Genomic DNA, 57,671 nt, shown 5'->3' with positions numbered 1-57,671 from the left:
GGCCGTCGTAAACAAGGGTCTAAATCAGCACTCTCTAAACCCACATCAAAATTACGCAACCGGACTCAAGCATCAAAGCCCGGCGCGGCCGTACCATCTAAGAGCAAAAAATCAGCCACTCCAACTCCCACTCAACCCAAAGCCAAGCCTGTGAAATCGCGCCAGCCCACTGACAAAGGTCAGCGCGCTTCGATTTTTGATACATAACCGGGTTATTTGCGCTTTTTCAGTGCCTGAGCTGTGAGTCTTAAGGCCTGTTCACGTTGAAAGGCAAAAGCTTCATCTTGTCGTCCGGATAGGTAAGCGAGAGCGGTTTGTAAGTGCAGATCTGTTGGCCTGAGCCCGGCTAAATGCGCTTGCGCTGAGGCTAAATCATTCAGATAACCTAGAGCCTTTAAAGCAGTACAGATAGGTTGATACATCTGTTCGTGTGTGTGCTTAGGCAGCAGCGGTAAGAAAAACTCCAGCGCATAACGCAGTGGCTTAAGCGCGATACGCAGGCGATGCAAGGCTTCGGCACCCCCCTTCTGAGCCGCTAAATAACGCTTTTCAGCGCGAGCTTGCAATCGTTGCAAATAAGGACGAACAAAGCGTTTCAGTGGAATAGGATGAGAGGTTACATCTAAACGATGAAGATCCAAGACGAGGCGTAAAACCAATGCGCCCTGCGCTGCCATGACCGGGCTGGCCAACAGCTGTTGACGTGCATCTTTGCGTTGTCTTTGCAGCAATTGATACAACTCTTGCATGCCCCAACGCTGCGCGGAGGCATCCTGCGCCAGCGGAGCAATCAGCTCATCGCATAACACATCCAGATCTCGAACCTGTGCAAAGGCCCGTGCATTATCTGCCAGCTGCCATGTCCAACGTTCGAACAGCTCATTCGGCAATAAGGGTTGGAAGAGTTTAAAGAGGGAGCGCAGGCGGCGTTGACTGATGCGCAGCTGATGTACAAATTCAGGTTGATCACTGCCACCTGCCCCCCTGAGATTGCCTTGCCAATGGCGAATACAGCTAAATGCCATCTCTCGAAATGCCTGAAGCGCTGGAAGCTGAGCACTTAAACCCAGATCGGTCAGATAGGTCGGCGCATCGGGTGTTTGTAAAAAGAGTTGATAGCCTCGCTGCGCTTTAGAAACATCATCGGGGCGTAAGGCCAACTCATCACATAACTGGATTGCCAACTCCAGGAGATCTTCGGCCTCTCCTTTTACCAACTCCAGCTCCAGCTCACACAGAGGCTGTACACGCCCCTGAGCCAATACCTCACCTTGATCGAGCATGAGTAAAATCTCAGCCCCCTGAGCGGAGTGGTAACGTCGAGTTTCGCGCTCAAACAGGGTAGTAAAAACTGGCTGAAGTTGTTCAGAGAGTTGATTTAGTTTCTTGCGTAAAGGCTTGATTTCTATAGCTGAGAAATCAAATTTTCCGGTATAGGCTTGCTCCCATTCAGGGCGCGAGCTCAGGCCGCCCACTGAGGTGTGCGCGCATTTAACCGTTTGTAGAGAGAGATCCCCTTGGAGGCGCGTGCGTAGAGCAATTTTATCGGTTTTTAACAACAGATCCGCTGTGTCGAAGTAGGTGTTATCCAATGTCTGTACATCTGACATAACAGAACTTTGTACCCACACGGGATGCTGTTTTAAAACCGCTAATAAAGCAGGTGGAACCGCTAGCTTAAGCTCAGTTTCTTGCGCCATTTTTGAAGCCTCTCATTTCAGCCAATGAAAATTTAACTTTATCCTGGAAAAGATTGCTACCTTGGACCCACAATCTGACGCTTTAAACAGCTTTTTAGGCATTATCCCTAGTGCCAATAGATTAGTAAAAAAGTTATAGTTGAAGGGTTGCAAATGACCGAAAGGAATTCGTATGTTTCCGCTGACCCGGCGGCGTTTTTTACACCTCGCCATGGCGGCCACCGCCAGTGCCAGCTTGCCTGCTCTAGTGGGATGCAGCAGCGCTCGCTCATTGCGAGTCGGTATTCATCATTGGATTGGGTATGAAACGCTTTATCTTGCACAAGAATTTAATTGGTTCAGCCAACCCATTGATTTGGTGAGTGGTGATTCGGCGCAAAAATCCATGTCTGGGCTGGCTTCAGGCGAATTAGATGCCGCCTGCCTGACCTTGGATGAAGCCCTGCGTCTTCGTGCCGAAGGCGTGGAGATTGTTTTAGGATTGATTTTTAATGTATCAGCCGGTGCCGATATGGTTCTGGCACGTTCGCCTCTTGCCGACTCTTGGCAAGGCGCACGCTTGGGGTATGAGTCCAGTGCCGTTGGTGCGCTAATGCTGAAGCATTTTTTACACGCGCATCAACTCCAAGTTGAAGACTTAGTTTTGCTGGATATCCCTCTGTATCATCAGCTAGAGGCTTGGCAAGCTAAAGAGGTAGATCTGATGATTACCTTCGAGCCGACCGCGAGTCGTCTGCAGCAGGAAGAAGGCGTGCGAATCTTTGACAGTCGTGCACTGCCAGATACGATTTTTGATGTTTTGGCAGTGCGTCAGGATCGCATCAAAGCACACACCCAGCCTATCAAAGCCCTACTAGAAGGACATTTTCGCGCCTTGAATTACATTCGCAGTAATCGGCACGACAGTTTATATCGGATTGCGGCCCGCCAAGGTGTGGAACCGAGTGATATCGAAAATGCCTTAGCCGGTGTGATCCTGCCCTCATTACAAGCGAATCAACGCTATCTGTCTGGACAAAATGAGCGCTTGCAGCTGGCCTGCGCGCACCTCTCTGAGCTGATGCTGGAAACCGGCATCCTCGCACAAAAGCCCAATTTGGATCAGTTTTTGACGCCGCAATGGCTGCCACTACAAGGATTTTGATCCATGCCACGTCTGCTTCGAGCTTGGTTTTTTATTTTTTTGTTGGCCCTTTCCTCGATTGTGCACGCCCTGGAAACACTGACACTTGGGGTTTTTGCCTATCGCCCGAAACCGATCATTGAAGCGCATTATCAACCTTTAGCCGACTATCTATCAGAGGCTCTGGGGGACGGAGTTAAGGTTCGTTTAGCGGTACTGGATCAAAATGAAATCGATCAAGCGCTTAGTCAAAATCAACTGGATCTGGTGTTCACTAACCCGGCTCATTATCTAATTCTGCGTAGCGAAAATACCCTAACCGGTGTCCTAGCGACCTTAATTCGATTGGAAAATCAACAACCGACCAATGCTTTGGGCGGAGTAGTGATTACCCTACCCCAGAGCTCTCTGTATCGGCTTGAAGATTTAATCGGCCAGCGCGTTGCTTACCCTGGCGTGAAAATGCTAGGTGGCTATCGGGTTCACCTCTATGAGTTGCTACAACGAGACATAGAGGTCAAACAGCTACAACTCCTGACCAAAGGAACACATGATCAGGTTGTCGAGGCTGTACTCAAAGGTGAAGTGGATGCCGGCTGGATTCGTACCGGAGTTTTAGAGGCGCTTGAGCGCGAAGGTAAACTGCAAGCCGATCAGTTACGAGTGATCAATCAGCAAAACCTGCCCGGTTTTCCATTTCGGGTTTCCACACGACTTTACCCCGAGTGGCCCTTTATCGCGTTACCCCATGTTAAAGCGGATACAGTAAGGCAAATTGCAGCGGCTTTGATGAACTTAAAAGCGGATCATCCCGCCGCACAAGCGGCACAAATTCACGGTTTTTCGCCACCGAGTGACTATATCGCTGTTGAGAATCTCGCGCGCAGCCTGCGCCTCCCCCCCTATGATGCTGTGCCAGAGATTACACTCGATGATGTTTGGAGCCGTTACGGCGACTGGATGCTGATCTATGGATTGCTGATGCTGATGGTTTCCTCTGCGATTATCGGTTTGTTAGTGCAGAATCGCCGCATCCGCTTATCTGAGGAGCAATTACGTTTAGCCGCACAGGTGTTTAGCCATGCCCGTGAACCGATTCTTATTACCGATCATCACGGTGTGATCATTGATGTGAATGAGGCGATGTGTGATAGCACAGGGTATAACCGGCCTGAGATGCTGGGCAAAACGCCGAGTATGTTAAAATCGGGACGCCAGCCCTCCTCCTACTACGATGAGATGTGGCGGCAGTTACGTCGCGGTCAGTCCTGGTCGGGTGAGGTGTGGAATCGCCATAAGGATGGTGAGGTGTATGCCGTAATGCACAATATCAGCGTTGTGCTGAATAGTCAGGGCAAACCACGCCACTATGTTGCCATCTACACCGATATTACGGCGTTAAAAAACCAGCAAGCCGTACTGGAGCACATGGCTCACTACGATGCCCTGACACAACTGCCTAATCGCGTGTTGCTAAACGACCGTTTACATCAAGCCTGTGTACAAGCGAAACGTCATACTTGGTATCTAGCCGTGGTGTATATCGATCTGGATGGGTTTAAGCAGGTGAACGATACTTACGGCCATGCCGTGGGAGATGAACTCTTGATTCAGGTCTCCCAGAGAATGAAAGAGGCTCTGCGTGAGGTTGATACTCTGGCACGTATCGGTGGAGACGAGTTTATTGCCCTGCTCACAGATCTGGAGTCACCCGCGCTTTGTGAGCCGGTATTAGAGCGTCTCTTGGCGGCTGCCTCAAGCCCGATTCAAATTAGGCTAAAAGATCGTCACACGGAAAGTGTTCAGAGTCTTGCAGTGTCGGCCAGTTTAGGGGTGGCGCTTTATCCGGATGATCCTGCAGAAACGGATGCTTTAAATCAAGAAGCATTAATTCGAGCAGCCGATCACGCTATGTATGATGCCAAGCATCAAGGTAAAAATCGGTTTGTCATCTACTCTGCTGTAAGCGGGTCAGAGTGCAAGCGCATCACTGCTGAAACTTCATCTGATGAAGAGGCCGACATCAATAGATGACGTCGGCACAGGCGCGGTTCAGCTATCGCTGGCTTTACCTGTGAGCGGCGCTAAATAACGCGCGACACGGTTAGGTTGGCAGTTTAAATAAGCTGAGCTTTGTAGCCACTCTTCATCAGGATAATACGAGAACATAAACTGTCCGCCCTTCAAGGTGTCGACCACCTGAGCGGCAATTTCCGGACGTACGGCTGGGCAGCCTTGGCTACGGCCTATCCGGCCTTGGCGCTCAACCCATTCTGGATTTACATAATCAGCGGCATGAATCACGATCGCACGTTCACGCGCCTTATCATTCACACCAGGCTCGAGACCATCCATACGCAGCGAATAACCGTGACGGCCAAAGTAACTTTCCTGAGTACGGAAAAGCCCGATACTGGACTGATGACTACCCACGATATTGGAAAAATCTGTGGCATAGTTGTCACCCGAATTTTGGCCATGGGCAACAAAATCGCGTAACACGAGTGATTGATCTTTAAGATCAAAGATCCACAAACGTTGTTCAGATGAGGGCTTCGAGAAATCGATGATCGCTAGATGATTCGCTGGAGAGAGCCCACCGGAGATGGCACATTGCATCGCACTGACCGCCTTATCCAGCACCTGTCGATTCAGATCCGGGGCTTGATGCGCTAAACGATGGGTTAAAGGAGATTGAAAAGGATTCGCTATAGCTGGGCTAACAGTCAGAGCACAAGGCAGTGCAAGAGCCAGAGCACAAGCAAGGCTCCAGCGTTTAGGTCTGGATAACATCAAATAAATTCCCCTCAGAACAGTCTACAGCTTGATGTTCGCCCTTCTGAGTGGCCAGCGAACATCATCCTGCTTGGGTTGTTTTGTTTCAATCTGCGTTCAGGGTCTATACTGACCTCTATCAACGCGGTGCCATGCGCCATGATAACAGCTGGCGCTAAGGAGAAAAACAATTGTATAAAAAAAGATCAATTCACCTTCTCTGTGTGACGGCAGTTTTATCCTGGCCCTTTCCTCTGATGGCAACTGAGGTGCCAGAAGATCTCTTGCACCTGCCTGAAACCGCCGTGCTGCAAAGCCCTGCGCAAGTACAGAGGTTTTATACCCTCGCCCAGCATAAATTGGTTTGGCAAAGCGCTGAACGTTATCAGCAACTCCTCGATGAATTGCAGGCTTTAGCGGATGATGGTCTGAATCCAGATGCCTATGGTTTGGATCGGCTTTACAACTATCTAGAACTCGAATCAGACGATCCGAGCTGGTGGCAAGAGCGTGATCTGTTGGCCACGCAGGCCTATTTGCAAGCGCTTAAGGATTTGATGTTTGGCCGCTTAAATCCGGCTCAGGTCGAACCCATTTGGCAACAAGAAACACCGCTACAGAGGCCGGATAGTGATGCACAAAATCTTTTTGCCCTACAAGGACTGGATCGACTGCAAGACACCTTTACCCAGGCTCGGCCGAGCGATCCACGCTATCATCATTTGCGCCAAGCCTATGCACATTTACGCCAACAAGATCAAAGCGCTCTCTGGCAAGAGATTCCCGCTGGCCCGCTTCTGCGTCCTGGGCAAGCCGATGCACGTGTGCAAGCGGTACGTAACCGTCTTTTACCTGAACTACAAACGGACACTCCCGATCTCTATGATTCAGCTCTATCCGATGCGGTCAGGCAGTTTCAACAAGCTCATGCTCTGAATGCCGATGCCATCATTGGTCCTGCGACGCTTCAAGCACTGAACTCATCACCGACAGATCGTTTGAATCAGATCCGGATCAACCTTGAACGCTTTCGGTGGTTGGCTCGGGAAATGGAAGCTCACATGGTGTTGGTGGATATTGCCGGTGCACAGGTGAGTTATTGGCATGATGGTCAGATCGTGTGGCAAGGCCGCGCTCAGGTCGGACGTGCGGAGCGCCCTACACCTATTCTGAAATCTCAAATTACTCACTTTACGTTTAATCCGACCTGGACTGTGCCCCCTACGATTTTGCGGCGCGATAAATTACCAGAGATTCGGCGTGATCTTGGATATTTGCAACGCCATCGTATGCGTGTCTTAAACTTCCAGGGCCAAGAGCTCGACCCTAATGAAGTGGACTGGTGGAATCCTGGCGGCATCATGCTGCGCCAAGATGCCGGTCCAGGGAATGCTCTAGGCCAGGTGGCGATTCGCTTCCCAAATCCACACGCCGTTTATTTACACGATACCCCGAGCCAACGCTTATTTGAGCAAGAACAACGTGCGTTTAGCTCAGGCTGTGTTCGGGTTGAAAAGGCCTTGGATCTCGTAGCGGAATTAATTGAATGGAATCGTATTCCGGGCGATCAACCTATGAACCGCTTGTTGGAAGATGGCCGGACTCGCAATGTGAATCTTGTCCGCAATGTTCCGGTACTACTGGCGTATTGGACTGCTGAAGCCGATGCACAAGGGCGTGTCAGCTACCGCCCCGATGTATACCAAATGGATGCCACTTTGCTGCGAGCCTTGGAAAATAGCCTGGGTCAGGGCATAAAACCCCCATCCCTACACTAAATGACTGATTGTATTTCATGATTCACCTGATAGAATCTCGCTATTTGCGCTAGGAAAATCTGGGCGCAATAGCGGCGAGCAGGTGTGTTGAGTGAAAGAAGAAGTATGTACAAGTCGTAAAGCTGCCGAAATCTTGGGTGTTACGCCCAGAACGATTCAGCTTTGGGCGGATGCCGGTATTCTTCAAGGTTGGAAAACACCCGGCGGTCACCGCCGTTTTAATCTGTCTGAAATTCAGCAATTGGCACTCTCGATCCGCAATCCGGAAGAGATGCCCCCTCTCAGCAATACCCTCCCCACGCAAGTTCAGCCGGTCAAGGTACTGGTCGTGGATGATGATAAAACGATACGGCGCTTGTATGAGCTGACCCTCGCCAGCTGGGGGCTGCCTATGGTCGTCCACTTTGCGGCCGATGGTTATGAAGGCCTCATCGAAGTAGGACGTCAAGCACCGGATTTAATGATTCTGGACTTACAAATGCCGAACATCGACGGTTTTGCGGTCATTCGTGCACTCGAGCAACAATCCCTGCTGACTCAAATGAAGTTGATGGTGGTGAGTGCTCTAAGTGAAGAGGATGTCAAAGCCAATATCGCCTTGCCGGAAAGTGTAACCTTCATTCAAAAGCCGATTCCTTTTGCTCGCATTCGCGACGAAGTGGAGCGCATCCTTCTCTCCAGCTAAACACTCAAATAAACACCCAAAACACTTTATTCGATGTGAATTAAAGCCCGATCTGAAAATCGGGCTTTAATGTTTCTCAGCAGAGTTTAGCGATAGCCATAATGGCGCAGGCGCTCACGCTCATAATCACGTGCGCCTTGCGGAAGATCGCCGCTACTTCCGGTTTCAATCCAACGACGAATACGGCCGGCATCCCCGATGGGGGTGCGTAATCCATCTGAATCGAGCATCACCATCGCTAAGAGTTGACCATTCACCTCAGCCACCATGACCAAACAACGTCCCGCTTCACTTAAAAAACCTGTTTTGCTGAGTTTGACCTGCCAACGCTCATTACGCACTAGCGGATTGGTATTGGTATAGGCCAGCGTGTAGTTGGGCTGGCGAAAATGCACATCACCCTGCCCTTGTGTCGAGAGTTGGCGCAACAGCGGTTGCTGATAGGTCGCGGCCACTAATTTAAGCAGATCACGCGCTGTAGACACATTACCCGGCGATAAACCGGCTGGGTCGATAAAGCGCGTCTGAGTCATGCCTAACTCCTGAGCACGACGATTCATCTGGTTAACAAAAGCCGCTACACCGCCAGGATAGTGGTGCGCTAGGGCATAAGATGCGAGGTTCTCCGAAGACATTAGCGCCATTCGCAGCATATCGATACGGCTAACTTCAGATCCCATACGGATACGCGAATAGGCGTTTTTACCATAGGTTTCGGTACGTGGAACGATTTTTAAACGCTCCTGCATGGGCAGACCGGACTCCACGACCACCAATGCCATCATCAGCTTAGTGATCGACGCAATCGGAACCTGACGATCTGAGCGCTTATCGATCCAGAGCTGCTGGCTACCCAGTGGTGCTACAGCGGCGTGAACGGAAGCAAGATGCAACGCGTTCACATCCCGATTGGGAATGGCGGTCGCGGTTTGAGTGAAACACAGAAGAAAAAATGCGGCAAAAACATAAAAATGGCGAGAGATCTTCATGATACTTCTTATGGCCTGAGGCAAGGGTTTAGACAAAGAGGTTTATCGAGACCAGGCTTTGACTTCTTTCATTAATTGGCTAATGTCCAGTCCAAGAGAGTTGGCCAGTTGCTCGGTACTATTGGTCGAGGGTGTCGCGGGAAGACGAAAACTTGAACTGGACTCCATCTCTTTAGCGGCGGCAATGGCGTGTGCTTTCTCTGCCGCTTCGGCTTCAGCTTTACGCTGCGCTGCCAGTTGATATATAGACTTTTCAACCCGCTCAAGCTCATCCAGTGAGAGCCGGTTGAGGTAGTCAATGACCGGATCTGTCATATGATTTGATACCTGTTACTTCGATCAGAAGGGTGTCAGTTTAATCCTGAGAGGTAAACGACTTATTATTAGAATAAAACCTGCTATTAGAGTCTTTGAATAGGTTCTTCTCATCTAATCAGTCGAACTCATTCAAACCCGTTTATTCTGCCTCAAGTTTTCCTTTTTCGCTATCAAAATCCCAGATCTTCTATGGCATAGATAATGCTTTCTAATTAATGCCCCACATCAAAGCTGCCGATGCCATGCACAGAGGCTATCACCACCTCGGTCTGTGTTTAGAAATGCTGCTATGTGGTGCATTTTTATATTAGAGGGATTATGTATGGTCGATAAGAGTGCGCTGGATGCAATGTGGATTCTTCTCGCGGCGATATTAGTCTTAATCATGCAAGGAGGCTTCCTCTGCTTAGAGTCGGGTCTTACGCGCAGTAAAAATGCCATCAATGTGGCACTCAAAAACGCCTTTGATCTAATCGTGGCAGTCGCCCTATTCTGGCTTTTGGGCTTTGGGCTTATGTTTGGCGAGCATGATCTGCCAAGACTAGACAGTCGCTGGTTTGCGGCTGACTTTGTGGATGATCCCTTCTGGCACGCCAGCTTTTTCTTTTTCCAGCTAACATTCTGTGCCACCGCCGCCACGATTGTTTCCGGTGCCATTGCGGAGCGCAGCCGCTTTTTGGTCTACGTCTTTATTACGGCGATGATTACCCTACTCATTTACCCTGTTTTTGGTCACTGGGTATGGAGTGGAGCCTTAAATGAACAGGGGGGATGGTTAGAGTCCTTAGGGTTTGTTGATTTTGCCGGCAGCAGCGTTGTTCATAGCCTCGGCGGCTGGGTGGCTTTGGCGGCGGTCATGCGCATCGGCGCTCGGCGTGGTCGTTTTCAAGGAGAAGAGATACGCGAAATACCAGGCAGTAATCTGCCGATGGCGATTTTGGGCATGCTGTTTTTTATCATCGGCTGGATAGGTTTTAACGGCGGAAGCACACTTGAGTTCACGCCAGCCGTGGCGGGGATCATTATCAATACCCTGATTGCGGCTGCCGCAGGCGGGTTGCTGGGGATGCTTTTAGCACACCTGAACGGAGAAAGCGCACGCACGACCGTGCTCACGATTAACGGTACCTTGTCGGGTTTAGTGGCGATCACCGCAGGTTGCCATGTTGTCTCAACGCCTATGGCCGCCCTCATTGGAGCAATTGGTGCTTTATGCATGTTTCTGACCGAACGCTGGATGCTAAAGAAACGCTTAGATGATGCCATCTCTGCCGTTCCGGTGCATTTAGCCGCAGGTATCTGGGGGACGCTGGCCGTAGCCCTCTTTGGACAGCCACACTTATTGGCAACCGGACTGAGTCAGTGGCAACAAGTACAAGTCCAACTTCTCGGTATCCTAAGTTGTGCCTTATTTGTGTTTCCAACGGCTTGGTGTCTATTGGGGCTGCTGCAAAGGTTCACGCCTCTACGCGTGACACCTCAGGCTGAAGAGGCCGGCTTAAATGTGAGTGAGCACGGCGCCCGCACTGAGTTAGGTGATCTATTGCAGGCGATGCAGCAACAGGAACGCAGTGGTGATATGACACAGAAAGTGCCGGTTGAACCCTTTACTGAAGTTGGACAGATCGCCCATCAATACAACCGTGTTATGACCAACTTAAATCGTATGGTCACACGGACACGGCTGATTGTCCGTGATATGCGCGATGGCATCATCACCTTCACCGGCCAGGGGATCATTACCAGCGCCAATCCCGGCGCTGAGATCTTATTTCGACAACCCGCACATGAGCTAGTTGGCCAGTCAGCCAATCTTCTCTTACATCCAGACAGTGCACGTTTATATCCTCATACACCTCTGGAAAGCCTGCTGGTGCATTTGGCCAGCTCCAGCCAAGAAGGCCCGCATGAAGTGATCGCGCGCAACGCCATCGGCGAAAGCATGACGCTCGAAGTCACGACCAGTGCCAGCCCAACAGAGGAAGGGATTCAGTATAGTGCCATGCTGCGCGATATCAGTGAGCGCAAGCGTATGGAGGAGCGTCTACATCGTCACTCTGAATTGGCGCAAGTGACCCTAGAATCCATCGCTCAAGCCGTAATGACCTGTGATGCGGAGCTGAAAACCATCTATCTAAATCCAATGGCCAGCCATTTGTTAAAGTGGTCGGCTCAAGAAGCCTACAATCAACCTCTACAAACCCTGCTGTGTTTACGCACTCAAGATCAACAAGCGGTTTCTTTGCGTGAGCTGTGCCAACAGAGCATGGCGAAAACCGATTTAATCGAAAGTCGCTTCTTTACCCTGACCGATCGCAAGGGGCAAAGTGCGGATGTGCAGTTAAAATGCGCCCCGCTCACCGATATTCATCAAAAAAATATCGGCTGGGTGATCGTGATGCAGGACATTACCCAGAACAATCGCTTGCAAGAGCTGCTTACTTTTCAAGCGATCCATGACACCCTAACCGGGCTGATCAATCGGCGCGAGTTTGAACGACGTCTAGATCAGCTGATTCAAGAAGCGCGTACCCAACCGAGTGCCCATCTGCTCTGCTACCTCGATCTGGATCAATTTAAAATTGTCAATGATACCTGCGGCCACCGCGCCGGAGATGCACTGCTCAAACAGCTCTCTAATCTACTGAAAAATACACTGCGCCAAAGTGATACCCTAGCGCGCTTAGGTGGGGATGAGTTTGGTGTACTGCTCAGCCATTGCCCTCTAGAGAAGGGTTGGAGCATTGCCGAAAATCTGCGTAAAACCGTGACCGGCTTCCGTTTTAGCTGGGAAGGACAGGTGTTTTCCGTCGGTGTCAGTATCGGCATGGTTCTCATCGCAGATGACTGTGGCACCTTAGATGAAGTGCTCAGCCATGCCGACGCCGCTTGTTATGCCGCAAAAGATCTAGGCCGCAATCGGGTACAACTGTATCAACCGGATGACCAAGAGCTGATCCAGCGTAAGGGACAAATTCAATGGGCGAGCCGTATTCAAGGCGCTCTAGACAATGATCGACTACGTCTTTATTACCAAACGCTCGAGCCGGTGCAGCCGCAACCCGATGCCATCCCCCACTATGAAATCCTAACGCGCCTACTGGATGAAGAGGGAAATTTAGTGCCGCCCGGTGCCTTCATTCCTGCTGCAGAGCGCTTTGGTTTAATGCCTGCGATTGATCAATGGGTCATCCGCAATACCCTAGCCTGGTTAGGTGATCAGTTAAAGCGCCAGGCCAAACCCACCTTTTGTGCCATCAACCTTTCGGGTGCTTCGATAGGTCGAGTCGATTGCCTAGATTTAATTCGCGAACAACTGCAGCGTCATCAAGTGCCTGCACAATACATCTGCTTTGAAATCACTGAGACAGCCGCGATAGCCGATCCGGCCAACGCACGGACTTTCATCAATGAGTTAAAGCAACTCGGCTGCCAGTTTGCACTGGATGATTTTGGCAGTGGATTATCGTCTTTTGCTTACCTAAAAGAGTTGCCAGTCGATTATCTGAAAATCGATGGTATTTTTATTCAAGACTTAGCGCGTAACCGTATTGATCAGGCCATGGTCGAGTCAATTAATAACATAGGTCATATTATGGGCTTAAAAACCATTGCCGAGCGCATAGAAGATGCTGAAACACTTAGCATTCTGCGTGAAATTGGTGTTGACTATGTACAGGGGTATTATTTATCGCGTCCTGAACCTTTAGCGTCATTACAGGGGGTAAGGGTAATGCCTCGCTAGGCTAATCCTTATATAGGTTGAGGTGGGTTATGCGCCGTATCCCCCTGCAGTTTTTAGTCGCATTGGTGGTGGCCTTAAGTATGCTCCTCACCGCTGCGGCACTGATTTATCAAGGCTATCGTGGCATGGAAGCGGCCATGGTGGAGACCGCTAGTCAATCCGCCGAACAACTCACGCGTTTTACGCAAGAGCGTATCCGCGCTCTGGTAGAACCCGGGCAAGCCGCTTTACGCCTGCTGCGCCACGACCCTTTGACCCAAGCCCAGGATCTACCCACGCGCCTCAACCGTGTGCCCGCGCTGGCCGAGACACTGCAAACCAATCCCCTGCTGAGTGCGATTTATATCGGTTACGACACAGGCGAGTTTTTACTGCTGCGTCATCTCGATCATGCAAAAAATCGTGAGTTCTTCCAACCTCCATCCGAAGCCAGCTTTGTACTACAAACGATTAGCCTTGCCGAGACATCCAGTCGTTTCCCCTGGACAGGTGAGTGGCGTTTTTTTAACGATCAATACCAACTTCTGGAAACACGCAAAAAACCAGATTATCGCTTCGATCCGCGTACCCGCGTTTGGTACCAGAGAGCACTACAGGCCGAACATACGGTTCTGACGCCCCCGTATGTTTTTTTTACCACTCAAGAGGTCGGGATTACCTTGGCACAACGTGCCTCCAATGGTCGTGCGGTGATGGGGCTGGATGCGACAACACATGATTTAAGCGACCAGATGCAGGGCTTAAAACTGACACCCCACACCGAAATTGCGCTACTCAGCGCTGATAACAAGGTGCTGGCCTACCCGGATTTACAGAGGGTGATATTACGCGAAGAGCATAATACCCGTTTAGCCTTTTTAGATGAGCTAAACATTGTCCCTCTCTCGCACCTGCTCGATCACCCTATCCCAGAAGGTCAGGCACTTAGGTATCACAGTGATGGGCGGGTTTGGTATGGCTTAGTCTCACATCTCACCGCATTTAATGATGAAAATCTGCGCATCTTAATTGCCGCCCCAGCTCAAGAGCTGCTTGCCGACGTTTGGAACATCTTACTTAATCAGGCACGCTGGGCCTTATTGTTACTGGCCGCTTTAATTCTATTGGGTATCTTTTTAGGGCGACGGATTGGCCAACCCCTGTATCAACTGGCCGATCAGATTCAATCCTTAATTCACTTTGATTTTAGCCAGCCGATTCAGGTGCATTCACGCATCCAAGAGGTGCAGCAGTTGCGCGATGTCTTGCAAGGCATGGCGGAAACCATTAAAAGTTTTGAGTCCATTGCCCTCACGCTGAATCGTGAAGAGGCGCTCGATCCGATGCTCAGCCAAGTCTTAGAGTACCTATTGCAGGCCGTCAAATGCCGACAAGGTGCCATTTATCTAGTCGATAATGAACGAAAAATTCTGCAGAAACATACCCAATTTGGGGAAGTGCTATACCCGTCACATCTACCTTTAGAGCAAACCGATTTGCCTCTCAAAGCGGCGCATTCGCAAGCACATGCCAGTCTTTTGCAAGATCGACGCAAAACCACCTTGGGCTTGTTAATCATCGATCTGGAGGGGGTGCTTGAGCAGACAGAACGCCAGGCTGTCTGTCGTTTTATGGATGACATCTCAGGCTCAGCGGCGGTGGCGATTGAAACCCGTCAGCTCATCAAGTCCCAGCAAGCGTTACTGGATGCCATTATCAAATTGATTGCGGATGCTATTGATGCCAAATCCCCCTACACCAGTGGCCATTGTGAACGTGTCCCCGAACTCGCCGAAATGATTCTAGACGCTGCCCTGCGTGATCAGAGTCCTGCTTTTGCCGCGTTTAGGCTGGATGCTCGCGAACGCCAGGCTTTTCATCTGGCGGCTTGGTTACATGACTGCGGAAAAATTATTAGCCCTGAGTTTATTATCGATAAAGCCACCAAATTAGAAACGATTTATAACCGCATCCACGAGATACGTGTGCGTTTTGAGGTACTGCACCGAGATGCTGAAATCAGCTGCTTACAGGCCCAGCTCAAAGGCCAGCCGGCGGCATTAGCAGAACAGCTTTGCCGCCAGACTCAGGCGCAGCTACATGAGGAATTTGCCTTGATTGCGGCCGCAAATCAGGGGGGCGAGTTTTTATCGGATGAGGTGATTCAGCGTATTCAACAAATTGGGAGAAGAACCTGGTTACGTCATTTTGACGATCGCCTGGGATTATCACAGGATGAACAGGCACGCTTAGAGATGTTGCCTGCCGCGCCCTTACCCTGTCCAGAGTTTCTACTTGCAGACAAAGCTGAGCATATTCAACCTTGGGGAGAGCGTATACCGCCGGTGCGTGCCGAGGACCCGCGTAACCGTTGGGGGTTTGATATGCAGCTCCCCGCTCACGCGCTCAATACAGGTGAGTTGTATAATCTGTGCATACGCCGAGGAACACTCAGTGAAGAAGAGCGCTTTCGCATCAATGAACATATCGTGCACACAATCATCATGCTTGAATCTCTTCCCCTGCCTGAGCATCTACAACGTGTACCGGCGATTGCTGGTCATCATCATGAGAAGATGGATGGTAGCGGCTACCCTAAACGTCTGACCTCTGAACAGATGAGTTGGGAAGAGAAGATCATGGCCGTAGCCGATGTCTATGAAGCCTTAACCGCTTCCGATCGTCCTTACAAACCGGGAAAAACCCTGTCTGAATCCTTACAGATCATGCTTAAGATGGTGCAAGAGCAGCATCTGGACGCTGAGGTGTTCCAACTCTTTTTGCGCTCTGGTGCTTACCGACGTTACGCCGAGCGTTTCCTCAAACCCGAGCAGTTGGATCAACCGGATATTACGGCCTTAATCAACGCCTGCCAGGCCAGTATCCAGACTCGACCCATGCCTTAACGCCTTAACGCTCACGGGTGTAAAAGAAATCCGCACCACTGCCTAGGCTGCTGCTCTGGGTTTCAACACGCCACATGGATGAAAGGCGGTAACTCAAGGTCAGGACCTCTACCGACTCCAATAAACTGATGCCATAACGGACATAGAGTCTGGGGGTGAGGTATTTACCAATAAAGAATGCCGATTGGCCAGTATCATCACTGTCAAAACCCAGCTCATCCAGCTGCAGACTATCGCGTATTTGTCCGCTGATCTGATTCCCGCCTTGCAAAGTCAAAGCCATCGCAGCCTGCATCATCATCGACTGTTCAGCGGCCGAGCTCTCTCCCGGCCCACGCCCTAGAACCAGATAGGACATAATACTGCTGTCAGGCATCGCCGGTACGGAAAAAAGTGTGAGTTCAGGCAAGCGTAAACTGCCGCCGACACGTGCTCCGGCTTCCACATCATCGACAAAACGACTGACCCGCAGATCTAAACCTGGATTATCGATCGGTCCACCCGTAAAGACTAAGCTACCGCGTGAGATGGTGAGGTCCTGGCCATATAACCGATACTGGCCACTCTCCACCTGAATGGAGCCGGAGCCACGCGTTGCGGATTGACCATCATCCAGAATACGTAAGCTACCCAATAAACGGCCTTTAAAACCAAAGGCATCTACCTCGACCGAATCCCCTAAGCGCAAACGGATATCGGTGATTAATCTGAGCCCTGTGTCGCTTAGATCCTGCTCGAGATCCTGGACCAACACCACATCATCAGAAGCCCGCACCACACTTTGTAACTGCTGTTTGGGCGGAGCGATACGTGCGTAAGGGATCAGCACCTCACCCCCGAGTCGTAACACCTCTGTGCCTAAATCTACCTGAAGATCCGGTGATATACGCAGAGCGATCTCTGTATTCATGGCTTCAAACTCTTCACCGCGAATACGTAAGGCACCGGTCTGTGTCTCCAGATTCAAATCACCGCGCAATAGAATCTGGCCCGGTCCAGAACCGATTCGACCACTCAACTGCATCTGCTCAGCCTGTGCACCATCAGCCAGTAGGCTGATCTCGATCGGGGCCAAGGTGATCCCTAAAGCCGGCAGTTCAGCACTGCCACCCATCCAGTCTAGGCTTCCAAGGATACGGGGTGAAGACACCTGCCCTGAAAGCTGCAGCTGCCCCAGCACACGGCCTTGTAGATTTTGGACTTGTGGGGCAAACAGGCTGATCAGGTTGAGGTCATTCCAGTACAGATCCACTTCACCCTGTAGCAGCTGTTGTGACGAAAATTGGCGCACACTGACTTCAGCCGCGATACGCCCTTGTAACTCCGGCCAATCCAGGTTCAGACGTGTGATGAGTTGATCGTTATTCAAAGTCGCGTCTAAAGAGAGAGGCTCGAGAGCCAGCTCGATCTGACCATCAGGCGCGCGCATCTGTCCAGGCGTAGTGCGCAGGGTGAGATTGGCGCTGGGCAAACCCTGTGCAGGTTGCAACCAACGCGCTTGTAATTCCGCGTTCGCCTCCAATTCGGTGCCATTCAACCAAGGATCTAAGAGGCGCAGTGAAAGTTGAGCTAGATTCAGCTCGGCTTCAAGACGACCCTGTGCCGAACGGTTCGCGAGTACGCAAAGCTGGGCATCTCCCTGTTGTTGCTGCAAACACAGATCTTGTAGCTGAAAGCTTTGATTCTCGCCATGAAAATTGGCCTGAGCGGGTGCGGATAACTGCCAAGCGCCGATCTCTTGTCGAAACAGAGACAGCTCTTGCACCTGGCCTTGCCAGCGCGGACTTTGCCAACGCCCTTGTAGATTCAACGCTAGGGATTGATCACGCCCTTGTAATTGAGCGCTCAACTGATGTTGCTCCGGTGTGCCGGAGCCTTCCAGTTCGAGCAGCGTGATACGCTCGGTACCCAGCGCTAACCCCTGTGCTTGAAGATGGATCTGTGATCTCTGCTGGCCACTGAGATCCACGGCGATATGCCCATCCAGCGACTGTAAGGCTATATCCGCTAATGCCAGCTGTGCAGCGCTCACTTGAGCGTCCAGCTTTAACTCAGTAAACGCCCCTTGTGCTTGCCCTTGAAGCTGTACACGCCCTTGCGCACCGGGCCAGGCGCTGGCCAGATCCGGCACAGAAAGATCAAACTCTATCCCTAAAGCCTCCGGCCCGGCTTGGCCGTGTACCTCAGCTCGGGCTGGGCCATAGTTCAGTGCCAGCTTTTCGATTGCCAAGGTTTCACCCCTGAGCTGAAAACGCCCCTGTCCAGACAGTGCTTCATCGAGTAATTGGCCGTTGAGGTGAAGCAGTTCGGCATTAAATTCAGGGCCTTGCGCTAACAGCCGCCCTTGCGACTCTAAAGCTAAAGTTTGGATCAACCCTTCGATTCCAGCCCAGGGCTGTAACCCCCAGTTTTCAACAGATAAAGCCAACTGCCAATTGATCTGCTCGTGCCAACCCAAACGCCCACTGAGCGTGGCTTGACCTTCAGGCTCTTGGACGCGCAGCTCAAGGCGTGACAATTGTTGTAGATCCCCTTCCGCATCCAACTCCAGGGCAAGCAGAGGATAGTCTAAGGCTTGTAGCGAGGTGCGTAATTTCAGCGCATAGTCTTCGAGCCGACCTTCCCAGAGTAATTGTCCTGGCGCCAGACTGAATTCCGGATCACCGGCCTCGGGTCGTAGAGGCCAATTGAGTGGCGTCCAATTGAGCTGCAGCTGGCCCTGTGCAAATGACTCGAACTGCCCTTGCAACTGCAAGGCAGTCCCGGTTTCTTCTAAGGTTAGCAACAAGGACTTTAGCGTGAGCCTTTCTTCTACCGGTTCCAGCTGCAACTGCCAATTGAGTTGTACCGGACCGGTCTCTTGATGTTCCAAGAAGAGTTGTAAGTGTGACTCCAGGTTGTGTTTATCCCCGGACAACTCAAGCTGCCCCTGAATAATCGAGTTTATCCCTGAGTCTTCTAAAGACACACCACTGACTTCAAGGAGATCGACAGGATCGAGAAACCAGCTCAGCGTCAAAGCATGCGCATAGTTCTCTAGTGGATCTAAGCGACCTTGTAAGGCAATAAATGTATCTTGATGACGGGCACGCAGCTCATTCAATTGAATTTCACTGCCCTCAGTGTGCAAACTCAACTGCAGGGACTCCAGCAGATAAGCCGCATCCCCCTGCTCCACCCGTGTATTGTACAGCGCGACTTCGCGGATATTTAGCGCCAAAGGCAAGTGTATTTCAGGCAGCTGCAGATCAGCCAAGCTAAACTCAGGACTCGGCTCGGTGGCCGCTTGGGGCTCGGGCAAGCGCAGCTGGGTATCATCTAGGCGCAAACTGTGTAAGCAGAGTTCGGCACTGATTAGGCAGGAAGGCTGCCAGTTAAGACTCAGGCGGTGGACTGCAAGGAAAAAGTCTTGATCACGGTAACTGAGCTCATGAATTTGAATGGGACCCGCCAGAGAGCCGGTGACCTGTGCAAATTGCAGCTCACCCGGCGCAAAGCGCTGCCCTAGTTTTAACGCCATGCTCGCCGTGCCAGGAAGATAAATCAGAGCCAAGACCAGATAGATCAGGAAAAGAAGCAATAAAACAGGTGACCAGAGAAAAAGCTTTAACTTCACAAATCAGGTCCTAATGTGAAATGAATACGAACGCCTGAATCCTGTATCGGTGTTGCCAGATCCACTCGGATCGGGCCCACCGGTGACTGCCAACGTACACCAAAACCTAAGGAGGTTTTGATCGGATCACTCCAGCCATCAAAGGCATTACCGGCATCGATAAAACCAGCTAAGCGCCAATTGGGGCGAAACTCATAATCCGCTTCCAGGCTCGAGACCAGCAGATAACGCCCACCTATGACATTGCCTTGGGCGCTTTTGGGGCCCAGCGTTTGATAGTCATAACCACGAATGCTGTTATCCCCACCGGCATAAAAACGCTGACTGGCGGGTAAACGATCAAACTCATCCGCCAGCGTGGCCCCCACTTCCAAGCGGGATAAAAGGCGCCAACGCTCACCGAAACTATCGACTCGCTTACCACTGGCACTCACTTGGATAAAGCTAACATCAGAGAGTAAGGCATCATTCGCTGCGGCCAGGGAAAAGCTGATGCGTTGCCCCGCGCGCGTATTAAAACGGTTATCTGCCAGAGTACGACTCAACTGCGCACGCGGGATCAGCAGCTTAACGGTTTGCGTATTTTGATCAAAGGTAAACTCTTCCTGCTCGAAATCGAGCGACAGGACTCTTTCCCAATCCCCGATCTGGCGTTGCCAAACGCCACCCAGCGCCAGCGTAGAAGATTCAATGGTATCACTGTTTTCATCCGCGTAACGGGCACGCAAACCAAAGAGATCAAAACGTGGATCTCGCCCTGGAATCATATAACTTCCCGAAAGATCGTTGCGAATTTCCGAGAAGCGTAAACGTGCATCCAGCTTATGGCCACGGCTATTGATGTAACGCCGATTCATCCCCAACTGCATACGCGCACCGGTATCGGTACCAAAACCAAAACCGGCTGAATACAGGGTGCGGAGCCGTGGAGTGAGGTTGACCTGTACGGGGATCACCCCCTCTTCCATTTCATCTAAAAGTGGCCGTACCTCAACATCGGAAAAATAATCACTGTCGATCAACGCGCCCTGCAGATCAACCAGGCGAGTGACATCCAGATAATCCCCTTCCGCAAAGCGCGGATAACGTCGTAGCAAGCGCTCATCCAGTGGACTCTCAGCGAAACGTATTTCACCAACACGTGCTCGGGTGCCGGAATCAAAGACTAAATCAATTTCCGCTTCAGCGGCTTCGGGGTCCACTAAAATACGCTGTTGCTGAAAACGACTTTGGTAATAACCGCGCTCAGCCGCTAAAGACTGCAATTGTGTTTTCAGGCGCTCATAGTCTTGATGACTGAGAATCGCGCCACGGCGCAAAGGACGAGTCGCCAGTAAAGATTGGAAGGCGCTGTCGTCAGCGGCTTCTCCAAGCAGTTGAATCTCAACACGGCTCACCCGTGTGGGCACACCGGGATCGATGCGATAACGCGCCTGCCAATCACCTGAGTCAAGGCGCTGTAATTCTGTCTCAATCTGCGGCGTGTAATAACCAAAGGGCTCAAGTGCTTGGCGTATTTCACCTTCTGCTTGACGATGTAAATAACGTAAGCGACTCTCACTGCGGACATCCTGATCTTCTAAGCTTTGAATACTTAAAAAACCCCGTACATTATCGGCCAGTGCATCACTCACGCCCTGAACCTCAAGACGCAGAGTGTTGGCATATAGGCACGCCGGTGCCAGTGCGCTACAGAGGAGCGCCAGACGCAAAGCAATTTGACGAGTAAACAGTCGGATGAGGTGATCTCCCTGTTATCCTTCTCATGATGGGAGCCAGTTCAGATGCAGAACTCAGCTGGCGCATAGGATGGCATATACCCGAGGTGAATTTCCAGCTTAGATGGCGTAAAAAAGGCAGCCGAAGCTGCCTCAAAAGGGACCTAAGCTAAAGTCCGCTTACGCTTTGCTGACCAGTCCGTGCTGATCCATGATACCTTCAATTTCCGCCAAGCTAGCAGGATCGTCGATGGTCGAAGGTACGCTGTACTCCTTACCATCTGCAATCTGACGCAGCAGTTTGCGCAGAATCTTCCCTGAACGGGTTTTCGGCAGACGCTGAACAACAATGGCACGATTAAAGCAGGCAATCGGGCCGATCTCTTTGCGCACCATCGCAACCAGCTCTTTTTCCAGAGTCTCTTCTTCGATGTTGACGCCATCTTTGAGCAAGACCAGACCAATCGGCGCTTGTCCTTTCAAAGGATCGTTAACACCGATCACAGCACACTCGGCTACAGCAGAATGCGCGGCCACAATCTCTTCCATCTCACCGGTTGACAAGCGATGGCCTGCAACGTTGATGACATCATCGGTACGACCCATGATAAAGACATAACCATCTTCATCTTTATAACCGCCATCACCAGAGGTGTAGTAACCTGGGAAGTCGCTCAAATAACCCGTACGGAAGCGCTCAAAATCCCCCCAAACGGTCGCCAAACAGCTCGGCGGCAGCGGCAGCTTGATCGCGATAGAGCCCTGCTCACCGGCCGGCAAAGGATTGCCCTCGGCGTCCAAAATCTGCACATTGTAGCCCGGCATCGGCAGGGTTGCAGAACCGGGTTTTGGCGTTTTGGGATCGATCCCCATCAGGTTGCCGCAGATCGCCCAACCGGTTTCAGTCTGCCACCAGTGGTCAACAACCGGTTTGCCGGTTTTTTCCACGGTCCAATCATAAGTCGGGGGATCTAATCGCTCACCCGCCATAAAAATGGTTTCCAGCGCAGAGGTGTCGTATTTCGCAAACTCCAAAGCTTCTGGATCTTCTTTCTTGATGGCACGGAAAGCGGTCGGTGCGGCAAACAAGGCTTTTACCTTGTAGTCAGCACAAACGCGCCAGAAAGCCCCCGCATCCGGAGTGCGCACCGGCTTGCCTTCATACACCAGCGTGGTACAACCGGCCAATAGTGGTGCATAAACAATATAAGAATGACCTACAACCCAACCGACATCCGAGGCGGCCCAAAAGACTTCACCGGGATTCATGTTGTAGATGGCTTTCATCGAGTACTTCAAGGCAACGGCATGACCCCCGTTATCGCGCTGCACACCCTTAGGCTTGCCCGTAGTGCCTGAGGTGTAAAGGACGTATAGGGGATCGGTACCCTTCACGGCCACACAGTCAGCCGGTTCGGCGTTACGCATCGCTTCTTGCCAATCAAGATCCTGACCGGCGATCAACGCGGCTTCCGCCTGTGGGCGTTGCAGGACGATACAAGCACTGGGTTTGTGCGCAGAAAGGCGCAAGGCTTCATCCAGCATCGGCTTGTATTCGATGACTTTTTTGACTTCGACGCCACAGGAAGCCGAGACAACGACCTTAGGCTCTGCATCTTCGATACGCACAGCCAGCTCATGCGGCGCAAAACCACCAAACACGACTGAGTGAATGGCGCCTAAACGTGCAACCGCCAGCATCGCTACCAGAGCTTCAGGAATCATCGGCATATAGATGACAACACGATCCCCTTTGCCAACACCCTGAGCTTTTAATACGCCCGCAAATAGGGCCACTTCATCGCGCAATTCCAAGTAAGTCATTTTGCGACGTGTATCGGTAACGGGTGAATCAAAGATCACCGCCAGCTGATCACCACGTCCTTGCTCGACGTGATAATCCAGCGCCATATAAGCGGTGTTCATTTCACCATCTGCAAACCAACGCCAGATCCCATTCTCATCTTTTGACAAAATCTGTTGGGGCGCTTTGAACCAAGGGAGTTCGGCCGCTTTCTCAGCCCAAAACACTTCAGGCTGCTCGATCGATTGTGTGTACTCTGCGTGGTAGGACATTTAGAGGGGTCCTTTGTTATTTGTTAGTGAATCGCATCTCAGGGGCGGGATTGATTGTTGACACTTACCCCTATTTCGAGCACACACTTTAACCAAAAGGCCTGCGCAGGGAACCTAGACAAAAGGATGATTTTTACGCCTCTAACTCAGCTTTAGGCAGACAAAAGTCTATTTCATCGCCCAAGCACCTCTAATCATCCTAGAAGCTCAAAATAAGAGTGTCGACAATGTTTGCTACCCAAAGGAAGCCTAGGAATCGATGTTTAAGGCGCAATCAGGTAAGTGACTGATCGGGTTTCCCCAAATTTAGCACAAAAAAAACCACTCGCTAGGAGTGGTTGCTTGGGAGCTTGGGGGATTGAATTAACGATCGGCACTTTGCTCAGGGATGGCATTTTTAATGCCCGTCATCTGATTGCGCTGACGCAGCTCTTCATCGTTACTAAACACCCCATCGGCACGCGCATTTTCAAAGTAACACAGGGTAGGCTGGAAGCTCTCAGCCTCCTTCTCATCTAGCTGCACATAGGCGCAGATAATTAAGAGATCACCCTTTTGTGCTTTATGTGCCGCAGCACCGTTGACTGAGATCACACCACTACCGGCCTCAGCACGAATCGCATAGGTCGTAAAGCGCTCACCATTATTGATGTTGTAAATATGGATCATCTCATATTCACGTATACCTGAGGCATCCAACAACAGAGCGTCAATCGCGCAGGAGCCTTCATAGTGCAGCTCAGCATGAGTCACCGAGACACGGTGCAGCTTAGCTTTTAAAAAAGTTTGCAGCATGATGTTAAGTATCCGTTTAATTAAGCATGATGGCGGCCTGCCGCCCAGCAAGATGACATCGAGCAAGATCAAAGCGCGCGATTCTACCACCCCCTTTGCAGATGTTAAGGTTTGCTGGAGGTTTTTTTCTGTGCAATTTGGCTTTTCACCGTAAAGTTTTTCAACTTGATATGAAACAGCTTCAGCCAAGCGGCAGTACGATAGAGTACAATAAGCAGCATTTTTCGATCCCGATTCAGTAAGGCAGAGCAAGCAGTGACTAAATCCGCGATATTTCACGCCCTAGAAGAGTCTTTGAATTCCCGCATCCTGATATTGGATGGCGGCATGGGTACCATGATTCAAGAACACAAGTTAGAGGAAGCGGACTACCGCGGTGAGCGCTTTGCCGACTGGCCGGTGGATGTTAAAGGCAATAATGATCTATTGGTGCTGACACAACCTGCCTTGATTCAACAGATCCATCGTGACTATCTCTTGGCCGGTGCGGACATTATTGAGACCAACACCTTTAATGCCACCGTGATTGCCATGGCGGATTATGAGATGGAAAGCCTCAGCCATGAAATCAACGTGGCTGCGGCACGTCTCGCGCGCGAAGTCTGTGATGAGATCAGCGCCCTGACCCCGGATCGTCCACGCTATGTAGCTGGTGTTCTAGGCCCGACGAACCGCACGGCCACCATCTCACCGGATGTCAACGATCCGGGTTTCCGTAATGTCACCTTTGATGAGCTGGTGGCCGCTTATACCGAGTCGATCGACGGCCTGATTCAAGGCGGTGCCGACATTATTCTGATTGAAACCATCTTTGACACGCTGAATGCAAAAGCCGCGATCTATGCCGTCGAGCAGTATTTTGATGATCACGGCCTGCGCTTGCCGGTGATGATCTCCGGAACCATCACCGATGCCTCTGGCCGCACCCTGTCCGGCCAGACCACTGAAGCTTTTTGGAACTCAGTTCGCCATGCCCAACCCATCAGCATCGGTTTGAACTGCGCTCTAGGCCCAAAAGAACTCCGCCAGTATGTTGAAGAACTTTCACGTATTGCCGAAACCTATGTTTCTGTTCATCCCAATGCCGGTTTGCCGAATGCGTTTGGGGGGTATGATGAAACACCCGAACAGATGGCCGTCGAGATTCGTGAATGGGCCGAATCTGGATTTGTAAATATTGTCGGCGGCTGCTGCGGCACCACACCTGAGCATATTCGCGTCATTCGTGAATCTATAGAAAGCTGCCCCGCGCGCGTTTTACCCGATATCGCGGTTGAGTGCCGTCTGGCGGGCCTGGAGCCGATGAACATCGGTGCCAACACCCTATTCATTAACGTTGGTGAGCGCACCAACGTCACCGGTTCGGCACGTTTTCGACGTTTGATTAAAGAAGGTGATTTTGAAACCGCTCTGGAAGTCGCGCGCCAGCAGGTAGAAGCCGGCGCTCAAATCATCGATATCAATATGGACGAAGGCATGTTGGATGCCAAAGCCGCGATGATCCGCTTTCTGAACCTGATCGCTTCGGAGCCAGACATTTCGCGTGTCCCCATCATGCTCGACTCGTCTAAGTGGGATATTCTCGAGGAAGGCTTAAAGCGCATTCAGGGCAAAGGCGTCGTCAACTCCATCAGCCTGAAAGAGGGTGAAGAAAACTTCATCGAACAAGCACGCAAAATTCGCCGTTATGGCGCGGCCGTCGTGGTGATGGCGTTTGATGAAACCGGCCAAGCCGACACCTATGCGCGCAAGATTGAAATCTGTCAGCGCTCTTATCAGGTACTCACGGAAAAAGTGGGCTTTCCACCTGAAGATATCATTTTTGATCCCAATATCTTTGCCATCGCTACGGGAATTGAAGAGCACAACAACTACGCCGTAGACTTCATCCAGGCCACGCATTGGATCAAGCAACATCTGCCCTACGCCAAAATCTCTGGCGGCGTCTCCAACGTTTCCTTCTCTTTTCGTGGTAATGACAAGGTGCGTGAGGCGATTCACTGCGTTTTCCTCTATCACGCCATCAAAAATGGCATGGATATGGGGATCGTCAACGCTGGCCAGCTCGCCATCTACGATGACCTGCCACAAGAACTCCGTGAACACGTTGAAGATATCGTTCTCAACCGTCGCGACGATGCCACTGAGCGTATGCTGGAGTTGGCTGAAAAATATCGTGGCGATGGCGCCGAAGCCGTCGTTCAGGACGCCGAATGGCGTAGCTATAGCGTTGCCAAACGCCTCGAACACGCGCTGGTCAAAGGCATCACCGACTTTATCGATGAGGATGTCGAAGAGTGTCGTCAGCAGTTTGAGCGCCCAATTCAAGTGATTGAAGGCCCTCTAATGGATGGCATGAGCGTGGTCGGTGATCTCTTTGGCGCTGGCAAAATGTTCCTGCCACAAGTGGTGAAATCGGCTCGTGTCATGAAAAAAGCCGTCGCCTACTTGATGCCGTTTATCGAAGCAGCCAAAGCCGATAATGCCAGCAGCTCCGCTGGCAAAGTGATCATGGCGACGGTTAAGGGAGATGTGCATGATATCGGTAAAAACATAGTCGGCGTGGTGTTGCAGTGTAATAACTTCGAGGTGATCGATCTGGGTGTCATGGTACCTTGTGAAACCATTTTACGCACTGCACGCGAACAAAATGCCGATATTATTGGCCTCTCCGGTTTGATTACACCCTCTTTAGATGAGATGGTGCATGTCGCAAAAGAGATGCAACGCCAAGGTTTCCAAATCCCTCTAATGATCGGTGGGGCCACAACGTCAAAAGCTCATACGGCGGTCAAGATAGAACCCAACTACAAAAACGATCAGGTGGTGCACGTGACCAACGCCTCACGCTCTGTGGGCGTGGCATCGGCGCTGCTTTCTAAAGAGAAAAAATCTAACTTCGTCAAAGAGATAAAAGAAGAATATCAGGCAGTACGTGAACGTCATGCCGAGCGTCAAAAAGACTCTCGCCGCGTCACTTTAGAGGCCGCCCGTAGTAATGCCCTGCCGATCGACTGGCAGACCTACACTCCCCCACAACCCCTGCAGTCGGGCATTCAGGTCTTTGAAGATTATGATCTTAACTGCTTGCGTGATTTCATCGACTGGACACCTTTTTTCCAATCCTGGGAACTTGCGGGTCGTTTTCCACGCATTCTGGAGGATGAAATCGTCGGTGAAGAGGCACGCCGTCTCTACGCGGATGCTTTGGTGATGCTTGACGATCTGATTGAAAATAAGCGATTGCAGGCCCGTGCGGTGATGGGACTCTTTCCTGCTAATCAAATTCGCCATGATGATTTGGAGCTCTACGTCGATGAAGGTCGCGAACAGGTTCTGATGCGCACGCATCATCTGCGGCAGCAGATGCAAAAAATTGCCGGCAAAGCAAATCATTGCCTAGCCGATTTTGTTGCACCGAAAGAGAGCGGCAAAGCGGATTGGATCGGCGCTTTTGCTGTCTGTGCCGGTTTTGGAGTGGATGCACTGGTCGCGGAGTTTGAAGCGAAACAGGATATCTATAATTCGATCCTGGTCAAAGCGCTCGCCGACCGTTTGGCCGAGGCTTTTGCAGAACATTTGCACGCCCGTGTACGCCGTGAGTTCTGGGGTTATGCCGCAGATGAGCAGCTCGACAATGAGGCTCTGATTAAAGAAGCCTATCAGGGCATACGTCCAGCGCCCGGCTATCCCGCCTGCCCCGAGCACAGCGAAAAAGATCTGATTTGGCAGCTGTTACAGGTCGAAGAGCGGATCGGCATCACCCTCACCGACACCTATGCGATGCTCCCCACCGCTGCGGTCAGTGGTTGGTATTTTAGCCATCCAGATTCTCAGTATTTTGGAATAGGTAAAATCAGTGAAGATCAGGTAGAGAGCTATGCTAAACGCAAAGGCTGGAGCATGCAGGAAGCTGAACGCTGGCTAGCTCCTAATCTGGGCTATGAACCGGAACAAAACTGAGGCTAGGATTGAAAACACAAGGCTCTTGGCAGCGCCTGCATACTCAGGCGCGTCAGCACTGGCAACGCGCAGCCGCGCAACGCTTACGTTTAGCTGTCACAGGCTTAAGCGGCAGCGGAAAAACTGTTTTTCTGAGCAGTTTGATTCATCATCTACTACACAGCGACCAGCCAGGGGCCTTACCCTTTTTCACACCTGCACGTCAGGGACGTATCCAGGCTGTGCGTGTTTGTCCAGATCCCCCTGCTGGGTTAGCACTATTTCCTTGGCGCGAGAATCTCCAAGGCTTAACTCATCAGCCCCCTTTATGGCCGCGTTCGACTTCAAGCCTATCGGGCGTGACACTCGAAATACGCTACCGTCCCCGCCAAGCCTTAAAACGCTTGCTGGGTGAAAGTGCAATTCTCTACCTTGAATTGATCGATTATCCCGGTGAGTGGTTATTGGATCTGCCGCTCTTGGAAATGGACTACTTGAGCTGGTGCCAGTTTACTGCGCAAAGGTTCGCCCAGCCTGCATTACAGGCGCTCACCCAGGATTGGCAAGCTGCACTGTCTGAAGTGGATTGGTTAGCGCCCGCCCACCCCGAGACTCTGCAGCGCTTTGCACACCGATATCAGCAATTGTTACAGCAATTGCAAAAGGCGCCACATAGTTTCAGCCTGTTACAACCCGGCCGTTTCCTCTTACCGAGAGAACAAAAAGAGACCAAAGATTTAACTGTTTTCCCGATCTGGCCGTTGCCGCTGATGCCACAAGCGCGTAAAAAAATCCCTGCAGGTTCTTATTTAGAGACCTTACAGACGGCTTATCGCCATTACGCCGAGCAACAAATACGACCTTTTTATCAGACCACCCTGGCCAAGGTTGATCGCCAGATTATTCTTGTTGATTTACTTAAAACCCTGAATCAAGGACAACACTGTTTTCAGGATATGCAAACGGCACTTTCGGAATTGTTGCGCAGCTTTCAGTATGGACGTAACGGTATATTGCGCCGTCTTTTCAGTCCAAAAATTGACAAGGTTTTGTTAGCCGCCACCAAAGCAGATCATGTGACGACGAATCAGCAGGCGAATTTACAGGTCTTTTTGAACCTCATGTTACAAGAGTCTTCACGGGAAATTCGCTTTAATGGCGTGACCACCCAAAGTCTTTCCCTAGCGTCGGTGCGCGCCACGCGTCCCGCCTTGGCGGAGGTCGATGGCCAGCAGCTCTCTTGTTTAACGGGCCGACGCTTGAGTGATGGTCAAGAAATCGCTATTTTCCCAGGAGAGATCCCGACCCATCTGCCGCAAGCCCAGGATTGGCATTCAGGGCGTTTTCGTTTTATTGATTTTGCTCCCGAAGCGATCCAGCCTCATCAAAGTGACACAGGTGATCATTTACGCCTAGATCAAGCACTGGAGGCGCTCCTCGGTGATCGTCTTTAATCGGCTCAGAAGGTAAATGATGTCAAAACCCCAAGAGTTCAAACCGGATCAACTCATTCGTGCCCGCGCTAAGCCTCAAAACCGCTACTTACCGGCGCAAGAGTTTTCTATCGATGCCGTGCGTGCCAGTTTAGACGCAGAAGAAAACCCGCAGGTGTCCACACCTGCAGGATCAGTTAACTCTCCTTCAAAGCCATGGCTAGGACGTGCTTTCCTAGTCAGCTTGATGCTACTAATCAGTCTACTTTTTACTCGTGAACTCTACCTATGGCTCAGCTGGGGTTTTCAGCTTTCCGTGTATCTAGGTTCTGCTTTAGCCTTGGTGTTAGGTAGCTTCTTTTTATTGCTTATTTTAAGCCTCGGGCGTGCTTACCTCAGTCGTCGTCGCTTAAACCTAGCACGAGCCCTACGTGAGCAGGCTCAAGCGCTATTACTCGACACCTCAAGTGCACAAACCGATGCGGCATTTGTACGCTGGCGACAAGCCTTGCAAGACTACGCCGCACACACAGAACTGGAAGCGATCCTCGCACAGGCCTGGACCCAATGCCCTGAACATCTGCAGGCGCATGAAGCTCTGCAGCGGCTATCGATGGAACTGCGCGCAGCCGTGGATGCGCGTGGCATTGAGTGTATCAGTCGCAACAGCTTGGTATGTGGTGCCCTCGTCAGTGCCAGCCCACTCGTGAGCTTTGATATGCTACTGGTACTCTGGCGGAATTGGCGCATGATGCGCGAACTCTCGCGTCTCTACGGGGTCTCCAATCAACTCCCAGCGCAACTGTCTCTGCTTAAGCAGGTACTCCAAGCGATGGCTTTGATGGGGGTGAGCGAGCTGGCTCTGGAGCTGAGCCAACAGACGCTGGCTGCGAGTGCCGGTGCGCTCGTTTCTGCGCGTTTAGGACAAGGTGTCGGCGCCGGACTTCTCACCGCTCGTATCGGCCTAAAAACATTGGAGATGTGCCGTCCTCTGCCCTGGTCTGAAGCCGACCAACCCAGTCTACAGACACTGCAGAAAACCTTATTTAAACAACTTTCAGAATTACTCTCTCACCCCGCCGAGAAGGAGTCCATCTCATGAATGCGGCCTTTTGGCATGAGCGTTGGCAAAATCAACAGATAGGTTTTCACCAACAAGAGATCAACGCTTACTTATGTGAACACTGGAGCGAGCTGGGAATTGTGCCAGGTTGTCGTGTTTTTGTGCCGCTGTGTGGTAAGAGTCTCGATATGCTTTGGCTAGCCCAAGCCTCCCATCCCATCCTAGGCGTGGAGCTGAGCCCTAAGGCAGTAGAGGATTTTTTCACTGAAAATGCCTTACCCTATCGAACAGAAAGTCAGGATGAGTTTAGTCACTGGCAATCAGGCTCAATTGAGCTGCTCTGTGGCGATTTCTTCAACTTAACAACCGCGCATCTGCAGCAGGTTGAAGCAGTGTATGATCGTGCGGCATTAATTGCGCTGCCACCGGATCTACGCAAAAAGTATGTCGACCACTTAGCAAAGATACTGCCCAAGAAGGTGCATCTTTTATTGATCACCCTAGAAAGAGAACCTCGGGATGAACAAGGGCCACCCTTCTGTGTGAGTCATGACGAAGTTCAACACCTCTACACCCACGCTGGTTTTCAAGTTGAGTTAAAGGCTCAGTGGTCGATTAAAACGCAGCGTCAGCTCCCCGCAGTGGAACGCATCTATCATCTTTATCGTGATCTGGACTCTCGATGAGGCTCAACTGCCGCCGCACTCGGCCGCCGATATAGGATTAAAGCCGCCGCCATACAGACGATGAACATCCCGATCCAGGTCAAGGCGTTAATCTGTTCATCCCAAACGATGGCGCCGATCAAGGCGGCAAAAACAACGGATGAATAGGTAAAGGCCGCCAGCTGCCCTGCCGGAGCCAGGGTATAAGCACGTGTCATCAGAAGTTGAGCTAGGGTGGACAAGCCCGCGATCCCCAACAACCACAACCCATCCGTTGTACTGATCGGAACCCAATGCCACGCCGCAGGTAACGCGGTGAATAGGCTGCCTAATATCGCAAAATAAACCACGATGGTTTGAGGCGATTCTTCTGCGCCTAAACGCCGCACTGAAACCTTAGCGGTGGCCGCCAGAAAAGCACCGAGTAAGCCGATGAACACAGCCGTATGCCAACGTCCCTCTTCCGGCTGCAAAATACAAGCGATGCCGACAAATCCTAAAAAGATTGAGATCAACATACTTGAACGGATACGTTCTTTGAGCCACCAGAGCGCAATAAAGGGCAGAAAGAAAGGTGCGGTTTGTTTCAACATGGCCGCTTGTGCCAGCGGCAAGTGTGCCCAGGCATAAAACAAACAGCTCATCGCAGACACACCTAAAGCAGCACGTAAGAGATGGATCGGTAGGCGTTGCCCCGGCGTTAGTTTTCGCGGATGACGCAGTATCCAAGGCAGTAACCAGAGAAGTGCTAGAAGGTTTCGCAAAAACACAATCTGTGCGGTTGGTAAACTATCGCTGACTTCACGAATCATTATGCCACTCAGCACCAGAGCCAGCTCAGATCCAAAGATTAGGCTGGCTCCCCAGACTAAAGGTTGCAAGATTTAACCCTTATGGCCTTGGCTTTTTGCCATTACAACTCGATGCGCTCAAACTCCGCACCTAACTCACTGGCGGCTTTACTGTGTGTTACCACCGCGATACTGGATTTCTCGGGGTCTAACCAAGTTTCGGCAACACGCTGCATATCAGCCAGAGTGACGCTGAGGATACGCTGACGGAAGCGTCTACGCTCTTCTGGAGTACGTCCACTTAAGCTGGCATGGTAGGTTTGTTTAGCCTCACCCGCAGGTGAGCCGGGCTTATCAATCGAGCTGATGATGCCAAGAATCGCTTCCTGCAACTTTTGTCCTTCATGCTCTTGGCTGAGCAGCCAGTCTTTGGCGCGCATAAAATCATCCAGAGTCGCTTGTAAGCGTGGATCACGATAGGAGAAGAAGCGGAACACCGCATCGCCATTATCCTGACCCGCACCGGCACCATAGGCCCCTCCCTGTTCACGGATCGCACGATGTAGATACCCATTACGCAGGAAATCACCCAAGACGGTTAACGCTGCGGCATCTGGATGTGCCGCGGTCACCGTTGGAAAAGCCAAGGCACAGAAGTTGACCTGTGTGCTGGTCAACCAAAGCTGACGCACAGGTGAGCGCGTAGCCGGAAGATGGAAAGGCGCACTCTGCGGCTCTACAGGTAGATTCTTCCAGATCTGCTCAAGTGTCTGCACCATCCCAGCCTGCTGCTCAGCCTCACCGACACATAAAAAACGTCGAGGCGCGTTTTTAATTTTGCCATGTAACTGCGCCAGGCTATCCCCCAATGCTTGCAGGGCAGCAGCCTCATTTAAGCGTTTATCTAGGGCTTTAATTGCTAGAATACCCGCAAGTCCCGTGGTCTCATGTGCCAACCTAGCCGCTGGGCTAAAACCGGCGCTGGCCGCACTGATGGCCAAAGAGTGCCCACGACCAGTGATCGACTGCTCACGACGCGAGCGCTGTTGTGCGACAATTTCACGGATACGTGGCAACTCATCAAAACGCGCCTGCATCAGGGTTTCTGCCATTAACTCAGCGACAGCGGTTTGATGACGGTTCAAAGCCTTAGCCGATAACACTAAATAACCACTGACCCGCTGTTCGCTTTGCAGGTGACCGCGGATGCTGGTGTACGCACTCAATCCACCCGTTAACTCACTTTGTAACGCCTGATTGGTACGATAATCACGCTCACCACACCCCAGCTCCGTCAGGCAATAACTATAAAGCGGCAATAGGCCTTGCTCTTCTGGACTGAGTTCAGGCAGATCGAGAATGATCTGTTGGTAGTTCAACCCATTGGTTCCAGCACTGTACCAGGTCAGATTCAGATCCGTGGCGGGTAAGGTTTGAGCTTCCGGCAGATGTAGATCGAGAGGGACATCTTCCAGCGTCACACAGGGCAGAATTGAATCATCATCTACTTGCAGTTGACGCTCTTCTAAGGCGCGAGTTTGCTCCAGGATCGCTTGCTTTTCAGCCTCACTAAGCTGAGCTTTGAGTTGAGCGAGACGTTTTGTTTCTGCCGCGTCGCGCAAATGGCCTAACTGCGCATCCGGTCTGAGTGTGACACGCACACGATGCGGATTGTTTAAGAGATGCTGGCTGATCCAGTTTGGAACAAACTGTGGATCTTTAATTTTTTCACCCAAAGCTTCCAGGACAGGATCGATATTTAACGCCGCTAGCGCATCACCACGATGAATGGCCGCCGATAGACTGGAAAGAATTAACTGCAGACCAAAAGGATAACCATCACCGGTGATTTCACGCTGGCTCAACTCCAATTGATGCAACTGAGCTTCCAGCACACGTGGATCAACCCCTTCCTCCACGACCTGGGTTAAGGTCGCCAGTACCAGGGCTTCAAACTCAGCCGCTTTGTCCGGCTCACTGCCCTCAATGCCACACATAAAGCTCATTTCACGATTGGAGTCTTCCAGCCCACATAGGGGAGAAGGCGCACTCCCCAGACCGCAGGACTCCAGCGCCGCCCGCAAGGGTGAACTGGAGTTGTCGAGCAAGACGCGTGACATAAAATGCGCCTCCATCAATGCATGAATATCGATCGAAGGTGACAACAACCAACCGAGGACATGATGAGTTTTGCCCGAAAGATCTTCTTGCTCCAGCGCATAAGCCTCCTCCACGCGAATGGGGGCAAAGTAGCGTTTTTCATCCGCGACTTGCAACTGCATAGAGCTGGCTTCAAAACGAGATAAAGCCTGCTCATGCATACGTGTTTGCAGATCTTCTACGGCTAGATTCCCAAACGTCATGAACACAGCATTGCTGGGATGATAATGGCTTTTATAAAACTGACAGAGCTGCGCATAACTGAGATCTGGAATGCAGGTAGGCTCACCGCCCGAGTTATGGTGATAAGTGGTTTCTGGAAAGAGATAACGCGTTAAGGTCTGCCAGAGGGTTGAGGTCGGTGAACTCATGGCACCTTTCATCTCGTTATAGACCACGCCTTTAAACACCAGCTCAGTATCAGGATTCTGAGCTTCGGCAAACTCTAAACGATGGCCCTCCTGGGCAAAATCGAGCGGATCAAGACGTGAGAAAAAGACCGCATCCAGGTACACATCCATCAGATTGTAAAAGTCTTTGCTGTTCTGACTGGCGAAGGGGTAAGCCGTCCAATCACTGCTGGTGAACGCATTCATAAAGGTATTGAGTGAGCGGCGGGTCATCATAAAAAAAGGATCGCGTACCGGGTAACGCTCACTGCCACAAAGAGCGGTATGTTCCAGAATGTGCGCAACGCCCGTTGAATCTTGAGGCATCGTCCGCACCGCGACCAGAAAAACGTTTTCATCACGATCTGCTTTTAAATGAATGTGCTGGGCACCCGTTTGCCGGTGCACATATTCAAACACTTCAACACCTAAAGAGTGAATGGGAAGCTGGCGGATCAGATCAAAACTGGGATGAGGCTGCATAAAGTCACGGAATCCTGTTCTAGGTCATGGAGATGTCAAAAAAAATGACTAGAGTTAACTTAAGCTGATTGTATCTGTTCGGATCATAAATTTCAGGCAATTCCTGCTGCGATTCTGAACCTGTTCAAACGGCCTAGACAGGTGATCCTCACTGAAATCTCAGGCTGTCAAAAATTATTTGTGCAGCGCACAATTAATGATTGACAGCGGGTATCGACGCGGATAGATTGATCACATGCTGCAACGCAGCAATTATTAAAACCCTGAAGGGAAGGAATTGAAGATGATCGAAGAACTGAAAAGCAAAATGAAGCCTGTCATGGATATGGCCGAAATCAACAAAAAAACCGCTGAGAAGCTGATCTCTTTACAGTCTCAGTATGTCAACGACTTCATCAGCTCTAGCCTGAATCAGATGAAAACGCTGTCTGAGCTGAAAGATCCCAAAGCGGCCGTTGAAGCTCAGGTGAAATACCTGAAAGAACTGGAAGCCAAAATCACCGACGTTGCTCAGCAGGAAATTTCTGCTCTGAGCGAAGCCAAATCCCAGCTGACGGTTCTGGTTGAAAAAAGCCTGAAAGAAGTGGCTGATGCGGATTATGTAGCAGAAATGCAAAAATTGATGAAGTCTTTCGGCAAGTAAGATGAAAGACTGTTGCGCTTGCACTCATCTTGACTCTCTTGTCCTTACGGGCTAGATTGAAGTCTTTATGTTGCATCGCACAATTTGACTATAAGAGCGAGGATAGACAGATGACGGATCCATTTAAAGACATCAAAGAGATGATGAAGCCGATGACTGAAATGTCTGAAAGCTTGATGAAAAACATGGAAGAACAACTGCAGCCTGTGAAAGAGAAATTCAAGCCTGCTGTGGACATGGCAGAAGTCAACAAAACCACAGCCGAAAAACTGTTCACTTTGCAGTCTGAGTACGTTACGGATTTCGTCAACTCCAGCCTCGCTCAGTTTAAAGCTTTGATCGATGCCAAAGACCCTAAAGAAGCTCTGCACCTTCAGGTCGAATTCTTTAAAACTTTGGACAGTAAGTTTACTGAAGTTGCCGAGCAGGAATTGGCTGCGCTCACTGAAGCGAAAGACAAACTTGCAGATATCATTGAAAAAAGCCTGTCTGATATCGGTGACGTGCCTTTCATGCAGGATCTGAGCAAATTCGATTTAGCTCAATTTGATCTTAGCAAACTGATGCCTGTGAATGCACCTGTATCAGCGGAAAAGCCTAAAACAGCGGCCGCGAGCAAGCCTGCGCCTGCCCGCAAAACTTCAGCGCCTGCTGCGGCAAAAGTTGAAGCGGCCAAGCCAGAAGACACCAAACCTGCTGAGTAAGCGGTTGAGGTCCAGAAAGCGGCTCAAGCCGTCTTACTGATCCTCTAATCCAGGCTATATAAAAAAGCCGCTTTTGAATTGAGCGGCTTTTTTGTGGGCGCTTGGTTTGTAACTTAAGATTGCATCCACTTAGGTGTGTAACGCCCTGAACCCGTAGCGAAGCGCGTGACCTCTCGTCTGGCCCAAGGTAAATGCTGCCCCAAACCCAAACCTAGATTACGTGCCCATTTTAAGGGTAGAAGATCATTACTGAAGACACGGTAAAAGGCATCCATCGTCTGCATCATCAATAGATTCTGATACCGACGTTTTTTCTCGTAGACTGCCAATTGTGCCAGATCGGAAACAGCTTGGTCTGTTTGTTCCGCGTGCAGCAGCAACTCCGCAAGAATCGCAACATCCATAAAACCGATATTCACCCCCTGTCCGGCTAAGGGATGAATCATATGCGCAGCATCTCCGATCAGTGCTACGCCTTCAGCCACATAGTTTTGTGCATGCTGGCGGCGCAATGGGAAGCTGCCACGACTCTCCACCGTCAAGATTTCACCAAGGCAGCTGGGAAACTCCTGTATCAAGGCCTGACGAAAGGCTTCGGGATCAAGCGCCAAGCGCCGCTTCACCTCATCGGGTTGGTGATACCAAACTAGGGAGGCATGCGATCCACTCAAGGGCAAGAGCGCCACAGGCCCTGTCGGACGAAACTCTTGCCAGGTAATATCCTGCTGAGCTGCCGCGGTGGTCACCGTCGCAATCAAGGCATGCTGTGCGTAATCCCAACGCAAGACACCCAAACCCGCCGCACGCGCGACCGCTGACTCACCACCGTCGGCACCGATTAAAAGACGAGCCACCAGCTCTTCACCGTTATCTAAGCGCACAAGGCTCGCGCCCGGCACATACTCAATTTCGAGCGGCGTAGCGGGTGCGATCAAACGAATATTCGGGCTTTGACGAATACGGTCGATTAGCGCCCACTGCACCACCCGATTTTCGACTATATGACCTAGATGCGGTTCACCGATTTCAGCACTGTTGAACTCAGTGGCCGCACGCTCACTGTCCAACTCCCAGACCTTCATGCGCTGATAAGGACACGCTCTGCGCGCTAAAATGCCCGACCAGACTCCAATCTTTTTTAACAAAGCCTCAGACGCCAAGCTAAGTGCCGAGACCCGTAAATCATGGGGTTGCTCAACCGAAAAGCTCGCTGGCAGTAATTGCTCAATTAAGGCAATGCGATACTGGCTTTCACTGAGCGCGCAGGCAAGTGCCGCACCCACCATGCCCCCACCGACAATGACAAGATCGTATGTCTGGTCCATCCTTACCTCACAAGAAAGTTTGGCCGCCCATATAAGGCTGCAAGACTTGAGGAATCGCCACTCGACCATCGGCTTGCTGGTAGTTTTCCAGCACGGCGACTAGGGTACGACCGACGGCCAGACCGGAGCCATTTAAGCTATGCAACAACTCAGGCTTGCCGGTTTCTGGGTTACGCCAGCGTGCCAACATCCGACGCGCTTGGAAATCCGTCATGTTTGAGCAAGACGAAATTTCACGATACTTATTCTGACCTGGCAGCCATACCTCAAGGTCATAGGTCTTGGCTGCGCCAAATCCCATATCCCCACCGCACAAACACACTGTTCGATAAGGCAATTCTAACAGCTGGAGGATACGCTCAGCATGTGCTGTCAGTTCTTCCAAAGCTTGCATTGAATCCTCAGGGCGCACCAGCTGCACCAGTTCGACCTTTTCAAATTGGTGCTGACGGATCATGCCGCGTGTATCGCGACCTGAAGAGCCGGCCTCAGAGCGGAAGCATGGAGTATGTGCCACCATTCGCAAAGGCAGCTCGCTCGCATCCAGAATCTGATCACGCACCAGGTTCGTCAGCGGTACTTCGGCCGTGGGAATCAAATAGTAGTCACGCTCCCCAAAGGGCACACGAAACAGATCCTCTTCGAACTTGGGTAATTGGCCAGTCCCCTTGAGTGAGTCAGCATTCACCATGAAGGGAACGTTGACCTCTAAGTAGCCGTGAGACTGGGTATGGGTATCCAACATGAACTGAGCCAAAGCACGATGTAAACGCGCGAGATTGCCACGCATGACCGCAAAGCGTGAGCCGGTTAATTTTCCGGCGGCTTCAAAATCCAACTGTGTCGCCTGCTCTCCTAGTGCGACATGATCCCGAGCCTCAAAATCAAATTCAGGTAGCGCTCCCCAACGTCGGACTTCGATATTCTCATCCTCGCTTTGCCCTTCCGGGACGGAAGCATCAGGCAGATTCGGGATACCCAGCAAGAGCGCATCCATCTGATCTTGCACCTGCAAGAGTTCATTTTTAGCCGCTTCCAGATCTTCGCCCAGCTGACTCACTTCGGCCAAGAGTGGCGCTATATCCTGTCCCGAAGCTTTAGCTTGTCCGATACTTTTCGAGCGGGTGTTACGTTCATTCTGTAGGTTTTCTGTCCGAATTTGCACATCACGGCGACGCTCTTCCAGTGCCTGGAAGGCCTGTAACGGAAATTCAAAACCTTTCTTACTCAGGAGTTGTGCCACCTCTTCAGGGTTAGCACGGACAAATTTCGGGTCCAGCATGAACGCATTTTCCTTTATCTAAGAGAAATGTAAGAAGCGCAAAGTTTAAAACCAGGCTCGACTCAAAGTCAGACCTAAACCTAAAGCGCCAAGGCATAGAATAACACTCAGCAACACATAGATCAGCGCTGTTAAATAATAACCTTCGTGTAAGAGGGATACCGCTTCTAAGGAGAAGGTTGAAAAGGTCGTGAAGCCTCCCAGCAAGCCGGTCATCAGCAAGGGTCTGAATTCAGCAGGCAAACGTGCCTTTTCTAAAATTAAAACAAACAAAACCCCCATTAAAAAAGAGCCTAGGGTGTTGATGAGAAAAGTCGCCCAGGGAAAATGATTTGTGGGGGTCGTCAACCAGGCGGAGACACCGTAACGTGCCAAGGCTCCCAACGCCCCGCCGAGGGCCACGCATAACATAGCTAACATGATGGATGATTCCTGTTTGGGTAGCGCTGTTCTGGACTCTCGGCATCGCGAGCTTGTAGGCGACTTAGCTTTTCTTGAATTTTAATTTCCAAACCTCGTGCCTCAGGCTGGTAATAACGGCGTTCTGCGATGGGTTCGGGCAAGTAGCTTTCACCTGCGGCATAAGCATCCGGCTCGTCATGCGCATAGCGATATCCCTGACCAAACCCCTCAGCTTGCATCAACTGAGTCGGGGCATTGCGCAGATGTAACGGCACTTCGTAGGAGGGATCCTTGCGGATATCGGTTAAACACTGTTTGAAGGCACGATAAACCGCATTACTTTTTGGCGCACAAGCACAATAAAGGGCAGCCTGTGCGATGGCACGCTCACCTTCTGCGGGCCCCACACGCTCGAACGCATCCCAAGCCGCCAAGGCTACCTGCATGGCACGCGGATCGGCATTACCGATATCTTCTGAAGCAATGGCCACTAAACGTCGCGCCACATACAAGGGATCACAGCCCCCATCCAGCATACGACAATACCAATAAAGCGCCGCATCCGGTGCCGAGCCACGCACTGATTTATGAAAAGCCGAAATCATGTCGTAAAAGAGATCGCCCCCCTTATCAAAACGGCGGCCTCCGGCACTTAACACTTCTTGCATCACGGCTTCGGAGATGAACCAACCTTCATCCCCTTCTTGTGCTAAATCTGCGGCAATTTCGAGCAGGTTTAAGGCACGCCGTGCATCACCATCGGCCGCTGCCACCAACTGCTGACGGATCGATGTAGAGAGTGTCCAAGACTTCTGCCCTAAACCTCGCTGCGGATCTTGCAACGCCTGCTCGAGCACACGTTCTAACTCCGTTTCATCCAAGGCTCGCAAACGGTAAACACGCGCCCGAGACAACAGGGCATTATTCAGCTCAAACGAAGGATTTTCAGTGGTCGCACCGATGAGAATGACTTTACCCTCTTCCACATGCGGTAAAAAGGCATCCTGCTGGGATTTGTTGAAGCGATGTACTTCATCAATAAACAGCAGTGTTTTGCGCCCATTTTGAGCGCGCCACTGCTGGGCTTGATCTAAGGCTTGGCGTATCTCTTTAACACCCGACATCACCGCAGAAAGGGTGATAAAATGCGCTTCACTCGTTTCAGCGATCATCCGTGCCAAAGTCGTTTTACCGACACCGGGCGGACCCCAGAAGATCATGGAGTGGATATGCCCCTGGCGCAGCATCTGACGCAGAGGTTTGCCCTCACCTAAGAGGTGTGACTGACCGACATACTCATCCAGGTGCCGAGGACGCATACGCGCCGCTAAAGGCGCGTAGGCATCGGGATGATCACTGAACAAATCCGACATTAGGGCGCTTCGTCGAGGATCACATCAATATCATCAGGAGGCGTGAACCTAAAAATCGCCTCATCTAACTCTGGGTCTAGTTGCGTGTCACTCAGCAAGATGGTGGAACGCTGTCCGAGATTATCATCCAACATAAACTCACTCAGTACCGCATCTTCAAACAGCAGGCGCACACGTGTGAACATCGCATCCTGCCCTGCTTTGGGCAGGAGTTCAAAGACCATCAGATTACCCGTTTGCTGAATCAGGCTGACGTCATAACGCATTTCCAACTCATGAATACGCCCATTGAGAATTAACGCTGGTGCACTTTCCGTATTCTGATTGCCCGGTTTACGCGTCGCTTGCTCCAGATCCTCATCATAAATCCAGACATACTCTCCATCTGAAATAATCTGCTGCGGGAAGGGCTTAAGCGTATTCCAAACAAAGCGATCTGGGCGCGCGACAGCAAAGTTTCCACTTGAAGCTTCACGACGCTCCCCCTGCTCAGAGGTGGCAAACTGTTCAAAGTTTGCACTAAAACGCTCGTAACCTGAAAGCAAAGAAGCCAACTGATCAACAGGCTCGGCACTTAAAGGCAAGCTCAGGGCCAAGGTTAAGGCCACTATTAATTTACGCATTATCCCATCCTAAATTCTGACTTAATCACGAGGGGGGGGAGGTGCCAGCACTTCGCGCTGCCCATTACTGCCTGCGGGTGTAACCACCCCAGCAGCCTCCATTGTTTCAATCATTCGTGCGGCACGGTTATAACCAATTTTCAGTTTGCGCTGTACCGCTGAAATAGAGGCTTTACGACTTTCGGTCACAAACGCAACGGCCTCGTCGTAAAGCGCATCTTGCTCATCATCGTAGAGTCCGCCTGAACCGCCGCTAAACGCACTCTCTTCCGACCCACCCTCTGAAAGCAGATCCTCAATATAGTTCGGCGGCCCCATCTGTTTCCAAGCCTCTACTGTACGGTGCACTTCATCATCACTCACAAAGGCACCATGTACACGATTCGGGATGCTTGTGCCGGCAGGTAAAAAGAGCATATCACCATTGCCGAGAAGATTTTCAGCGCCGGACTGATCGAGGATGGTGCGAGAATCGATTTTCGAAGATACCTGGAAAGCGATACGCGTAGGTACGTTCGCTTTAATCAGGCCAGTAATTACATCTACAGAGGGTCGTTGAGTCGCCAGAATCAAGTGGATCCCGGCCGCACGTGCTTTTTGCGCGATACGAGCAATCAATTCCTCAACTTTTTTGCCCACCATCATCATCATATCGGCAAATTCATCGATGACGACGACAATGTAAGGCAAGGTTGTTAAGGCCGGTGCCGGTTCATCTGCACTGAGACCATAGTCTTGAGGCTTCCATAGAGGATCCAACAAAGGTGTGCCTTCCGCTTCTGCTTGCAAAACCTTCTCGTTATAACCGGCTATGTTACGCACGCCCATTTTTGCCATGAGGCGGTAGCGGCGCTCCATTTCGCCTACACACCAACGCAGTCCCCCTGCGGCTTCTTTCATGTCGGTGATCACTGGGGTTAACAAATGCGGAATCCCCTCATAAATCGAAAGCTCCAGCATTTTCGGGTCCACCAGAATCAAGCGAACCTCCTCCGGTGTCGCTTTAAACAAGAGGCTCAGCAACATTGCATTCACCCCGACCGACTTACCCGAGCCGGTGGTACCTGCGACCAGAAGATGCGGCATCTTAGCCAGGTTGGTGACCACCGGGTTGCCGGCGATATCATTGCCTAGAGCAAGTGTCAGGTGGGATTTGGCCTCGCTAAACGCTTTCGAACCTAAAACCTCCTTCAAATGCACCACTTGGCGGCTTTCATTCGGAATTTCGATACCCACCACGGATTTGCCGGGAATCACCTCGACCACACGCACACTGGAAACCGCCATGGAGCGTGCTAAATCACGCGCTAAGTTACTAATTTTACTCGCCTTAACACCGGGAGCCGGTTGGATCTCAAAACGTGTAATCACTGGGCCTGGATTCACCTCGACCACTTCTGCAATCACACTAAAATCCTTGAGCTTTTCTTCGAGCAAACGAGACATCTGCTCTAATTGCTCTTCGCTGTAGCCCTGCTCCTGTTTCAACTCAGGAGCATCTAGGAGATCAAGGCTGGGTAAGCTCATCCGCACCGACACCCGCCTTGCGATTTCACTGACTGGATCAAGACTTTCCTGTAGAGGTTGATGTGCTTCGGATAAGGGCACAATCTTTAATTGTTTGCGTGTAGCCTCAACATTTGAGCCGTTTTTAAACCCTTCCTCGACTCTAGGTGCTTGTATGTTTGGCTCAAGAGCCGTGGAGAAATCAAGAGGTGACTCGGGTGTATCCAACTCAGGGACAGGCTTGAACGACAGATCCAAGTGCGGCTCAAGCGCCTCATTTATCGGTAGCGGATGCAGGGGAGCAGGCTCAGGGGGCATGGGTTCAGGCGCAAAGGATGGCACACCCAGATCCGGCTCCACGCGGCTGTTAGTTTTGATTTCAACGTCTGCTGTCTTGGTTTTAAAGCTCGGCACTTTGATCTCAGGAAGCGAAACCGAAGGCATCTTAGGTTTAGCGATCGGCACTTTCGGTAGGCTCAGCTTAGGAAGGGAGAGCTGCCCCAAACGTGCCAGAGAGTCGGGTATAAACCAGATCACGCGCCCAATTCCCTCTAAAAACCCTTGCCAGGAAGTTTCCATATAAAGCGTCAAACCAAATAACAAGAGCGTCGTGGCGATCAAGGTGGAGCCTGGCAGACTAAACAAAGACACCGCCAGATCAGACAAGGCCAATCCCACTAAGCCACCGGCACTGAATGGAAAACTCAAGGCCCCGTTGGCCACATGCATGGAAGCCAGCATAGCCAGAGGAATTAAAACAAAAGCCGCGCCCGTCATGCGCAACATGATATAGGGCACTGCATCAATCATGCCGACCTGACGCCGACGCAAAAACCGTAGCGCAGGCCACAACAACATAGGGGGTAAGAGCCAAGCACTAAAACCCAAGAAAGAGATTAGAAAATCCGCTAACCAAGCGCCCACCTGCCCCATGAGATTTGACACCTGCGGCTGATAACCCAGATGCGACCAGCCTGGATCACGAGCATCGTAACTCCAAACCGCTAAACACAAGGCTAGCGCGACACCTATAAAGAGAATCAACCCCGACTCTTTACCGACTCTTGCCAAGTGATCGCTTAAGGTCTGAGGCGCCTTAGTGGCTTTCATATTCAATGTCTTTTCCTTGGACATGCCGAGAAACTACCCATAACTAAAAGCGCTATTGTGCCACAAACAAAAGAAAACTCAGCAGTCCTGCCTAGTTACTCGCATGGAATTATTCATTATCATCCCCATCTAAGATCCCTTAAGGTGCGACTAATCAATCTGATTTCGAGGATACTAAGCCATTATGAGCGAAACCCAACACCATCGTTTGATCATTCTGGGTTCTGGCCCTGCAGGTTATACCGCTGCGGTTTATGCCGCACGTGCCAATTTAAATCCTGTGGTGATTACGGGTATGCAAGCCGGCGGTCAGCTCACCACCACCACCGAGGTGGATAACTGGCCAGGTGATGTTGAAGGCGTACAAGGCCCTGAATTGATGCAGCGCATGCAGGCACATGCTGAGCGCTTTAATACCCAGGTGATTTTTGATCACATCCACACCGCAGAATTAACCCAGCGCCCGTTTCGCTTATCCGGAGACATGGGTATCTATACCTGTGATGCCCTGATTATTGCCACGGGTGCTTCCGCCCAATATCTAGGCTTGGATTCAGAAGAAGCCTTTAAGGGCAAGGGTGTCAGTGCTTGTGCAACCTGTGACGGCTTTTTCTATCGTGGTCAAAAAGTAGCGGTTATCGGAGGTGGTAATACCGCTGTTGAAGAGGCTCTCTATCTGTCCAACATTGCCGCTGAAGTCACGCTGATTCACCGCCGCGACAGCCTGCGCAGCGAAAAAATCCTGCAAGACAAGCTGTTCGAGCGTGAGGCAAACGGCAACATCAATATCCTTTGGAACCATGAGCTGGATGAAGTGCTCGGCGACAACTCCGGTGTGACCGGTATCCGTGTGCGTCACAGCCAAACGGGTGAAAGCCAATCCCTGGATCTGCAGGGTGTTTTTATCGCCATCGGCCACAAACCCAACACAGAACTTTTTGCCGGTCAGCTTGATATGCAAGATGGCTACTTAAAGATTCGCTCAGGTTTAGAGGGGAATGCGACCCAAACCAGCATTGAGGGCGTGTTTGCGGCGGGTGATGTGTGTGATCACATCTACCGTCAAGCCATCACTTCTGCGGGCTTCGGTTGTATGGCAGCACTGGATGCCGAACGTTACCTAGACGATCTGAAATAAGCCCATGATCCCCTGGCTGCATCCGCAGAGTCTCGCCTTTCCCTCTGTTGATCAGGCGTTAAGAGAGCCTGATGGCCTCTTAGCCGCCGGGGGTGACTTATCGCCCGAACGCTTATTAAGTGCTTATCGTCAGGGAATCTTTCCCTGGTTCAATCCAGGCGAGCCCATTCTCTGGTGGAGCCCAGACCCACGTTGCGTGCTGTACCCGCAACAGCTGCATTTGTCGCGCAGTTTGCGTAAGAAGCTGAAAAAAAATCTCTTCCAAGTTACTTTTGACACCTGTTTTAGCCGAGTGATTCAGGCTTGTGCTGACGTGCGTCAAAAGCAGACTGGGACTTGGATTAGCCCCGAGATTCAATCCGCTTACACCACTTTGCACCAACAAGGCATCGCGCATTCCGTTGAAGTCTGGCAAGAGCAAGAGCTGGTGGGGGGACTTTATGGGCTTGCACTGGGGCGAGTCTTTTTTGGAGAATCGATGTTCAGTGACCGCAGCGATGCCTCAAAAACGGCTTTAGCTTTTTTATGTCACCATTTAAACGCCTGGGGCTTTCACCTGATTGACTGCCAGGTATACAACCCGCACTTGGAAAGTCTAGGTGCGCGCCTGATCCCACGCGCGGTTTTTAGCCAGCACTTGCAACAGCATGCTCTCACCAACCATCTCGCGGCTTGGACACCTCAGTTTTCCACATCAGACATCATAGGAGTCGAGCATGACTGACATGCGCACCCTAAGGTTTTATGTGACACCGGAGCATGACTGCAGTTATCTGCCCAATCGCCTGGCCAAGACTCTGTTCGTTGACCCACAAGCACGTATCGATCAAGCAACGCTGACACAGCTGGCTGAACTGGGCTTTCGTCGCAGTGGTGGGCATATTTATCGCCCACATTGCGAAGCGTGTCACGCCTGCCAATCTGTACGGATTCCCGTTCAGGCGTTTAAGGCCAACGCCAATCAACGGCGCATCTGGCGCAAGAATGCAGATTTAATCGTCAGCGCTCGACCTCCCGCTTTACTCGATGAATATTACCGTCTCTACCGGCGCTATATCGAAGCACGTCATGCTGATGGCGATATGTATCCGCCTTCAGCCGAGCAGTTTGTGAATTTTCTAGTTGAAGGGAGCCAGGATTGTCAATTTTTTGAATTCCGCAACCCTGAAGGCAAGTTGTTAGCAGTGGCGGTATCCGATCTTCTCTGCGGTGCCCTGTCTGCGCTGTATACTTTTTACGATCCGGATGAAACCGCTCGCAGCCTTGGTAGCTACGCCATCCTTTGGCAAATTCAGGAAGCACAAGCGCGCCAACACACCTATCTCTATTTAGGCTACTGGGTCGAAGCCTGCCGAAAAATGCGCTACAAAACGGCTTATCAACCGCTCGAAATCCTGATTGACGGACATTGGTCGCGTTTAACCCAAGATTGATTTTGAATTACTCGGCATTTCGGGTAAAATACGCGCCTTTATAACCAGACTGGATAGTTTCTCCGTCTTAGAGGTAACAACTGAATGGCAAAAGAAGATTCTTTTGAAATGGAAGGTACGGTGATCGACACCCTGCCCAATACCATGTTCCGAGTGGAACTCGAAAACGGCCATATCGTGACCGCGCACATCTCCGGGAAAATGCGTAAACACTACATCCGCATTCTGACGGGCGATAAGGTCAAGGTTGAATTGACGCCTTACGATCTTAGCAAAGGCCGCATCACCTATCGCGCACGCTGATCCCCCTCACCTGCTGACAGCAGCAGCCTTTAGGCTGCTACTGTTTCGCATTTCAACTGCAGATCTCCATCCTCGACACCGATATCGACCTCACCCCCTGCTTCCGCCAATTCACCAAATAGAATCATTTCCGCTAAAGGCTTCTTGATCTTTTCTTGAATAAGGCGACGCATCGGACGGGCACCCATCTTTTCGTCATATCCCTGCTCGGCTAACCACAAACGTGCCTCGTCGGAAACATTGAGGACAACTCGTTTTTCATCCAGCTGTGCCTGCAGCTCCGTTAAGAACTTATCCACCACCCCTTTAATGATTTCAGTCGACAAGGGCTTAAACTGTATGACCGCATCCAAACGGTTACGGAACTCAGGGGTGAACAAGCGCTTCAGCGCTTCCATCGCATCACTGCTGTGATCTTGTTGAGTAAAGCCGATAGAAGGACGGCTCATCGCTTCAGCACCGGCATTGGTGGTCATCACCAGTACAACATTGCGGAAGTCTGCTTTGCGACCATTATTATCGGTCAAACTGCCGTTATCCATAACCTGCAAAAGAATGTTAAAAACCTCCGGATGCGCTTTTTCAATCTCATCTAACAGCAACACACAGTGAGGTGTTTTGCTAATCGCTTCGGTTAAAAGCCCACCCTGGTCATAACCGACATATCCGGGAGGCGCGCCGATCAAACGCGATACGGTATGGCGCTCCATATACTCAGACATATCAAAGCGCACCAGCTCTATGCCCAGAATACGCGCCAGCTGAGTGGTCACTTCGGTTTTACCCACCCCGGTAGGGCCGGCAAAAAGGAAAGATCCGACCGGTTTATTCGGCTCTTTTAAGCCCGCACGTGAAAGCTTGATCGCGGCCGCCAGAGTATCAATGGCTTCATCCTGACCCAGCACAACCATTTTTAAGTGGGAATCCAGCTTTTTCAGCTGCTCTTTATCCGAAGCCGAAACACTCTTTGGTGGTATCCGGGCAATTTTGGCGACAATTGCTTCAATCTGACCAACATCGATCAGCGTCGTACGATTTTCCGCTTTCTGCAAGCGCTGATAGGCACCGCTTTCATCGATCACATCTATCGCTTTATCCGGCATATGCTTATCGTTGATATAACGATCCGCTAATTCAGCCGCTGCACGCAGCGCGGCATCCGTGTAGGTCACCTCATGATGCTCTTCAAAACGGCTTTTAAGTCCTTGTAGGATTTGATAGGTCTCTTCTACGCTAGGCTCAAGAACATCGACCTTCTGAAAGCGACGCGCTAGCGCACGATCCTTCTCAAAAATGCCGCGAAACTCCTGGAAAGTCGTTGAGCCGATACAGCGAATCTCACCCGAACTCAAGAGCGGCTTGAGCAGATTAGAGGCATCCATCGAGCCTCCGGAAGCCGCACCCGCGCCGATGATAGTATGAATTTCATCAATGAATAAAATGGCATGAGGCTGTTTGCGAATTTCATTGAGCAGATTTTTCAGACGCTTCTCAAAATCACCGCGATACTTAGTTCCCGCTAAAAGCGCTCCGAGATCCAGTGAATAGACGACACTTTTAGCGATCACCTCAGGAACCTGATCTTCAATGATCAACTTAGCCAAGCCTTCTGCAATGGCCGTTTTGCCGACCCCCGCTTCACCCACCAGTAACGGATTGTTTTTACGACGACGTGAGAGAATTTGCACCACGCGCTCAATCTCTTGATCACGTCCCACAAGCGGATCGATGCGGCCCAGTGCGGCCTGCTGATTCAGGTTAACCGCATATTGTGACAGTGCACTTTGTGATTTATCTGCTGCCTCACCCGCCTCGCCCTCATCTTCACGCTGCGTTTGGCTAGGTGCTTCCCCCACTTTGGAGATACCATGAGAGATGTAGTTAACAACATCAACACGCTCAACGCCCTGTTGGGTTAACACATACACCGCATGGCTTTCCTGCTCGCTAAAAATGGCCACCAAGACATTGGCGCCACTCACATCTTGCTTACCTGAGGATTGCACATGAAAAACAGCGCGCTGCAGGACTCGCTGAAAACCTAAAGTAGGCTGAGTTTCCAGATTCGCCAGGGTGTCGGGTAAACGCGGTGTAGTTTCGTCAATAAAATGAGCCAACTGAGCACGCATACGATCAAAATCCACACCGCAGGCATGTAATACTTCAGCGGCTTCTCGGTTATCAAGCAATGCCAACAGCAAATGCTCAACGGTCATAAACTCATGGCGCTGATCCCGCGCAGCCCGGAAGGCTGCACTCAAGGTTTCTTCAAGCTCTCGATTCAGCATGATGGCGACCTCTCTTACTCTACCTGCTCGACTTCAGACAATAACGGATGCTTGTGCGATCGGGAATACTGATTAACCTGAGCCGCCTTAGTTTCAGCGACATCTCGGGTGTAAACACCACAGACACCCTTTCCTTGAGTATGCACAGCCAGCATCACTTGTGTAGCCTTCTCTTCATCAAAACCGAAAAAGAGCATTAAAACCTCTATCACAAAATCCATCGGGGTATAGTCATCATTCAATAAGACCACACGATACAACGGAGGTCTTTTCACGGCAGGCTTAACCTCGGCTGTCGCTAACTGCCCGTCTCGTGCTAGGTCACCCTCATGTTCGTCCGATTGAAGAAATATACCTTGGCTTTGCTGCATCATCCTCTACCTAACCCGCCATTAAACTGAATAAAACTGATTATGGCTCTTGTTAGAAGCCTTTTACATAATATAATTCCCAAAGCAGGAGTGGTCACTAGATGATCTCTGCAGTCCCTGCAAGGAAGTTAACCCTCGAATGCTGTTGCCGAGTGTAGCAGTTTACGTGATGGAATTGGGTTTCAGGTCATACGAACCTGGCCCGGGGATTTTTTTCAGGAGCGAAAAATGCGGACAGGCAAAGTCAAATGGTTCAACAACGCCAAAGGCTATGGCTTTATTCTCTGCGATAGTTTGGAGGGTGAGCTGTTTGCCCACTTCTCTTCCATTCTTTCCGAAGGCTATAAAAGCTTACGTGCCGGACAGGACGTACAGTTTGAGACTCAACAAGGCCCGAAAGGCCTGCATGCCATTAATATTCGACCACTCGATCAATAAGCCGATGATTTGGCGAGCCCCTCTCGACTCAAACCGGCTTTAAAGGCTGATCAACAGGGCTTTAGCCCACTCATGAGCGATTTGGGCTGTACGCCCATGAGTGGGGCTTTAAATCCCTAGCTTAGGCGCTTAAATTCAGTGCATATGCTGAATGATCGCTTCACCAAACTCAGAGCTTTTCAAAAGTGTAGCGCCCTGCATCAAGCGTTCAAAATCATAGGTGACGGTTTTAGCCGCAATCGCCCCATCCATACCTTTAAGAATCAGATCAGCGGCTTCTACCCAACCTAGATGGCGTAGCATCATCTCCGCAGACAAAATAATCGAGCCGGGATTGACCTGATCCTTACCCGCATACCTTGGGGCTGTACCATGTGTGGCTTCAAAAATCGCAACACTATCGGACAGGTTAGCACCCGGTGCAATGCCGATCCCACCGACCTCAGCCGCCAGCGCATCAGAGAGATAATCGCCATTTAGATTCAAGGTCGCGACCACATCGTAATCTGCCGGACGCAACAAAATCTGCTGTAACATCGCATCCGCAATCACATCCTTAATCACAATAGGCTTGCCCGTTTCAGGATGGTTAAACACCAACCAAGGTCCTCCATCCAAAGGCGTAGCACCAAACTCATGCCGCGCCAGTTCATAGCCCCAGTCCTTAAACGCACCTTCTGTGTATTTCATGATGTTGCCCTTGTGTACTAGGGTAACAGAGGTACGGTGATTGTCGATCGCATACTGGATGGCTTTACGAATCAAACGTTGACTACCCTCTTTGGAGACAGGTTTGATACCTAAACCACACTCCTCGGTAAAGCGGATTTGTGTCACCCCCATCTCTTCTGTGAGAAATCGCATCACTTTTTTAGCTTCTTCCGAACCCGCCTTCCACTCAACCCCCGCATAGATGTCTTCCGAGTTCTCTCGATAAATCACCATATCAACCTGTTCAGGATGAATCACAGGACTGGGCACCCCTTCAAACCAACGTACCGGACGCTGGCACACATAAAGATCGAGCTCTTGACGCAGTGCAACGTTCAGCGAACGAATACCACCGCCGACGGGTGTGGTTAAGGGGCCTTTGATTCCGACCGAGAATTCACGAAAAGCGGCGAGCGTTTCTTCTGGCAACCAGGTATCCTGGTCATAGATTTGAGTCGCTTTTTCTCCTGCGTAGACCTCCATCCAAGCAATTTTGCGCTGGCCGCCATAGGCTTTAGCCACCGCAGCATCGACTACTCGGATCATCACAGGCGAAACATCTACCCCAATTCCATCCCCTTCAATATAGGGAATAATCGGCTGGTCGGGCACCTTCAAAGAGAAATCAGGCTGCACCTTAATGGCTTGACCTTGACTGGGAACAGTGATTTTTGTATAGCTCATGGCAAGTAACTCCACCTCAGTTGATTGTTTTTATCCTGGGTTGTCCTGAGTATAACGCAGATTTTTAGCTCTGCCGGTTCTAGCCGAAACAGAGTAAACTGGTGACATGTCAAAAATTTTACTCCTTCATAAACCCTTTCAAGTACTCAGCTGTTTTACCGATACTGAGGGGCGCCAAACGCTTGCCGATTTTATTCAAACCCCCAACATCTATGCCGCAGGGCGTTTAGACTATGATTCAGAAGGTTTATTGTTGCTGACGGACGAGGGAGCACTTCAGCATCGCTTGGCAAATCCTGCGTTTAAGCTTCCAAAGACCTATTGGGTACAGGTAGAGGGGGAAATCAGTTCAGAGGCTTTACAGGCGCTCCGACAGGGGGTGATGCTGAAAGATGGCCCGACACGCCCCGCAAAAGCACGCGCCATTCCGGCCCCGCCCTTAGCCGAGCGCAACCCGCCTATCCGTCAACGTGCGCATATCAAAACCAGCTGGTTAGAGTTGGTCATCACCGAAGGACGTAACCGCCAGGTTCGGCGCATGACTGCGGCGGTGGGTTTTCCCACGTTAAGATTGGTTCGTTATGCGATCGGTCCTTGGACGCTTGCAAATTTAGCGGTGGGTGAGCAGCGTTGGCAGGACGTTCACTTACCGGAAACATCGACACAAAAAGCCAAATCCTCACGCCGCTTAAAGACAGGTAAAAGAGCCCCTGTTAAACGATAAACTGCTATAATGCTTCTCTTTTCAGATTTTCTATTGACTGACGGTTCCATGAGTAATACTGGCGCATTAAAAGTGATTGTAGGCATGTCGGGTGGCGTGGACTCCTCGGTTTCAGCCTTATTGTTGAAACAGCAGGGGTATCAGGTCGAAGGCCTGTTCATGAAAAACTGGGATGAAGACGACGGGACTGAGTACTGCACAGCCAAAGCCGATCTTGCCGATGCCCAGGCCGTATGTGACAAACTCGGTATTCCTCTGCACACGGCCAATTTTGCGGCCGAATACTGGGACAATGTCTTTGAACATTTCCTAGCAGAGTATAAAGCGGGACGCACACCCAACCCCGATATTCTGTGTAACCGCGAAATTAAATTTAAAGCTTTTTTAGAGTACGCCCAGATTTTAGGGGCCGATCTTATTGCCACCGGCCACTATGTGCGCCGTGGTGAAGATCAAGGTCAGGCCTGCTTGCTTAAAGGCCTAGATGCCAATAAAGATCAAAGCTATTTTTTGCATCAAGTCGGCAGTGAACAACTGGCTTTAAGCCTTTTTCCTGTCGGTGAGCTGGAAAAACCCAAGGTGCGCGAACTTGCCGAAGCCTATGACCTAGTGACCCATGACAAAAAAGATAGCACGGGCATCTGCTTTATCGGTGAGCGTCGTTTCCGTGATTTCCTACAGCAATACCTTCCCGCACAGCCTGGAAAGATTGAAACCCCTGAAGGTGTTGTGATTGGTGAGCATCAAGGGCTGATGTATTACACTCTGGGTCAGCGCCAAGGCTTAGGGATTGGCGGTCTGAAAGATTTCCCTGAGGAGCCTTGGTTCTCCGCACAAAAGGATTTAGAGCGTAATGTTTTGATCGCCGTACAAGGCTCACAGCATCCGCTTCTCTATTCTGAATGGTTAACCTGTCAGGACATCTTCTGGATTAACGGTCAGACGCCTGAGTTGCCTCTCGCCTGTCACGCCAAGGTGCGTTATCGTCAAGCCGATCAGGCCTGCATCATCCAACGAGACGCTGAATTCGGCTTCAAGGTCACCTTTTCTGAACCGCAACGCGCTGTGACACCTGGCCAGTCGGTGGTTTTTTATCAAGGCGATCTCTGCCTAGGTGGCGGAGTGATCGAGCGTACTAGCCGCTGTTTAAACACCCCTTCATCTTAGTTGCAGAAGTGAACTCTTATGTCTCGTATTCATGATGAACAAGTCATCGCCCTGGCGGGTCTCTTCCAAGCGGCCGCACTGGTAGAGCAGATCGCTCGTCGCGGTATGGTGCCGCAAAATAACTTCGAGAGCAGCATCGCCAGCCTTTTTATGCTGCAACCGGATATGACGGAAGATGTTTTTGGCGGCGTGAAGGATCTCCCCATTAACCTCAGCCTCGGCTTACGCCAGTTACAAGACCTGGTTGAGAAAAAACGTTCGGATAATAATCCCGACATTATGCGTTATGCGCTCAGCGCTATCTATTTAGAACGCAAACTCAGCGCACGCCCCGACATGTTGCAGATCCTGGCTGAACGACTGCAAGCTCTGGAGCAGAAGGCGCACTACTTTTCACAAGAGTCACAGACTAATTCGATCAATCCAAGCGCCTACACCCATCCCAATGTGGTTGCAGGGATCGCACAGCTGTATCAGGATACTCTGAGCACGTTTAGTTTCCGTATTCAGGTGGGCGGCGATCCACGTCACCTGCAAAATCCTGACAATGCCGCTAAAATTCGCGCCCTACTCTTGGCGGCTGTCCGTGCAGCGATACTCTGGCGACAAGTGGGGGGTAAGCGCTGGCATCTATTTTTCTTTAAATCTCGGGTACGGCCCTCTTTGCGTCGTATTCTCGGCAAAGGCTGAAGCTTTTCAGGTATACTTCAGCCCTTTCATTTTGAACCTAGATATTTAAGCGAGACTTTATACATGGAGCTTTCTGCCCTCACTGCTGTATCCCCTGTCGATGGCCGCTACGGCAGCAAAACCTCTGCTTTACGCAGCATTTTCAGTGAATATGGACTGATACGCTTCCGTGTTGAAGTCGAAGTTCGCTGGCTACAACAACTGGCCGCTCATCCGCAGATTCCAGAAGTCCCAGCCTTCAGCTCAGAAGCCCAAGCACGCTTAAATGCGTTAGTCAGTGAATTCAGCCTAGCCGATGCCGAGCGTGTTAAAGCGATCGAAAGCCGCACTAACCACGATGTCAAAGCCGTTGAATATTTGATTAAAGAAAAAATTGCCGACCTACCCGAGCTGCATGCCGTGAACGAATTTGTTCACTTCGCCTGCACTTCAGAAGACATCAATAACCTCTCGCACGCGCTGATGCTGAAAAACGGCTTGGATGTGATGCTGGAGCAGATGGATGCCGTCACCCAAGCTATTGCACACCTAGGTCACGAACATGCACAACAACCCATGCTGTCCCGTACACATGGTCAGACGGCGTCACCTACGACCGTTGGCAAAGAAATGGCTAATGTTGCCTACCGCTTGCAGCGTCAACTCCAGCAAATCCGTTCAGTCCCCTTCTTAGGCAAGATCAACGGCGCCGTCGGGAACTATAATGCCCACCTCAGTGCATATGCGCAGATCGACTGGGAAGCCAATGCAAAAAGCTTCATCGAGAGCCTAGGCCTGACCTTGAACCCTTACACGACTCAGATTGAACCTCACGATTACATTGCTGAGCTGTTTGATGCAGTCTGCCGTTTTAATACCATTCTGATCGATTTTGATCGTGATGTGTGGGGCTATATCTCTTTAGGTTACTTCAAGCAAAAAACAGTGGCTGGCGAGGTGGGTTCTTCAACCATGCCGCATAAAGTCAACCCGATCGATTTTGAGAACTCAGAAGGCAATCTCGGCATTGCGAATGCCATTATGCAGCACCTGGCCGCAAAACTACCGATTTCACGCTGGCAGCGCGACCTGACCGATTCAACGGTTCTGCGTAATCTCGGTGTAGGTTTTGCGCATAGCTTGATCGCTTACCAGGCCAGCTTAAAAGGCATCTCGAAACTGGAAATCAATCCAGCACGCCTAGGAGCCGATCTGGATGCGGCCTGGGAAGTCTTGGCGGAACCCATTCAAACGGTGATGCGTCGTTACGGTATTGAAGCGCCTTATGAAAAGCTAAAGGATTTAACGCGCGGTCAAGAAATGAATCAAACCACCCTACAAAACTTTATTCGCAGCCTAGAGATTCCAGAAGCCGCCAAAGCCGACTTGCTGGCCCTGACACCGGCCACCTATATCGGTAACGCTGCGGCACAGGCCGCACGGATTTAAACCGCTATGCTCAGTAACATCCGTATCGTTCTGGTGGAAACCTTCCACCCAGGAAACATCGGTGCTGTTGCGCGTGCCATGAAAAACATGGGGTTAAACCAGCTCTGGCTGGTTTCGCCTCGTGCTTTTCCGGATGATGAAGCCACTTCACGTGCCGCCGGCGCCAAGGATCTATTAGATCAGGCACGTTGTGTGGACAGTCTGCAAGAAGCTATTGCCGACTGCCAACTGGTCATTGGCACCAGTGCACGTGAACGCACCTTTAATCTCCCGCTCATGGACGCAGAAACAGCCGCCAAACAGGTGATCCAGGAAGCGGTCAGTGGCGAAATCGCTTTTGTGTTCGGGCGTGAAACCATGGGCTTGAATAATGCCGAAATGCTGACCTGCAATCGCCATCTCTTTATCGATGCCAATCCCATTTACCCTGTACTGAATATCGCGCAAGCAGTACAGCTGGTCTGCTACGAAATTTGGAAAGCGGCACAGGCGGCACAACAGCCCTCCTTTTCTACACAAGAAGACGCTCCCTATGCTCGCCATGCCGAAATGGCTCTGTTTTACGAACATCTTGAGCGGGTATTACGCAGAACCTCTTTTATTATTCCACAGCATGAAGGTCGTGTACTCGACAAACTGCAACGTTACTTTAATCGTTCACGACCGGAAAAAACGGAGCTCGGCATCTTACGCGGCATTCTCAACGCCGTCGAAGAAACGCTTGATCGTGAACACCCACCTCAGTGAGACTCCACTTTTATGTCAGCACCCCACTCCTTGCCCTTAGGGGATATGCCTCTAGAGACTTTTCTGTCTGACTATTGGCAGAAACGACCCCTGTTAATTCGCCAGGCGATTCCTGGCATTCAACCTCCGATTGAAGCAGATGAGCTGGCCGGTTTAGCCTGCGAAGAGGGTGTCGAATCTCGCCTTATCCAATGGCAACGCGATCAAGATCTCTGGAAGATGGAACACGGCCCTTTTCCCGAATCACGCTTTTCTGAACTGCCCAGCCGTGACTGGACACTTCTGGTGCAAGCCGTTGATCAACAGAGCCCAGAAGCCCACGCCCTTTTGCGTCAGTTTGACTTCATACCCAACTGGCGCCTAGATGACCTGATGATCAGCTTTGCCGTGACCGGTGGCGGCGTTGGACCACATTATGATAACTATGATGTGTTTTTACTGCAGGTCAGCGGCCAGCGGCAATGGGAAATCGGCCCCCTGTGTAATGAACACTCACCGCGCCGCCAAGATGCGCCCGTGATGATTCTGCCAGAATGGCATCCCGAGGAAACCTACGTTCTTGAGCCCGGTGATCTACTTTATCTTCCACCCGGTGTGAGTCATAACGGCATTTCTCTAAGTGATGACTGCATGACTTGCTCCATCGGTTTCCGCGCCCCTTCACATCAAGAAATGCTGCGCAGTTTCAGTGATTATATCGGTGAGCATCTCGGCCATGATCTGCGCTACAGCGATCCAGACCTCAGCACGCAAACTCACCCTGGTGAGATTCAAGCTGCGGCTTTGGACAAAATCCAACAACTCCTTCTCGATTGCCTCAAGGATCGCCGCGCACTTGAGCGCTGGTTTGGTCAGTGGATTACTGAAGCCAAATATGAACCGGCCCCTCTCGAAGGAGAAGAAAGCAGTGTTGAGGAGTTACGCGCCTTTTTACAAGAGGGTGGCCGACTCCAATCTTCTGAACGCAGCCGTTTTGCCTACATCTGCCAGGACAATGCACAGTGGCTCTTCTGTTGTGAAGGTGAATCACACCTGACGGGCCCTGAACTCCACACCCTGGTTCAACACCTGTGTCGTTATACAGCGCTTGATGCTGAAACCCCAGGCGCTCTGACCGATACAGGTTTAGAACTTCTAAGCACCCTGATCAACCAAGGCGTGGTGTATGCCTTAGAAGACTAAAATATTCTTTATTTTGCACCGCAACATTCAATCCAAGGGCCGCTTATGCGGCTTTTTGGTGCAGATTCGACTAAAGATGCACAACTTTGGTATAAAATCTATTAAAAATCAGTCAGTTCGTGAAATTCACCACAAATTTGTAGTCATATTCTGATAGATTTATTAGCTATAAAAAAATTATTTTATATTCCTTAAAAAACCGTAAAATCCGACTTTAAGACAACACAACCAAAGTCTCATTTCGATCCATAACAAATAATTATCTTATTG

At 50.9% G+C, this 57,671-nt stretch carries 42 protein-coding genes and 2 pseudogenes (1 of these 44 running past the window's edge); 24 read left to right on the top strand and 20 right to left on the bottom strand.

All coding sequences use genetic code 11. The features are described 5' to 3' along the window. Positions 1-207 carry the end of a DEAD/DEAH box helicase gene (locus E1H14_RS05405; RefSeq protein WP_149390431.1) on the top strand. Its footprint begins 1,188 nt before the window's first position, so 207 of the gene's 1,395 nt are visible here — the last part of the coding sequence; its start codon lies off the left edge, out of view; its stop codon occupies positions 205-207. A gap of 5 nt (positions 208-212) precedes the next feature. Here the strand turns inward: E1H14_RS05405 and E1H14_RS05400 are convergent, their stop codons facing one another. Beyond that, a complete protein-coding gene (locus E1H14_RS05400; RefSeq protein WP_149390430.1) occupies positions 213-1,700 on the bottom strand; it encodes a CYTH and CHAD domain-containing protein in 1,488 nt (495 codons plus the stop codon). A gap of 172 nt (positions 1,701-1,872) precedes the next feature. On the opposite strand from E1H14_RS05400, the gene E1H14_RS05395 reads away from it, so the two are divergent. Together E1H14_RS05395 and E1H14_RS05390 are read left to right on the top strand one after the other, a co-directional pair. Continuing rightward, on the top strand, positions 1,873-2,844 hold the full coding sequence (locus E1H14_RS05395) for an ABC transporter substrate-binding protein (protein WP_200834040.1): 972 nt from the start codon (positions 1,873-1,875) through the stop codon (positions 2,842-2,844). Between the two features lie 3 nt (positions 2,845-2,847). Continuing rightward, positions 2,848-4,857, top strand: a complete 2,010-nt coding sequence (locus E1H14_RS05390; protein ID WP_149390429.1) for a PhnD/SsuA/transferrin family substrate-binding protein — start codon at positions 2,848-2,850, stop codon at positions 4,855-4,857. Positions 4,858-4,875: 18 nt separating this feature from the next. Here the strand turns inward: E1H14_RS05390 and E1H14_RS05385 are convergent, their stop codons facing one another. Beyond that, positions 4,876-5,616, bottom strand: a complete 741-nt coding sequence (locus E1H14_RS05385) for a murein L,D-transpeptidase catalytic domain family protein (RefSeq protein ID WP_149390428.1) — start codon at positions 5,614-5,616, stop codon at positions 4,876-4,878. Positions 5,617-5,789: 173 nt separating this feature from the next. Here E1H14_RS05385 and E1H14_RS05380 point away from each other — a divergent pair, with 173 nt between their 5' ends. Continuing rightward, complete coding sequence (locus E1H14_RS05380; RefSeq protein ID WP_149390427.1) at positions 5,790-7,376, top strand: L,D-transpeptidase family protein; 1,587 nt, start codon at positions 5,790-5,792, stop codon at positions 7,374-7,376. Between the two features lie 91 nt (positions 7,377-7,467). Beyond that, positions 7,468-8,061 (top strand): response regulator, encoded by a 594-nt coding sequence (locus E1H14_RS05375; protein WP_149390426.1) that lies wholly within the window; start codon positions 7,468-7,470, stop codon positions 8,059-8,061. Between the two features lie 86 nt (positions 8,062-8,147). Here the strand turns inward: E1H14_RS05375 and pbpG are convergent, their stop codons facing one another. Beyond that, entirely contained in the window at positions 8,148-9,050 is a 903-nt protein-coding gene (pbpG, locus tag E1H14_RS05370) for a D-alanyl-D-alanine endopeptidase (protein WP_149390425.1), read from the bottom strand. Between the two features lie 42 nt (positions 9,051-9,092). Beyond that, positions 9,093-9,365, bottom strand: coding sequence for a hypothetical protein (locus tag E1H14_RS05365; protein ID WP_149390424.1), 273 nt, complete (start codon positions 9,363-9,365; stop codon positions 9,093-9,095). 325 nt (positions 9,366-9,690) lie between these two features. On the opposite strand from E1H14_RS05365, the gene amt reads away from it, so the two are divergent. Both amt and E1H14_RS05355 read left to right on the top strand, forming a co-directional pair. Beyond that, positions 9,691-13,113, top strand: a complete 3,423-nt coding sequence (gene amt, locus E1H14_RS05360) for an ammonium transporter (protein ID WP_149390423.1) — start codon at positions 9,691-9,693, stop codon at positions 13,111-13,113. Positions 13,114-13,142: 29 nt separating this feature from the next. Continuing rightward, complete coding sequence (locus E1H14_RS05355) at positions 13,143-15,998, top strand: HD domain-containing phosphohydrolase (RefSeq protein WP_149390422.1); 2,856 nt, start codon at positions 13,143-13,145, stop codon at positions 15,996-15,998. Positions 15,999-16,002: 4 nt separating this feature from the next. Here E1H14_RS05355 and E1H14_RS05350 read toward each other — a convergent pair whose 3' ends face one another. From E1H14_RS05350 to panD, 4 genes are all read right to left on the bottom strand, one after another. Then, a complete protein-coding gene (locus E1H14_RS05350; protein WP_149390421.1) occupies positions 16,003-19,614 on the bottom strand; it encodes a translocation/assembly module TamB domain-containing protein in 3,612 nt (1,203 codons plus the stop codon). Continuing rightward, positions 19,611-21,326: an autotransporter assembly complex protein TamA gene (locus E1H14_RS05345; RefSeq protein WP_268814355.1), complete on the bottom strand. Its 1,716-nt coding sequence runs from the start codon at positions 21,324-21,326 to the stop codon at positions 19,611-19,613. The genes E1H14_RS05350 and E1H14_RS05345 overlap by 4 nt, the downstream gene beginning before the upstream one ends. A 186-nt stretch (positions 21,327-21,512) precedes the next feature. Next, positions 21,513-23,408 (bottom strand): propionyl-CoA synthetase, encoded by a 1,896-nt coding sequence (locus tag E1H14_RS05340; RefSeq protein WP_149390419.1) that lies wholly within the window; start codon positions 23,406-23,408, stop codon positions 21,513-21,515. Between the two features lie 363 nt (positions 23,409-23,771). Beyond that, the gene (gene panD / locus E1H14_RS05335) at positions 23,772-24,203 is read right to left on the bottom strand and encodes an aspartate 1-decarboxylase (protein ID WP_149390418.1); all 432 of its coding nucleotides are present in this window, start codon (positions 24,201-24,203) and stop codon (positions 23,772-23,774) included. A 255-nt stretch (positions 24,204-24,458) separates the two neighbouring features. Here panD and metH point away from each other — a divergent pair, with 255 nt between their 5' ends. The 4 genes from metH to E1H14_RS05315 are packed head-to-tail and all read left to right on the top strand — an operon-like array spanning position 24,459 to position 31,327. Further along, entirely contained in the window at positions 24,459-28,166 is a 3,708-nt protein-coding gene (metH, locus tag E1H14_RS05330) for a methionine synthase (protein ID WP_149390417.1), read from the top strand. Between the two features lie 8 nt (positions 28,167-28,174). Next, positions 28,175-29,599 (top strand): YcjX family GTP-binding protein, encoded by a 1,425-nt coding sequence (locus E1H14_RS05325; RefSeq protein ID WP_160142028.1) that lies wholly within the window; start codon positions 28,175-28,177, stop codon positions 29,597-29,599. 19 nt (positions 29,600-29,618) lie between these two features. Further along, a complete protein-coding gene (locus E1H14_RS05320) occupies positions 29,619-30,680 on the top strand; it encodes a TIGR01620 family protein (RefSeq protein WP_160142027.1) in 1,062 nt (353 codons plus the stop codon). Further along, complete coding sequence (locus E1H14_RS05315) at positions 30,677-31,327, top strand: thiopurine S-methyltransferase (protein WP_149390414.1); 651 nt, start codon at positions 30,677-30,679, stop codon at positions 31,325-31,327. The genes E1H14_RS05320 and E1H14_RS05315 overlap by 4 nt, the downstream gene beginning before the upstream one ends. On the opposite strand, the gene E1H14_RS05310 is transcribed toward E1H14_RS05315, so the two are convergent. Then, the gene (locus E1H14_RS05310) at positions 31,303-32,187 is read right to left on the bottom strand and encodes a DMT family transporter (protein ID WP_149390413.1); all 885 of its coding nucleotides are present in this window, start codon (positions 32,185-32,187) and stop codon (positions 31,303-31,305) included. The two genes, E1H14_RS05315 and E1H14_RS05310, sit on opposite strands and share 25 nt — an antisense overlap. Before the next feature lie 32 nt (positions 32,188-32,219). Continuing rightward, positions 32,220-35,129, bottom strand: coding sequence for an insulinase family protein (locus E1H14_RS05305; protein WP_149390412.1), 2,910 nt, complete (start codon positions 35,127-35,129; stop codon positions 32,220-32,222). A 283-nt stretch (positions 35,130-35,412) separates the two neighbouring features. Here E1H14_RS05305 and E1H14_RS05300 point away from each other — a divergent pair, with 283 nt between their 5' ends. Further along, positions 35,413-35,772, top strand: a complete 360-nt coding sequence (locus E1H14_RS05300) for a phasin family protein (RefSeq protein WP_149390411.1) — start codon at positions 35,413-35,415, stop codon at positions 35,770-35,772. Between the two features lie 110 nt (positions 35,773-35,882). Further along, positions 35,883-36,476, top strand: coding sequence for a phasin family protein (locus E1H14_RS05295; protein WP_160142026.1), 594 nt, complete (start codon positions 35,883-35,885; stop codon positions 36,474-36,476). Positions 36,477-36,589: 113 nt separating this feature from the next. On the opposite strand, the gene E1H14_RS05290 is transcribed toward E1H14_RS05295, so the two are convergent. From E1H14_RS05290 to E1H14_RS13435, 7 genes and pseudogenes are all read right to left on the bottom strand, one after another. Further along, positions 36,590-37,801 (bottom strand): UbiH/UbiF/VisC/COQ6 family ubiquinone biosynthesis hydroxylase, encoded by a 1,212-nt coding sequence (locus E1H14_RS05290; RefSeq protein ID WP_149390409.1) that lies wholly within the window; start codon positions 37,799-37,801, stop codon positions 36,590-36,592. Positions 37,802-37,808: 7 nt separating this feature from the next. Next, entirely contained in the window at positions 37,809-39,083 is a 1,275-nt protein-coding gene (gene serS / locus E1H14_RS05285) for a serine--tRNA ligase (protein ID WP_149390408.1), read from the bottom strand. Between the two features lie 45 nt (positions 39,084-39,128). Then, positions 39,129-39,503, bottom strand: a complete 375-nt coding sequence (gene crcB / locus E1H14_RS05280; protein WP_149390407.1) for a fluoride efflux transporter CrcB — start codon at positions 39,501-39,503, stop codon at positions 39,129-39,131. Further along, complete coding sequence (locus E1H14_RS05275; protein ID WP_149390406.1) at positions 39,497-40,858, bottom strand: replication-associated recombination protein A; 1,362 nt, start codon at positions 40,856-40,858, stop codon at positions 39,497-39,499. The genes crcB and E1H14_RS05275 overlap by 7 nt, the downstream gene beginning before the upstream one ends. Further along, positions 40,858-41,481 (bottom strand): outer membrane lipoprotein chaperone LolA, encoded by a 624-nt coding sequence (gene lolA, locus E1H14_RS05270; protein ID WP_149390405.1) that lies wholly within the window; start codon positions 41,479-41,481, stop codon positions 40,858-40,860. Before lolA ends, E1H14_RS05275 begins: the two co-directional genes overlap by 1 nt. Positions 41,482-41,502: 21 nt before the next feature. Next, positions 41,503-43,017 (bottom strand): annotated as a pseudogene (locus E1H14_RS13440) (DNA translocase FtsK); the annotation flags it as partial. A gap of 522 nt (positions 43,018-43,539) precedes the next feature. After that, positions 43,540-44,097 (bottom strand): annotated as a pseudogene (locus E1H14_RS13435) (DNA translocase FtsK 4TM domain-containing protein); the annotation flags it as partial. Between the two features lie 184 nt (positions 44,098-44,281). Between E1H14_RS13435 and trxB the strand changes: the two are divergent. From trxB to infA, 4 genes are all read left to right on the top strand, one after another. Continuing rightward, positions 44,282-45,235 (top strand): thioredoxin-disulfide reductase, encoded by a 954-nt coding sequence (gene trxB, locus E1H14_RS05260; protein WP_149390403.1) that lies wholly within the window; start codon positions 44,282-44,284, stop codon positions 45,233-45,235. 4 nt (positions 45,236-45,239) lie between these two features. Continuing rightward, positions 45,240-45,959 carry a leucyl/phenylalanyl-tRNA--protein transferase gene (gene aat / locus E1H14_RS05255; protein ID WP_149390402.1) on the top strand — a complete coding sequence of 240 codons (720 nt, stop codon included), beginning with the start codon at positions 45,240-45,242 and terminating at the stop codon, positions 45,957-45,959. Next, positions 45,952-46,668, top strand: a complete 717-nt coding sequence (locus E1H14_RS05250) for an arginyltransferase (RefSeq protein WP_149390401.1) — start codon at positions 45,952-45,954, stop codon at positions 46,666-46,668. The genes aat and E1H14_RS05250 overlap by 8 nt, the downstream gene beginning before the upstream one ends. 84 nt (positions 46,669-46,752) lie before the next feature. Next, positions 46,753-46,971: a translation initiation factor IF-1 gene (gene infA, locus E1H14_RS05245; protein WP_036548442.1), complete on the top strand. Its 219-nt coding sequence runs from the start codon at positions 46,753-46,755 to the stop codon at positions 46,969-46,971. A 29-nt stretch (positions 46,972-47,000) separates the two neighbouring features. On the opposite strand, the gene clpA is transcribed toward infA, so the two are convergent. After that, on the bottom strand, positions 47,001-49,259 hold the full coding sequence (gene clpA / locus E1H14_RS05240) for an ATP-dependent Clp protease ATP-binding subunit ClpA (protein WP_149390400.1): 2,259 nt from the start codon (positions 49,257-49,259) through the stop codon (positions 47,001-47,003). Positions 49,260-49,273: 14 nt separating this feature from the next. After that, the gene (clpS, locus tag E1H14_RS05235; RefSeq protein WP_327436774.1) at positions 49,274-49,630 is read right to left on the bottom strand and encodes an ATP-dependent Clp protease adapter ClpS; all 357 of its coding nucleotides are present in this window, start codon (positions 49,628-49,630) and stop codon (positions 49,274-49,276) included. 228 nt (positions 49,631-49,858) lie between these two features. Between clpS and E1H14_RS05230 the strand changes: the two genes are divergently transcribed. After that, positions 49,859-50,068, top strand: coding sequence for a cold shock domain-containing protein (locus tag E1H14_RS05230; RefSeq protein WP_149390398.1), 210 nt, complete (start codon positions 49,859-49,861; stop codon positions 50,066-50,068). A 135-nt stretch (positions 50,069-50,203) separates the two neighbouring features. Here E1H14_RS05230 and icd read toward each other — a convergent pair whose 3' ends face one another. Further along, on the bottom strand, positions 50,204-51,463 hold the full coding sequence (icd, locus tag E1H14_RS05225; RefSeq protein ID WP_149390397.1) for an NADP-dependent isocitrate dehydrogenase: 1,260 nt from the start codon (positions 51,461-51,463) through the stop codon (positions 50,204-50,206). A 106-nt stretch (positions 51,464-51,569) separates the two neighbouring features. Between icd and E1H14_RS05220 the strand changes: the two genes are divergently transcribed. From E1H14_RS05220 to E1H14_RS05195, 6 genes are all read left to right on the top strand, one after another. Continuing rightward, positions 51,570-52,187 carry a pseudouridine synthase gene (locus E1H14_RS05220; protein WP_149390396.1) on the top strand — a complete coding sequence of 206 codons (618 nt, stop codon included), beginning with the start codon at positions 51,570-51,572 and terminating at the stop codon, positions 52,185-52,187. A 48-nt stretch (positions 52,188-52,235) separates the two neighbouring features. Then, on the top strand, positions 52,236-53,354 hold the full coding sequence (gene mnmA / locus E1H14_RS05215) for a tRNA 2-thiouridine(34) synthase MnmA (RefSeq protein WP_149390395.1): 1,119 nt from the start codon (positions 52,236-52,238) through the stop codon (positions 53,352-53,354). A gap of 18 nt (positions 53,355-53,372) precedes the next feature. Continuing rightward, positions 53,373-54,044 (top strand): high frequency lysogenization protein HflD, encoded by a 672-nt coding sequence (gene hflD / locus E1H14_RS05210; protein WP_149390394.1) that lies wholly within the window; start codon positions 53,373-53,375, stop codon positions 54,042-54,044. Positions 54,045-54,107: 63 nt separating this feature from the next. Then, positions 54,108-55,472 carry an adenylosuccinate lyase gene (gene purB, locus E1H14_RS05205; RefSeq protein WP_149390393.1) on the top strand — a complete coding sequence of 455 codons (1,365 nt, stop codon included), beginning with the start codon at positions 54,108-54,110 and terminating at the stop codon, positions 55,470-55,472. 6 nt (positions 55,473-55,478) lie between these two features. Beyond that, on the top strand, positions 55,479-56,219 hold the full coding sequence (locus E1H14_RS05200) for an RNA methyltransferase (RefSeq protein WP_149390392.1): 741 nt from the start codon (positions 55,479-55,481) through the stop codon (positions 56,217-56,219). Positions 56,220-56,231: 12 nt separating this feature from the next. Continuing rightward, a complete protein-coding gene (locus tag E1H14_RS05195; protein WP_149390391.1) occupies positions 56,232-57,401 on the top strand; it encodes a cupin domain-containing protein in 1,170 nt (389 codons plus the stop codon). Positions 57,402-57,671: the final 270 nt, after the last annotated feature.

The organism is Nitrincola tapanii, from assembly GCF_008368715.1.
In the GTDB taxonomy this organism is placed as follows: Bacteria; Pseudomonadota; Gammaproteobacteria; order Pseudomonadales; family Balneatricaceae; genus Nitrincola; species Nitrincola tapanii.
This window is presented reverse-complemented; position numbering and strand designations above follow the sequence as displayed.

What these genes read in the sequence shown, in the direction of transcription:
- E1H14_RS05355 (WP_149390422.1), top strand. Translation starts at nt 13,143, where the DNA reads ATGCGCCGTATCCCCCTGCAGTTTTTAGTCGCATTGGTGGTGGCCTTA.
- E1H14_RS05305 (WP_149390412.1), bottom strand. Translation starts at nt 35,129, where the DNA reads ATGCAGCCTCATCCCAGTTTTGATCTGATCCGCCAGCTTCCCATTCAC.
- E1H14_RS05195 (WP_149390391.1), top strand. Translation starts at nt 56,232, where the DNA reads ATGTCAGCACCCCACTCCTTGCCCTTAGGGGATATGCCTCTAGAGACT.
- mnmA (WP_149390395.1), top strand. Translation starts at nt 52,236, where the DNA reads ATGAGTAATACTGGCGCATTAAAAGTGATTGTAGGCATGTCGGGTGGC.
- E1H14_RS05390 (WP_149390429.1), top strand. Translation starts at nt 2,848, where the DNA reads ATGCCACGTCTGCTTCGAGCTTGGTTTTTTATTTTTTTGTTGGCCCTT.
- E1H14_RS05295 (WP_160142026.1), top strand. Translation starts at nt 35,883, where the DNA reads ATGACGGATCCATTTAAAGACATCAAAGAGATGATGAAGCCGATGACT.
- E1H14_RS05200 (WP_149390392.1), top strand. Translation starts at nt 55,479, where the DNA reads ATGCTCAGTAACATCCGTATCGTTCTGGTGGAAACCTTCCACCCAGGA.
- crcB (WP_149390407.1), bottom strand. Translation starts at nt 39,503, where the DNA reads ATGTTAGCTATGTTATGCGTGGCCCTCGGCGGGGCGTTGGGAGCCTTG.
- E1H14_RS05290 (WP_149390409.1), bottom strand. Translation starts at nt 37,801, where the DNA reads ATGGACCAGACATACGATCTTGTCATTGTCGGTGGGGGCATGGTGGGT.
- infA (WP_036548442.1), top strand. Translation starts at nt 46,753, where the DNA reads ATGGCAAAAGAAGATTCTTTTGAAATGGAAGGTACGGTGATCGACACC.
- E1H14_RS05320 (WP_160142027.1), top strand. Translation starts at nt 29,619, where the DNA reads ATGTCAAAACCCCAAGAGTTCAAACCGGATCAACTCATTCGTGCCCGC.
- pbpG (WP_149390425.1), bottom strand. Translation starts at nt 9,050, where the DNA reads ATGAAGATCTCTCGCCATTTTTATGTTTTTGCCGCATTTTTTCTTCTG.
- E1H14_RS05230 (WP_149390398.1), top strand. Translation starts at nt 49,859, where the DNA reads ATGCGGACAGGCAAAGTCAAATGGTTCAACAACGCCAAAGGCTATGGC.
- aat (WP_149390402.1), top strand. Translation starts at nt 45,240, where the DNA reads ATGATCCCCTGGCTGCATCCGCAGAGTCTCGCCTTTCCCTCTGTTGAT.
- E1H14_RS05395 (WP_200834040.1), top strand. Translation starts at nt 1,873, where the DNA reads ATGTTTCCGCTGACCCGGCGGCGTTTTTTACACCTCGCCATGGCGGCC.
- trxB (WP_149390403.1), top strand. Translation starts at nt 44,282, where the DNA reads ATGAGCGAAACCCAACACCATCGTTTGATCATTCTGGGTTCTGGCCCT.
- E1H14_RS05300 (WP_149390411.1), top strand. Translation starts at nt 35,413, where the DNA reads ATGATCGAAGAACTGAAAAGCAAAATGAAGCCTGTCATGGATATGGCC.
- E1H14_RS05220 (WP_149390396.1), top strand. Translation starts at nt 51,570, where the DNA reads ATGTCAAAAATTTTACTCCTTCATAAACCCTTTCAAGTACTCAGCTGT.
- serS (WP_149390408.1), bottom strand. Translation starts at nt 39,083, where the DNA reads ATGCTGGACCCGAAATTTGTCCGTGCTAACCCTGAAGAGGTGGCACAA.
- clpA (WP_149390400.1), bottom strand. Translation starts at nt 49,259, where the DNA reads ATGCTGAATCGAGAGCTTGAAGAAACCTTGAGTGCAGCCTTCCGGGCT.
- purB (WP_149390393.1), top strand. Translation starts at nt 54,108, where the DNA reads ATGGAGCTTTCTGCCCTCACTGCTGTATCCCCTGTCGATGGCCGCTAC.
- E1H14_RS05275 (WP_149390406.1), bottom strand. Translation starts at nt 40,858, where the DNA reads ATGTCGGATTTGTTCAGTGATCATCCCGATGCCTACGCGCCTTTAGCG.
- panD (WP_149390418.1), bottom strand. Translation starts at nt 24,203, where the DNA reads ATGCTGCAAACTTTTTTAAAAGCTAAGCTGCACCGTGTCTCGGTGACT.
- E1H14_RS05340 (WP_149390419.1), bottom strand. Translation starts at nt 23,408, where the DNA reads ATGTCCTACCACGCAGAGTACACACAATCGATCGAGCAGCCTGAAGTG.
- lolA (WP_149390405.1), bottom strand. Translation starts at nt 41,481, where the DNA reads ATGCGTAAATTAATAGTGGCCTTAACCTTGGCCCTGAGCTTGCCTTTA.
- E1H14_RS05315 (WP_149390414.1), top strand. Translation starts at nt 30,677, where the DNA reads ATGAATGCGGCCTTTTGGCATGAGCGTTGGCAAAATCAACAGATAGGT.
- icd (WP_149390397.1), bottom strand. Translation starts at nt 51,463, where the DNA reads ATGAGCTATACAAAAATCACTGTTCCCAGTCAAGGTCAAGCCATTAAG.
- clpS (WP_327436774.1), bottom strand. Translation starts at nt 49,630, where the DNA reads ATGCAGCAAAGCCAAGGTATATTTCTTCAATCGGACGAACATGAGGGT.
- E1H14_RS05385 (WP_149390428.1), bottom strand. Translation starts at nt 5,616, where the DNA reads ATGTTATCCAGACCTAAACGCTGGAGCCTTGCTTGTGCTCTGGCTCTT.
- hflD (WP_149390394.1), top strand. Translation starts at nt 53,373, where the DNA reads ATGTCTCGTATTCATGATGAACAAGTCATCGCCCTGGCGGGTCTCTTC.
- amt (WP_149390423.1), top strand. Translation starts at nt 9,691, where the DNA reads ATGGTCGATAAGAGTGCGCTGGATGCAATGTGGATTCTTCTCGCGGCG.
- E1H14_RS05250 (WP_149390401.1), top strand. Translation starts at nt 45,952, where the DNA reads ATGACTGACATGCGCACCCTAAGGTTTTATGTGACACCGGAGCATGAC.
- E1H14_RS05365 (WP_149390424.1), bottom strand. Translation starts at nt 9,365, where the DNA reads ATGACAGATCCGGTCATTGACTACCTCAACCGGCTCTCACTGGATGAG.
- E1H14_RS05400 (WP_149390430.1), bottom strand. Translation starts at nt 1,700, where the DNA reads ATGGCGCAAGAAACTGAGCTTAAGCTAGCGGTTCCACCTGCTTTATTA.